This window comes from Streptomyces sp. NPDC107559 (assembly GCF_055657365.1).
On record NZ_JBVKBD010000029.1, the window covers coordinates 1 to 56662 of the forward strand.

The window sequence follows — 56662 nt, forward strand, 5'->3', positions numbered from 1 at the left end:
CGGCAAGTTGCTCACGAGTCACGTTCGGGATGCGCATACGACACCAACGAGCCCCAGCCCCGAAAGCAACACGTTAATGATCGGCAGGCCCTTAGGGGAATCGTATCGAAATGCATTTTCTGAAGGGCGCGATATTGCCATTAGTGGCGGACATCCAAACTGGCATTCTCCGCAGGCGCTGGGGTGGCGCGGCGAGGTCTTGGAGCTGCTTTAAGTGTAAGTGAGTCCGATAAGCCGCAATTTCCGTCATGAGGCGCCAGGAGCCCTACCGGAATGCTCATCCCGGTAGGGCCCCTTTACGTTTTGCCCTTAGCTTAGAACCTCTAACAAAATGATCAACGGCGTGGTTGGATCCAACTGGACATCAGGTTGATCACGCTGTGGGGGTGCTGGGGTGGCGCGGCCGAAGCCGTGGGAGGTCAGCACCGAGCTCTGGGCGGTGATCGCGCCACTGCTTCCGAATGTGGAGCGCCGGTCTCGCTATCCGGGGCGGAAGCGACTGGACGACCGCCTGGTGTTCCAGGGGATCTTGTTCGTTCTCCATACCGGGATCTCCTGGGAACACCTACCGCAGGAGCTGGGATTCGGCTCGGGGATGACCTGCTGGCGTCGTCTGGCCGAGTGGCACGAGGCAGGCGCCTGGCAACGCCTCCATGAAGCCCTCCTGGCCAAGCTACGCGCGGCCGATGCCCTGGACTTCTCCCGCGCCGCAGCGGACTCCTCACACTTCAGAGCCCTAAAAGGGGTACAAAGACGGGACGAAGCCCTGTTGATCGGGGCAGGATGGGCAGCAAGCATCACCTGATCACGGATGCGACCGGGATCCCGCTCGCTGTCACGCTCACTGGCGGCAACCGAAACGACGTCACCCAGCTCATCCCGCTGCTGGAGGGCGTGCCGCCGTTTCGCGGCAAGCGCGGCAGACCCCGACGGCGCCCGGACGTCGTTCTCGCTGACCGCGGCTACGACCATGACAAGTACCGGCGCATGGTGCGCGATCTGGGCGTCCGGCCGTTGATAGCCCGCCGGAACACTCAGCACGGCTCCGGCCTGGGGATTCATCGGTGGGTCGTGGAGCGCGCGTTCGCTCTCCTGCGCCACTTCCGTCGGCTGCGGATCCGTTGGGAGGTCCGCGACGACATCCACGAGGCGTTCTGGAGCCTGGGGTGCGCACTGATCTGCTGGAGGCGGCTCCTCTTGGTGGGCCGAACACCCTAGCTAGTCCCTTCCGCTCCGGCCTGCCCACGGCCGGCGACTCCCCGCCCTCGGCGGTGACGCCCTGCCGGGAGCGGTGCCCCCCCACTGGCAGCACGACCGCGGTCACTGCGGCGGCCGCGCAGATCACACACCCCAGCACGGCCGCGACCCCGTAGCCGTCGGGGTCCGGCAGGACGGCTCCGAGCGGGATCTGGGACTCGAGTATCGCGGCGCTCAGCGAAATGGTTTAGCATTCAACTAGTGGGGACGGGTGCGTCGCCCCGGGTGCCGGTCCACCGCTCTGTCACGCGACCGTTGGCCCGGCAGCGCCATTGCCTGCAACTGTGCCGCGCGGTGCAGCAGGCGCAGCAAGGGAGGAAGATCCATGGCCGGACGTACGACCGTCGTTGCGTTCCCCGGAGCCCACAGGCAGAGTCTGGCGGGCAGACTCGAGCAGCCGCCGGGGGAAGTGCGCGCCTACGCGCTGTTCGCCCACTGCTTCACTTGCTCCAAGGACAGCGTGGCGACCGTGCGGATCGCCCGTGCCCTCGCCAAGCAGGGCATCGCGACCCTCCGCTTCGACTTCACCGGGCTGGGCGAATCCGGGGGCGAGTTCTCAGAGACCAACTTCACCTCCACCGTCGACGACCTGGCCAGCGCGGCCGACTACCTGCGCAGCAACCACCAGGCCCCGACCCTGCTCATCGGCCACTCACTCGGGGGTGCCGCTGCCATCGCCGCCGCCGAGCGCATCCCGGAGATCCAAGCCGTCGCCACCATCGGCGCCCCGGCGGACCCCCGACATGTGCAGCACCTGATCGCCCCGATCCGTGACCGCATCGCCTCCGACGGGCAGGCCGAGCTCAGCCTGGGCGGCCGTACCTTCCTCATCCGCGAGCAGTTCCTCGAAGACCTCGCGGAGCAGTCGCAGCAGCGCTGGATCCGCGAACTCGGCCGCCCCCTCCTGGTCATGCACTCACCCCAGGACGAGGTCGTCGGCATCGAGAACGCCGGCGACATCTACCAGCAGGCACGCCACCCCAAGTCCTTCGTCTCGCTCGACGGCGCCGACCACATGCTCACCCGCCAGGACGACACCGCGTACGCCGCCGGAATCCTCGCCCAATGGGCCTCCCGCTACCTCGACGCCACAAGACAACCGGCGAGTTCGCTCACGGGAGCCAACGACCATTCCACCTCGGACGACGTCATGCAGCGTCACCCGACCACAGCCACCTGAGCCCTTCGGTGCGACGAACAACAGCCGCGCCTGGCGCGGGCCGGCGTCCACCGAGCAGCCGACCGGGTGCCCATCCCCTGCGCCCGCCGCGTCCGCTGCCGGCGACAAGCACCTCACCGTCACAACCCGAATCAAGGAGTCACACCATGAAGACCATCGACCTTGCCGCGCTCGAGACGGAGCGGAACCGGATCCGTGCGGAGCATCTGCGTCCCGCGGGCCAGCGCCCGGCCTCCTCCGCGCGAGGCCTGCACCACACCGCCCTGCTGAGCAGCGATGTGCTGAGCACCGTGCGGTTCTACCAGGACATCCTGGAGTTCCCGCTCACCGAGCTCATCGAGAACCGGGACTACCCCGGCTCCTCCCACTTCTTCTTCGACATCGGCAACGGCAACCTGCTGGCCTTCTTCGACTTCCCCGGGCTGGATCTCGGCCCGTACGCCGAGGTTCTCGGAGGACTCCACCACGTCGCCATTTCGGTCGACCCCGAACGCTGGCAGCACTTGGTCAACAAGCTGGAGCAGAACGGCATCGACCACGTCATCCACAGCAAGGTCTCGGTCTACTTCAGCGACCCGGACGGAGCCCGGCTGGAGCTCATCGCCGACCCGCTCGGCGAGATGTACGGCCACCAGGTGCTCTGACCACGGACGCCGGACGCCCTACCCCTCGGCGTCCGGCCTGTTCCGCACACTTCCCCTGCCCGAAGGACCGCCATGCCCGACACCACCGCAGCAACGAGCCGACCCCACGTGTGGCGGCCCGGAACCTCCGCACCGCCCCTGCTCCTCCTGCACGGAACCGGGGACAACGAACACGGCCTGGTGCCGTTGGGCGAGGACCTCGCGCCGGGATCGGCGCTGCTCTCCCCGCGGGGCACGGTCCTCGAGGGCACCATGCCCCGGTTCTTCCGGCGGTTGCGGGAGGGCGTGTTCGACGAGGACGACCTGCGTGAACGAGCCGACAAACTCGCCGACTTCATCAGCGCGGCCAGCAGCACATACGGCCTGGAACCGGGGTCCCTGGTCGCCGTCGGCTTCTCCAACGGCGCCAATATGGCGGCGGCACTACTGCTCCTCCACCCCGAGCTGCTCGCCGGTGCCGTCCTCATCGCCTCGGTACCTCCACTGACCGAGCCGCCCGCAGCCGACCTCACCGGCCGGCGGGTGCTGATCTCCAACGGGCTGCAGGACCCGATGGCGCGCCCCGAACAGACGGAGCTCCTGGCCAGTCAACTGCGTGCCAGAGGTGCGGACGTCGACCTGCTGACCCACGACGGAGGGCACCTGGTGGAACCTGCGCATCTCCCGGCCGTGCGGGAGTTCCTGCGCCCGGCCGACCGGGGCCGCCGGGCCGGCTGAGTCACACCTGGTCACCCGGCCCGGGTGGCCTGCATCGGACACCGCGAGCTCCGTTTCGCAAGGCTCACTGCGCAGCTGACGATCTCCCCGCAGCCACTGCCCGGTGCCGCCCGGCTGCGATGTGCCGGAGTGGTGTCAGTGACGGTATGTCAGATCTCGGGGTTTATACTGGTCAGGGCATTGGGCTGGCCGTCATCACTGTCATAGGGCGGTATGTGGGGCTGGTGTCACTGCCATGGGGTGGTACCCCCTATCCGGTCCGCTGTCGCGGGAACGGTGCTTCTGATCGCCGCGCGGGTCTGTGCCCGGGGGGCCTTGACCCCGGATCTTGAACACGTCTATGCGGCTTGGGCCAGGGTAGTTGCTGCTGGTCGCAAGTCGTTCTCGTAGGCGATCGGAGATCGCTGACCAAGGCGGGAGTGCCGGCGTCGGGTGTTATATCGGGTCAGCCAGCGGAAGGACGCCCGGACGTGGGAAGAGTCGACCACGCAGCGGGACCGGTCCAGCCGCGAGGCCGCGTTCAGTTCGGCCAGCAGGACCTCGTGCAGCCGCTGCCACACGTCAGCCTGGTTCCAGTCCCGCAAGCGGCGCCAGCACATCATGCCCGAGCCGAAGCCGAGGTCCTGCGGCAGGTACTCCCACTGGATCCCGGTGTGCAACACGTACAAGATCCCGCACAGCCCCTGCCGGTCCGGCAGCGGCTTGCAGCCCGGGTGACGAAAGCGTCGCTGGCGCTGCGGCAACAGCGGCTCCAGGCGGTCCCACAGCTCATCCGACACGACCCACGGCAACGTCCCCACACCAAACGGAACGCTCAACTACCGCCCTGGACACGGCCACCAGGACCGCGCCACCTCATTGTGTTAGCCGCTATAAGTGCTGTCACTAGAAGTGAACGAAGCCAGGCGGCTGTGGTCCTACGAACCGCAGCCTGTCGGACGGCAGCGCTCGCGGCAGCCGGCCGTTCCCGGTGCCGTCTGGCTGCGCTGGTACCCCGTCTTCCCCCGCATCCTGTTCGTCCTCACCGGAGCCACCCCCTACCTCCTTGCCAACCGGATCAGCGACCTGCAGGCCATGACCGCCCAGCACCCCCTCGTGGCCACACTGGCCCGGCAGGTGCCGCTCGGCGCGGCAACCCTCGACGACCTCGAACTCCATAAGCCCACGGGCGATGTCTGGGTACCCCTGGCCGGTGGCGATCCGAGACCGTGGACCGAGCTGTGATGCAGGCCAAAACGGTACTCCCGCACCAGACGGACGGCCCGGCAGTACCCGCACGGCCCGGGCCAGGGGTGGCTGCCGCCGCAAGAGCGAGCGGCAGCAGTCCTGGGGCTTATGTGCCCGCCGACGCCTCGCCGGCGGACAGGGACGCCGCATACCGACAGGCATACGAGCAGGCCCTGGCCGACGGGGCGCGCGGGCCTTGCACGCTCGGCTCGGCGGGGAGGACACCGTATTGAGCTCTGCGTCCGGCCGCTGGGCCGCAACACCCCCGCGTCGGCGGGGAGGGCCCCTGAGACCCCGGGCGCACGGCGGTGTTCGGCGTTCACCGCACCGCGGTACCAAAGGCGCGGATGTCGCACGCCGGCTTCAGCGCCTTCGCCGGCTCGGCTCCTCCCGTTGCCGCGTGCCGGTGGTCCGCTGGCGCCCGGGAACAGACTCTGCGCCGTCACCCGACCGGGCCTCCTGGACAGGGTCGATCGGGCGCCGGGTGGGCGGCGTCGCACTGGCTGGGATACCAGGACTCGAACCTGAACTGACGGAACCAGAAACCGCCGGGCTGCCAATTACCCCATATCCCATGGTCCCCGAAGGCTGCGGGAGCAACCGGCCGTTCGGGGCGCCGTAGCGCGTACCACCGCGGGGTACGGCCGTGTGCCCAATCCAAGCATTCTTTCCGTGATATCCGGTGATGCGTTGGCTGTGTCGGCCGACGCCGCACGGATGTTCGTGATGCGGATGTGGACATGGATGCTCCGCCCGGCCTGCGTCACCTGCCGCCGCGCGCCTGCGGCCGCCGCCGTGGGACAGCCTGTCGCGGCAGCGACGGCTCACCGCTCGCCGGGTCCGATCGGGGGACTCCTCCGCCCTGAACGGCTCGCCCGATGGTGACCATGACGTCGCCGACCTAGCCTCGGGTCGTCGGAATAAATCCGAAATGGCCGCATAGTCTCTTATGTCGGCTTCCCTTTGGCGTCGAACGGAGCTTTCATGTCGGTGATGACCGGTGCCCAGCCCCTGCAGCAGTTCGGTCAGCAGGCCGGTGGTACGCAGCAGATCGGCGGTTCGCAGCAGCTCGCGCAGGTGGTCCAGCAGGCGATCCAGCAGGCCTGTCAGCAGGCCAGCCAGCAGATCGCGCAGCGGATGCAGCAGACGCTGCAGCAGATCCAGCAGGTCCAGCAGCAGCTGCAGCAGCAGGGCCTGGCTCAGCAGGCCCACCCGTACCTGGCCCTGGCGCTGCATCACACGCTGCACGCGGGGGTCCGCAGCGCGGTGGAGCAGTCCGTGCAGCAGGCGCTGCCGACCGCGATCCTGACCCTGGTGCAGCAGAGCCAGCAGCAGGGTCAGCAGCAGTGGGGCGGCGGCTTCGGCCAGCAGCCGTTCGGCCAGCAGTCGTTCGGCCAGCCGTACCAGCAGCAGTACCAGCAGCCCGGCTTCGGCTCCGGCCCCGGCTTTATGGGGCAGCCCTTCGGCCTCGGCTGATCCCCTCACCATGGGATGCGGTGTGCTCAGGATCCTTGTCCCGGGCACGCCGCATCGCCGTGCAGACGGGAGCAGCCCGTCATCAGCAGCGCAGGCACGAAGCGGAACGTAGGCATGAAGGTGGACGTGATGGTCGAGGACAAGCCGGGCAGCAGGACGCGCAACAGCCGCCGCAGCGCATCCGAGGGCGCGGGAGCCGGCGGCGGGCCGGTCCCCGGGGACAAGGAGCAAAAGCAGACGTCGCCACGGGAGAAGGGTGCACCGTCACCGGTCGTGGTGCGGCCGCGCCGGCAGCGCTACATGATCACGCCGCTGCCGCAGCAGCTGCTCCCGCCGGGATTCGCCGAACTGAGCATGGACGCGGTGTGTGACCGGCTCGAGGCCATGCCTGATGTCACCGTGATCCGCCGGCTGCAGCCGTCACAGAAGCCGCAGGCTACCGGTACGCGGCCGTCCTGCCCTCAGATCGCGGTCGTCGAAGCCGCCGAGGCCCAGCTGCCGGCCATGCGGACGCTGCACGTGCACATCGAGCCCGACCTGCCGCTGGCCGACACCGCCTCCCCCGCCGTTGCACCGCATCCGGGAATGCTGCCGCTGCGCGATCCTGGACTGGTCGTGCCGCTGGAGAAGCCGGTGGAGATCTCCCTGCGGGTCTGCGGGCCGGACGGCGAGCCGCTGGCCGCAGCGGGAGTGTTCCTAATCGGAGCGGCCTGGCCGGCCCAGGGTGTCACCGCCGCCGACGGCACGGTCACCGTCACCCTGACCGCCGGGACCGAACAGTGCGTCCAGTCCCTGTACGTCCGGCCCCGGGCCGGCTACACCGACCGCTGGATCCACCGTCCCGACCTGTCTGCGGCACGGGAGAACATCGTCAGCCTCACCCCGCTCGCCAAGGCGTACCCGGAGCTGGAGGAACGCCAGCAGTACGGCTGGGGCCAGCAGGCCATGCGGCTGGACCGACTGCCTCCCACGTTCCGCGGCTTCGGCATCAAGATCGCGGTCATCGGTACGGGCGTCAGCACCGACCATCCCGATCTGAAGCAGCGGGTGTGCTCCGGGGTCGATGTCGTAGGTCGCACCGAGGAGGGCTGGGCGCACGATCCGGTCGGCAGCGGTACGCACGCGGCCGGGATCATCGCCGGCGCGGACACCGGCCAGGGCATCGTCGGGATCGCGGTCGACGCCGAGCTCGACGTCTGCCAGGTACTGCCCGGCGGCCACTTCAGCGACCTGATCGACGCCCTCGACCACTGCATCGAACACGAAGCCGACATCGCCCACATCGCGATCGCATCTCCCTACCCTTCGGCGCTGGTCTCCCGCAAACTCGCCGACGCCACGGCGGCGGGCATCGCATGCATCGCCCCGGCAGGCGACAGTGCAGGACCGGTCGCCTTTCCCGCCTGCCTGCCCACCGTGTTCGCCGTCGGCGCCCTGGGAGCCCTCGGCACCTACCCGCCCGACACCTCCCACGCCACCCACACCGGACCGCAGCTGAGCCCGGAAGGTCTCTTCGCCGCCCCCTTCAGCTGCTGCGGTCCCGGCGTCGACGCAGCCGCCCCCGGTGTGGCGGTCCTGTCCTGCGCGCCGGAGGGCGGCTACACAGCCCTCGACGGCACCGGCACAGCCGCGGCCCACATGGCCGGACTCGCCGCCCTCGTCCTCGCCCACCACGAGGACTTCCACGGCCGGCTGCTGCCCCGCGGACCCGGCCGAATCCAGCACCTGTTCGACATCATCACCGCCAGCTGCCACCCACTGGCCGCCCCCGGCACCACAGACGCCGCCCGCACCGGACACGGACTGCCCGACGCACTCCTCGCCCTCGGCCTGGCCCCCGCAATCCAACTCGCCCCCGCCCTGTTCCCCTTCGCCCCCTCCATGACCGCATAGGCCCTGCCCGCGGCAACCACAAAACGGCACCCGCCCCGCGCGGCGGGTGCCGTTCCATGCACGGTCCGAGCCACTCGAACCCAGACGAGCACGCGCCGCAGGCGGGGAGCAGGACCGCCTCTCCCCGCCTGAACTGCAGGACAAACCCGCACCGGTAGAGCCCATGGTTCATGCTGCCCCTGTGTGATCCCTCCCGGGCCGTCGCGCAGTACGACGCCGTCAGTAGCACCCAGCTTCGGGCGGGTCTCGATGGCAACCATCAGCAGGGCGCAGCCCTGCGCTGAACACCATCGGCGGCTGACACCGCCCACCTGCCAGGGCGAAGGTCAGGTCGGGTTCAGCGGCGTAATGCCGGTGCCCGCGTACAGCTCGGGTTCCAGCGACAGGACCGTGAGGGCCTCCCCCGCTTTCGCCGCCTGCCAGGCGACCGCTGCCGCATGCGCCACCGGCCAGTCGACGTTCTTCCAGTCCATCGCATCCACCGCATGCGCCGAGGTGAACGAAATGTTCTCCGCGAACCGCAGGGACGCCGCGTGCTTGCCTGCACCGGCGACCTGCCGTTCGGCAGCCAGTATGGACAGCGACGGAATGATGACCCGGCCAGTGCCACGCGAGGCCTCGATGTAGAGGCCCGCAAAGAACGGATCCGCACGATACAAGGCGGCCAGAGCAGTGTGGTCCAGGACGGCCGTCAGGTTCATGCGGCGGCGCCGCCCTGATGGGCGCGGATCTTCGCCCAAGCGTCCTGGCCGGCCTGCTGGACCTGCTCGGTGTACTCGATACCGAGCTCCCGGGCAGCCTGCAGGGCGCGCTGCTCGCGCTCGGCCGCCGTGAGCTCGCGGGTGGCGAGATCCTCGAGCAGTTCCGTGATGGTGGTGCCGCGCTCGGCAGCGAGGATGCGCAGCCGGTCACGCACTTCCTCGCTGGTTTTGATGCTCGTCGGCTTGCTCATAGAGCCGATTCTACCGCCGGTAGACATGATGGGGATCCTGCGTGCTGTACGCACCTCTCGCCGTGCTCCACGATCCCCACCACCGGAGCCCTCCAGATAGGCCAGGCCCTGTTCAACAGGATGCGGTGCCCCGTCGAAGCCGCGTTCGACGGGGCACCGCTTCAGCCGCGCTGAACCGAATCTGGCTGGAGATCGTCCAGATCGCACTCGACCTGCTGGCCTGGATGCCCATGCTTGCCCTGACCGGCCCCGCCCGCCGGTGGGAGCCCAAACGCCTGCGGCTCCGCCGCTGCCCAGTTCGTGACGCCCGTCTACCTGAATCACCAGTCGGGGCCACTCTCGGGTCAGGCACCGCCCAAGGCCCAGCCGCCGTCCCTGGGAACTGCGAAGGCGAGTTCCCAGGGCTCGCGCTCCGGGGAGGTGCAGAGCGCCCACAGGCGGATGGGAGAGGTGCGGTAGCGGTCGCGCCACCTCTGCTCCCCGTCGGCATCCTCGTACCAGGACGGCCTCGGGGACGGGTCGACGGCGAGCCTCGTGCGGCCGCCGGGGAGAAGAGGCAACGCCGGGACGGCCCTGCCCAGCGCGTCCGCGTCATCGGCTCCGGGCCTGAAGCGGTACGGCCCCCAGATGACTTCCCCTACCTGCTCGAGCGTCAGAGTGCCGACGAGGTGCGGCGGCCGGGAACCGTCGAAGTCATCCTGGATGCGCAGTTCGACATGGAGTTCGCCGAGCTTGGCCGGGCCCTCGAAGCGCACATACAACACTTCCTGGGGCTCTGCCTGGAGCTTGATCCGAAGCTGAGGCGTCAGTTCCCTGCGCCAGCGCTCCTGCTCGATCCGCGCGACGGCGGCCGCCGTCTCGTTGGCCTTCGTGGCCGCCTCGTTGGCCTGGCGGGATGCCCTCCACGCGGCCACCGCGGCACCGCCGCTGAGAAGTGCTGAGACCGCGGCTATGGATGTGTCGATATTGCTCATGCCGGACTGTATAGCTCACCCGCACGCGCCGGTTCACCAAGCCGGGCGGTGTGCGCCAGGCGAGGAAGCACACGGATGTGAGACTGGTGGGCTCGCATGTTGAGCTGTCGCGTATTCGGCAACGAACCCTCTTGGCCGGTCACGGTGATTTACCGCCCGAGACGCTGGCGTTGGCGCGCCGGGCAGCGGGGGCGCTGGCCGCGGTGCCGTACTGGCGGAGGTAGCCGACGCCGTCGTCGGTGTCGGTGTCGGTGTCGGTGTCGGCCATGTTGGCCCAGACAGGTTCGAAGACCGGGCCGAACATGCCGGGGAGCTTGCTGGCTCCGACGACCAGAGGACTGGCCGCCAACCGCTGGAGCCGACGGCGAACGAGAAGCAGTTCGGCGAAGAGGTTCGCGTCCGATGCCTTATCGGTCTTCGCCGTTCGGGAAACACCGGCCTGCCCCGCCACCGCGCCACCGATCAGATACCTGTCACCGGATCACGTACGAAAGCCGTGCTCTGCCCTGCGTACGGGGGGCGAAATCCGGACGAGTCCGTGCTGCCGCAGTGAGACGCCGTGGGACACAGGCGGACGCCCATGGACACTGATGAACAACGATGAACGACAACACCCGTGGCCGACCGGGGCCTGGATGCATCGCTGCGCTGTTTCGATATCCAGGTGTTGCGCAACACTCCCCCGTATGCCGAGCTTTCAGCACAGGAAGGCCGTGGGTGACGCGCACAAAGTCCGCGTCACCGAGGAGTTGGCCGCGCGCGGGTGGGATGTGAGTGTGTGGGGCCAGGCGATACTGACCGATTCGGTGCGATCAGCTCTGCAGCAGACGGGAAGCCTTCTGCGCTGGACGCCTGATCTGGTGGCAGCCAAGGGGCAGCAGGTCATCCTGATCGACTGCAAGAGCAGCATGACAAGCCACACCAGCCGCCGGCATGCCGTCGAGCGTGCCGCGGTCACGGCTCATGTCCATCTGGCGGCATGGACCCAACTCCCGGTCGTCTACGTCTACAACGACCTCAGGGTTCTCACGCCGTTCGACGTTCTGCTGTCAGGGAGCACCGGGCCCCGGTCCGCGGCAGGCTCCGGCGCACCGTACTTCCTGGTCCCGACAACTCGCTCACTGGCATTCGATGACGTGTTCGGTACCGCCCAACACCCTCCCCACCACCTCAGCGCAGCCTGATCCCAGAAGACGCTCCGCAGGGTGCTGTGGGCATCATCGAGTGCCTGGCGGCGTATCGGGTCTCCGATCACTGATCTGGCCGCGGTGTTTCGACCTGCGCGGTGCCACGCCACGCCTGGATCAGGCCAGCCAGACGTCGGGCGGGGGTTTCGCTGGGCCAGAACAGCACGGCCCCGGCCAGGGTGAGACCTCCTACGGACATGGCCACGGTCATCCAGGCGGACAAGCCGTCCCCCGCAAAGGCCATCACGCATGCCGTCACCAGGGCTCCGAGCACGCTTGTGGCACGTACGAAGACATGCATCATGACTGCCACTCCCCCACTGGGCGCCGCAGCGTCAGCCACAGGCGCGGCGTGTGCCACAGCACGTGGCAGGTATAGCGGGTGCGGGCCCACCGGGTGCGGTGGGCCGCCAACTCGGCTGCCCATTCCTCGTGCCACCTGGAGCGCTGGCGGGAGGGCAACAGCCGGGCCAGCAGGCCGAGGCTGCTTGCGCGTGCTCCACGCCTCGTTCGGCGATGACCGGTCGGATGCCGCGTTGCCAGAGCAGTCTGCGGTACTTGTCGTGGTCGTAGCCGCGGTCGGCCAGGAGCGTGTCGGGTCGGTGTCTGGGCCGGCCGACGGTGCCGGCGACGGCCGGGATCTTGTCGATCAGGGGCAGGAGTTGGGTGACGTCGTTGCGGTTTCCGCCGGTCAGGGACACTGCGAGCGGGATGCCCTGGGCGTCGGTGACGACGTGGTGCTTGCTGCCCGGCCGTGCGCGGTCGACGGGGCTGGATCCGCTTTTGGGCCCCGTCGAGCGGCCCGCACGTGGGAGGAGTCGATCACCGCCCGCGACCAGTCCAGCTTCTTCGCCGCCCGCAGCTTCTCCAGCAGCACCAGATGCAGTGCGTCCCGCACACCGGCCTCGTTCCACGCGGCCAGGCGCCTCCAGCACGTCATGCCCGAGCCGAAGCCCAGCTCCTGCGGCAGGTACTCCCATTGGATACCGGTGTGCAGCACGAACAGGATCCCGCACAACGCCTGCCGGTCCGGCAGCGGCTTGCGGCCCGGGTGACGAAGGCGCCGCTCCCGCTGCGGCAACAGCGGCTCCAGGCGGTCCCACAGCTCATCCGGCACGAACCACGGCAACGTCCCCGCACCGAACACTCAACTACCGCCATGGACACGGCCGTCACGACCGAGCCACCTCATTGTGTTAGCCGTTGCAAGCGAAGCGTGACACAACTCCTCTCGGATTTCTGGTGGAAGACACCATCAAGTGGTGTCTTCCACCAGAAGAATCGTTCACCGTCAAGGAGTACTGATTCGAAGAGTCGCTACATCCCCATTGATGGAAAGATAGTACCGATCGATCGCTCTTCCGTTTTCCGTATCTTCCAGAACTAGATGAAGATCGCGAATCTTCCTTAGCGCCTGTGCGGTCCGGAGGCCGTCCTTGTCGGGGTGTGGAACCTCCGCCAGCTCATCGAAGTACGGCTTGATGGATGTCCAGGCGGAGAAGGGCTCGACTCGACAGACGAAGAATGGCTGGTCGGTGCTCACATAGTGCAAGGCGCACACGACCTCTCCGTTCCGGACCAGCCTCCAGGCTGCTGCCATCACTGAGCACCTCTCTCAATATCCTCGCATTTTCACGACGTCGTTGAGTATTTCATCAAAGCTTGTGCCGGCAGGCCAGAACTTGACTACAGCGTCAGCGTCGACCGAGTCCTTCGCCAAGAACTCAGCGTCCCGCCGGGCGTCTTCCGCTGGATGCAGCCCCATTTCGGTGATGTGCGGCGGAGTCGGCAGGCTGGCTGCGGCGTCGTGAGTGACACCGGTAAGTGCGTCTCGATCGATAGCCACGAATCCCCAGGATCCGTTCTTCGGACGGTGCGCCGTGGGCGTACCGTACCTTTTGAACATCACTTCCAGTTTGCTGGTCAGTGAGATCCATGGAGATTCTTCCCGGCCCCAGCCTGCGACATGTTCCCACGGCTCGATGTTGGGATTGGCCCCGGGTCGGGCGATGTAGGTGGCGGACTCTCCCTCGCCCAGCGCCCGGAAGAGAAGCCTCAGGGGGATTCCGTCGTACGCATGGACTGTGATGGTGGGGGCGAAGAGTCGGTTCTTGAGTGCGCTCAGTGCGGGTTTGGCAAGGGGGCCGATACCGCCGGTGACGGCTCCGATGAGGAGGTCGGTGGGGGTGGTGGGCTGGCATTGTGCGGTGTTGATGGCCCAGGTGAATCCCATGCCGATGGCGGCGTCGGTGACGGCTGCCACGGCGAGGGCGCGGCCGCCCTGGAGGCCGAGGCTGGCGGCGAGGCTGGTGCCGGCGGGTGCGAGGAATCCTCCGACGGCGCCGATGACGGCACCTTCGGCTGTGGCTGCGGCGAAGTCGCCCCAGTCGAAGTCGTCGTGGTGGGCGAGGGCGTAGAGGCCTCCGCCGACGACGGCTCCGATGCCCGCGCCGATGCACATGGGGCACTGGCCGGTGGGGTCGGAGAGGTTGGCGGGGTCGTTGTCGGCGTAGTTGTAGGCCGACTGGTTGGGGTTGTCCGCGGCTGCTGCGACGGGGTCCTGGGTGGTGAAGCGGCCCTGGGCGGTGTCGTAGGAGCGGGCGCGGAGTTGGAGGCGGTCGGGGAGGTACTGGTCTTTGTACTGTCCGGTGTAGCCATAGGGGCTGGTCTGGCCACCGGTGATGGTGGCGGTGCCGGTCGGGGTGCCCCAGGGGCTGTAGGTGTAGTGGTAGTTGTCGACGCCTGCTGCGCTGTAGACGGCGCTGGTGGAGTGCTGCCGGTCCTGGGTGAGGTAGTAGGTTCCGGCAGTGCGGTCCATGGAGCGGGCCGTGCCGTCGGGGTCGTAGTGGTAGTCGGCGAGCAGGGCGCCGGCGGCGTCGGTGTCGGTGGCTATCTGCGGCAGGCCGTCGGCGAGGTCCCAGCGGGAGGTGCCGGCGAGGGCGTTGTTCCTTTTGACGGTGGTGCGGTTGCCGTCGGCGTCGTAGAGGTCGGCCTCATAGCGGGCGTGAAGCGCTCATCCCGTTGTACGGCTCAGGCGCGGTGGCGCAGGGTGAGAGTCCAGGTGTCCAGCGTGTAGCGCGTGGGATCGTCTGCGTGCTGCTCGGCCACGAACGCGGCGACCCGGTCGCCGTCCCACCGCAACGCCCGGAACATCCGAGGCCGCTTGTCCGCCGCGGCACCCCCGAGTTCGACGAGGACGGTGCTGTCGAGCCTACGGCCCACCGCGCGGACCGCTCCGCCGTCCAGGACAAGAATCGTGCCGTCGCGCAGGACCAGCGGCTCGGGCGGCGTCCCGTCGGACAGGTGCGGGCCACGCTCCACGACTCCGCCAGGCAGCAGCCGAACGACCCGGCCGCTGGTCGGCACCCTACGGTCGGCCTCTACGACACGCAGACCCGTGCCCACGACATAGTGGCCGTAGGAACGCCAGGCATCGGTCTCGTTGCCGTCGCGGTCGTACTCCCACGTGTCGAAGAACTCATAGCCCTCGAGCCCGAGTACGAATCGGCCGCCGCCCCGCGCGGCCGCGCTCTGCCCGCGCAACTCCGCGACCAGCCGCCCGTCCGCGAGATCGAGAAGCAGCGCCGGGCCGAGCATGCCCCAGGCCGTGTACTCCATGGAGTCCGTGGTGACCAGCACCCGATCGCCGGACACATGAGCGGCGTTGGGCCGCCCGTCACAGTGATGTGTCCATCGGGTACGACCGGCGGAGTCGACGCACCTCACCGATCCGACCTCGCCCTCGATGCGCAACTCACCCCGCCGCGCCAACGGATCTCGCGGGACCCGGAACACGTCGTACGCCAGCGGCCCCACCACGCGCCGGTGATCTACCACATCCGCGCTCCACACAGCGGCAGACCCGGCCGCCCCTCCCCCATCCGTGCCCCGCCTCGCCATGCCCGCGATCGTAATGCCCCGCGACACCGCGGGTGTGTCAATTTAACGGCTGATCCTGGTTGTTGATGGTCAGTTGTTGCTCGGGGTCAGGCGTCCTTCGAAGGCGATCTGGAACGCGTTGAGAGGTGCCTTCCAGCGCATGGTCCACCGCTTGCGGCCCTTGCCGGTCGGATCCAGGCTCATCAGCGCCATGTAGATGCACTTCAGGGCGGCGGCCTCGCTGGGGAAGTGCCCGCGGGCCGGAAGGCCTTGCGGATGCGGGCGTTGACGCTCTCGATCGCGTTCGTGCTGCAGATGACCTTGCGGATCTCGACGTCGAAGGAGAGGAAGGGCACGAACTCCGCCCAGGCGTCCGACCACAGCTTCACGATCGCCGGATACTTCCGGCCCCATGCCTCCTGGAACTCCAGGAACCGCTCCGTCGCTGCGTCCTCGCCGGGCGCGGTGTAGACGGGCTTGAGGGCTTTGGCAACCTTGTCCCAGTCCTGGCGGGCCGCGTAACGGAACGAGTTCCGCAGGAGGTGAACCACGCAGGTCTGGACCGTGGCCCTGGGCCAGGTCGCCGTCACCGCATCGGGCAGGCTCTTGAGGCCGTCGCAGGCGACGATGCACACGTCCTCGATCCCGCGGTTACGCAGTTCCGACAGCACCGCCATCCAGGTCGTGGCGCCCTCGCCCTCGGCGCCGACCCACAGCCCCAGGACGTCCTTGCAGCCGTCCATGTCGACCCCGACAGCAACATAGACCGGCCGGCTGACTACCGCCCCGGAGCGGATCTTCACCCACAGGGCATCGACGTAGATGATCGGCCAGACCGCACTGAGCGGCCGGTTCTGCCATGCGGCCAGCTCGTCCACGACCGCATAGGTCACGGTGCTGATCAGGTCCGGGGAGACCTCGACGCCATAGATCGCGGCCAGATGCGAGCGGATGTCCCGCACGCTCATGCCCCGCGCATACAGCGACAGGATCCGTTCGTTGTAGCCCGCCAGCCGCCGCGCCCTTGGGCACGATCTTCGGATCGAACGCTCCGTTGCGGTCACGTGGCACGGTCAGTGTGAGGGCCCCGGCATCGGTCAGCACCGTCTTGGGCGAGGTCCCGTTGCGGCTGTTGCCCGGCCCCCGGTCGGCTGGATCGTACTTCTCATAGCCCAGGTGGCCGCTCATCTCGGCTTCCAGTGCCCGTTCCAGCACGGCCCGGGTCACCTCGGTCAGCCGCCCGCCCTCGCCCAGCAGGGCCGCCCCTGAGGCATCGGCACGGTCCATCAACCGTGCGACGACCTCGTCCACCAGCCCGTTGTCGACCGGCTCGACGGTCGGGTTCTCGGAGTCACTCATGTCCGTCCGATCCGGGAGGCCAGGGACCAGCAACGATCCCTCGCCACCCTGTCTCGTCACGGACTTACACGATCTTTCAGACACCCCCGCATGCCACCGCCAGGCCGTCTCGACGTACTGCGCGACAGAGGAGCTGAAGAAGGAGACCGCAGGCTTGTGAAGCTCTCGGTTGTACGGCCCAAGAACCTCCGGCAGATCGTCAACGGTGATCGGCGCAGGGAGAAGACACAGCACCCGACCCTCTCCGGGAACCACACCGGCCACGCAGCTACTCGGGTCGGTCCCCCAATACCCTAGGTCATACAGCTGTTGTCCGTCCTTGACCAGGCGGCGCTCGTGCTTGCCTGCCCGGTTGGGCAGGAGAGTAGGGAACGCAACTGGCCGTCCTCCATCCGCTCGCGTGATCGGCGAGGGTTCGAACAGCGGACTGGTTCGGGTGAGTTGGCCGGTGTGCAGGCATGGAAGAGGGGCCTCTTGGTAGCTCGCGGTTGTTGAGTCCAGCGAGAATCAAGAGGCCCCGTTGTCGAAGTGTCGCGTGGTCGCGGCTGCTGCCTGTAGTGGATCTCGAGGCGCGGTACCCTGCAGGGCCGAGGTAACTGAATCGCCGGGGGACGGTTGCATGGACGGATACGAACTTGTTCAGGAGGAGGGCGGGGCACCGGACGGGGTGGAGCTGCCGCATGCCCGTGCAGCTGTCGGATCGCTGCCTGCGGAGTCAGACGACGTCGACTTCTGCGGCGACGCCCTGCTGCTGCTGACCGGGCCCTTCTATCCGGGATCTGCGTCGCTCACGGACCTTCCCAGCTTCGCCGTTCCGGTGGACGGCGCGCTCGATCCGCAGATGCGCCTGACGGTGGTGCAACGGTCCCTAGACGAATTCCTGCGTGGCTCGCTCACCTTCGGCAATCCCCCGGTCAGCCTGCTCACGCACCTCGCCGGCTCCGATGCGTTCAACGCGCGGCTGACGACGATCGTGCAGGAGGCGACGCTGCTTCCCGTAGAACTGAACGTCACCGGCGTTCTGTTCCCGGACGGCTACGGCTCGGTGGCCGTGCACATGCGTATCGCCGACGGGTGGTCCGAGGTACGGCGGAAACAGCTCGTCGACAGCTTGGGGCCGAAGGGCCGCGACGATGTCACCGCGCGCATCAGGGACGAGCTGCTGCCAGCCCTTGCCGCGGTGTCCGACCGATGCCGACAGGGGCCGCCGTGTCCCACGGTCCTGCCGTATTTCAACCTCGCCTACGCAGGTAGCACCATTCACCCGGCTCCGGGCCGGGCGACGCTCTCCGATCCTCTGAGGCATCTGATCTATCCTCGCTCCGCCGAGCCGATCCGCTCCGAATCGACGTGGCCGGAAGAGTTCTTCTACCCCGGGTACGCCTTCTTCCTGTTGGCCTCCCGGGCCCCTCGCGCCACGCTCGGCCAGCTCGAGCACCTGTTAGGTCAACTCAACGTGCACTACGCCCGGCTGGAACGGTCCGCCGACGCCGCGGAACGGATCATCCGCGAGACGGCCCTGGACGAAGACCCCGAATTGCTCATCGGGCTGGAACGACGGCTGCGAGCCGACTATCAGGCGTTAGTGCGGCCCACGTTCAGCTACGACTTCCACGTTCTCAAGTTGCGTGACAGCGTACTGAAGGCGTGGGAGACCGAAAAGGTGCGCGAGCGTACTGACACTCTGCTCGAAATGGCGCGGTACGCGGTGGAACGCAAGCTGGAGCACGTGCAGATGCGCCGGGTGAAGCGAGTCAACCGGGCGGTGACGGTCGTGGCTATCCTGAGTTTCGTCCAGTGCGTGGACGCGGCGGTAAGCCTGTGGTCGAAGTTCTTCGGGTAGAGGGGGAGTTCGTGCCGGTGGACGTGCAGATTTGTGTCGCGGACGGACTGATCTACGACGGTCTCGACTACGCCGACCGCATCGAGCAACGACTGACCAGGGCCGGTCTGAGCTGTGGCCGGCTGAACCTGCCGGCCGAGGCGGCCGATCCGGCCGCGTGGATGACCCGGCCCAACTTGGCGTATGTCTTTACCGGAGGCCAGACTTCGGTGCACTCGGACGCCGCGTGGATGCGCGCGACCATCGCGCTCATGCGGGAGCTCATCGCGGACACGGACAAGCGCGACGGGGGCGCCGAGCCCGCGAGCTCGGGCCCCGCGCCCGCGGTGATCGGCGTGTGCCTGGGCTCACAGTTGATCGCCGAGGCACTGCGTCCGGATTCGATCATCGGCAGCTCGGGCATAGAGGTCGGCCTGACCCCGGTAAGTCGAGCTGGCGACAGCCACCGCAGGGGGCGCGGCGACCATGGCATCGATGTCGTGCCGTCGTTCCACTATCAGGCAATCAGTCCGCAGATCGAGGAGGTCGACGGGGTACGCATCGAGTACCGCAACGAGCACACCTCCGTTCAAGCACTGAGCTTCGGCGAGCGGGTTTTCGGATGCCAGTTCCATCCCGAGTTGACTCAGCACGACGTACACCGCCTGATCGACTTCAACGAGGACGTCATCACTGCCTGGAACGGAGACACGGCGGTCGCACACCGGTCGGTCGAGCAGTACCAGCTGCACGACGACCTCTTCGAGCGCTTGGTGATCGACCGGATCACGCGCTGAGGCCCACGGAGTACGGCCGATCGCCTTGGCGTCGTGCACCACGAGCGGGGCGACCTCAGTGCGGTCAAACACGACATCGCTCGCCGCACCAACCGAGCCGGCCTCGCCGGGAGCTTGCAGGAGGCCTTGGCGGACGCGGACGTTTTCATCGGCGTCTTCGGCGGCACGGTCCCCGAATCCGCGGTCGCCACCATGGCAAAGGGATCATTCATCTTCGCCATTGCGAAGTTCTGGATGGATGCGGACAGTTGGTTTGTCCCGGGCAGGCGGCAGTGAGCTTGGCCAGGAGGTCTGCTGACCGGCTTTGAGGTTGTCGGGCCTGGTGAGGATCATCCGGGCGAGCCGGTGCGGGGAGGTGTGGCTGCGGTCGTGGTCCGCGCGGCCCTGGTTGATGTACTTGTACAGGAGGTTCAGACAGCCGGTGAACCCGAGGGCCTTGATCTCTTCGAAGAGATGGCTGACGGGGACCGCGGGGTTCTCGGTCCGACGTCTACGGAGGTGCTCGCGAACCAACTCCGTGGCAGCGGGCATGTGGCGTGCCGGGTGAGCGGCGCCTGGTGTCGTGCCGGTGAGCAGGCGGAGGCGCGTGCCCCCGCCCGCCGGGGTGGTCAGGGAGCGTCGATGAGGCCGTACTTCGGCACGGTCACCGTGCGGGCCCCCGGCGTGCCGCCGAGGACGACCTTGCGGTACGTGACGTTGCTGGCCGTGCTCTGTTCCTTGAGCCGGCTATCGGGGTTGGCGACGACCTGGATGTAGTAGGTGCCGTTTGGCAGGTCCGTGACGTCGAAGGACTGACCGGGCCGGTACTGGCTGTACGTGTCGCCGTTGCCGACGTCTAGCACCTCGCGCACCGAGACGGCGGTCTCCTCGCCGCAGGCGGTGGCGAGGTCGGTGTTGTAAGGGTGCCAGTTGGCGTTCTTCACCGTGTAGTCGATGGAGTCGGTGTTGGCCAGGCAGAACGCCTCCTTGCCGCTGCGGACGATCTCCCTCTTGTCCGCGCCGAGCAGCCGGTAACTGGCGAAGTCGCTGAAGTGCCAGTGCTGGTGGCCGTCGCGCGGGTCCCACTCCATGGTGCCGGTGGGTGTGTAGCCGACCTGCTTGCCCTTGGCGTCGTAGAAGTACTGGTACGCGTCCATCTTCTCCGCGCCGGGCTTGCGGAACCCGTCCACGACCAGCGGCGAGGGGCCGCCGTTCCAGACGGTGGCGCTGAAGGCGAGGTAGTCCTTGCCCGGGACAGCACCCTCCTCGCCGCCGTCGGCGATCGCGATGCCGTACGCGGGGAGCGCACGCAGGTCGGGCTTGGGCCCGTCGGCGGGGACGGCCGCCTTGCCGACCGGACGTCGGGCCGCCGGCTCAGGGCTCTTCGGCGCGCGTTTGTGCCCACGCTCGGCGCCGGCCAGACCCTGGCCCCCGCCGGAGTCCTGCCGGCGGACCGTCACCTTGATGGTCTGGGTCTTGTCCGGCATTCCGAACAGGTCGCGGTATTCCTTGGCCACCGACACCTTCGCGGTGTAGACGCCGGCCGGCAGGTCGATCGGGCCGTCCCCGCGGAAGCCCGGGGACGTGGCTGCCGCCCAGCCCTTCTCGACACCCCACACCCCGCCGAGCGCGAACGGGTTGCTCGAGCAGGCGTCGGGGTACCTCGAGGTGGCCGGGGCATCCGGACGGATCCGGCCCGCCCGGTTGTTCGGGCAGAACGACTGCGTGGTGTCGGCCACCTTCGCGCCCGCCTCGTCGCTGATGCTGACCTTGAGGAAGCCCGGCAGGCCCGAGAAGTCCTTCACCAAGCCCGTCGGCAGGGTCTTGGTCAGCGTCCGGCCGCCGGTGCGGATCACCTGCGACGCGACGACGGGGTCGTTGTAGGACTTGCGCGTCACCCGCAGCTCAAGCGGTCCCCCGTCGACCGTGACGTAGGTGCCGAGGGCCAGGTAGACCCCCGGCTCGCCCTCTCAACGATCGACGGTCACCGCCGGGGAAGCGGCGATGAGTTCGAGCTTCGGCGTGCCCGTCGGTGTCGCCGCTCCAGCTCCGGGCGCTGCGAGGGTTCCGGCGGCACCGACGGTGAGGGCGGCAGCGGCGACGATCGCCGAACGCCGTAAGGCAATGGGGTGGTATCTGGTCATGGGTGCTCTTTCTGCGTCTGGTCGGGACGAGTCGTGCACGTCTTGCAGGCACGGAAGGAGGTGCATGTGTGCCAACTGTGAAAAGGGCGGGAAGTCGATCCAGGTTGCCTGGCAACCGAAAGTCGCCCTGAATGTCGGCTCGTTGCCGCTGTCAACTCGGTGGTCGACGACCGCCCGCCACTCGGCCATGCCGGAGAGGCCGCCAGCCACGGCAGCCCGCCCGCCTGTCCGGCGCCGCTCTCGCTCGCCTGGCACGCACCCCGGCCGACCCGATCCGCGACTACCGCACGCCACACAGGACCGGGACGGGCGGCCCGCCTCTCCCCCAGGCCCCCGCACCCGAGCGGGCCGCCACGTCTGCCGCCCCGCCACCGACTGCTTCACCTCCGGCACCATCAGCCCCCGACTAGGCCGGATACACACTCACCGCCTGAAACACGACCTTCACTTCAGAAGAGCCGCACCCATCCGAGTTCTCGCAGTACAGGCGCCGCACACGCAGGTCGATCACGGCCGGTCTGCCGCCGACGGCCTCGTCCGCGATATGCCGCACGTACCGCGAGTGCACCCAACGAAGAAGACTTGCCGCACCCCGGACAAGCACACCGGACCCCGTCCCTAGTCCGGGCCGTGATCCGGATCAGGTCCGCCCCCGCACACACCCGATCGACCCGCACCTCAGCCAACTGCGGCAACAGCGAGGCCAGTTCGACGTCACACATGCCCAGCCTGCACGAACGCAGCACACGAGCGCCGAGAAACACCAAGACGATCAACGCCTACGAAATTCTTGGAAGAGCCAGAACGCTTACACGCCCGCCGGCGTTCAGGCCGCGTCGAGGCCGGTTGCGCCCCGGGCTACGCCCCGGCCCTGGGTCAGGCCCGACAGGGACAGGGCACCGGGCCCGAAGAAGACCAGGAGCAGGAATGCCCAGCAGAACAGCGCGGGTGACAGGCCGCCGTTCTGCAGTGGGAAGAGGCCGTTCTTCTGGTGCTCGGTGAAGTAGGCGAAGGCCATGGCCCCCGAGCTGAGGAACGCCGCACTGCGCGTGGCGATCCCCAGGAGTACGAGAACACCGCAGACCAGTTCGATGACCCCGGCGTACCAGAACGGCCAGTCGCCCACCGGACTGCTCTGCCGCCCCAGTATCCCGAAGATCGTGGCGGCACCCTCGCTGGCGAAGAGCAGGCCGACGACGATGCGGAACAGACCGAGGACGAGAGGCTGGTGGCTCGAAAGCCGGTCGCTGAGGCGTGCGGCGCTCATGGGTGCGTACTCCTTGATTCGGCCGGTGCGTATCCGGGTGATATGAGGGGCCGGGCCGTATGGGAGAGCCCGTCCCATTTCCTCATACGCGCGGGCGGGATCTTCGGTTCAGCGCGGCGTCGTGCCGTTTGCCTCCTGCTGCCGAAGGCCGTGCCCGGACCCTCTGCGGCACTTGCCGTCGCCTCTGCTCACCGCCGATGAAGCGCGGCTCAGGCACCGGCGTGCAGGTAGGAGGCCCACAGCGAGGGGGCGGCGCGGAGCCGGTCGCGCAGCGTGTGGACGGCGTGGTGCAGGGCGTGGGCGGAGCGACCGGTGTCGAGGGCGCCGGATTCGGTGCGCAGGGCGGTGTAGAAGGCGTCGGCCGCGTCCACGGCGATGGCGTCATTGATCTCCCACAGGGTGCCCACCACGTGCCGGAAGCCGGCCAGTTGGAACGCGGATGCAAGGTGGATGGCCTCGTCGCGCAGGTGGGGGTGGCTGGTGAGCGAGGTGCTGCAGGCTGACAGGTAGGCGAGTTCGGCGTGGTCGAGGTTGACCGGAGCGAGGCTGGCCGCCGTCAGGGGGCGGTGGTGTGGTCATGGAGCAGCAGGCGGCTGAGCGAGGGATCGGTGGGGTCGCTCGTGGCGTGGCAGGCGAAGTGCGCGATCGAGCATTCGGCAAGGCTGGAGAGGACTTCGGCCCGGACCGGGGCGCCGCACACCGGGCAGACCGCAATGTCCCGCCCAGTCCGCGCCCGCACCACGACCCGCGCACCCTCGTCGACTACATCCTCGATGACCAGCGGGGACAGGCCCGAAAAGACGGTCAGCACAAGCTCGTTGACATCCTTCACGCGAATCCCAACGACCCACCACGACGCTCCGTCACCACCGGATGTGAGACAGGGCCGTTGAATTGACACACCCACCGGCAGCATCAGGGGCAACGGCCGGAACCCGCGAGCGCCGGGTGCGGGCTCGATGTCGCAGCCCCAGGTCAGAGGCCCCCCTGGGTGCTCCGCGGTTCACGGTTAACGTGACTTGAATGGATTCGTCTGGAGTCACATCTGATGGTCATCTTTGCCACCCGGAATGGATGCGTGCGGTCCGCCCTGCGGGTGTGCGGTGTTCGTGCACGCCGGTGACCCACCGGTGTGTATGTCCGTAGGAAAGCACGTAATGACACTTCAGACGCAGAAAACGAAGAGAACCATGGGGGCCGGCTTCCGCCGAACCGCTGTGGCGACCGCGGCGGCGATGACACTCGCGGGTGCCGTGGCCGGCGCAGGAACCGCGTTCGGTTCCGCCGAGGACACGGCCGCAGACAGCCAGGCGGCGGGCCGGAACTGGCTCCCGGACACCCCGGAGAACTGGCCGCTGGTGGTGGACCACACCCGCACGCCGGCCGAGACCGTCACCCGTGGCCTGCAGCACTACAGCGAGACGTACGACACCGTCGGCGGCCGCCAGCACATGCAGGTGCTCACGGCGGACCTCCGCGACCCGAACCTGCGTGTCGGCATGGTCGAGGCCGGTGACACCATCACCAACCCGGCAGACGAGACCCCGTCGTCGATGGCCCACCGCACCCATGCGGTGGCGGGCGTGAACGGCGACTACTTCGAGATACACGCCAGCGGCCGGCCGCTCGGCGGCGTCATGGTCAACGGTCACCTGTTGAAGAGCCCGAAGCCGGGCTTCGCCTCCCAGCTGGGCGTCAAGCCCGACGGCTCCCTGGTCATGGGCCCCGAGACCTTCTCGGGCACGATCACCGCGGGCTCCGCGACCCGCGCGCTCACCTCGGTGAACACGGTGAACGACTTGGCGTCTGGCGGAATCACCGAGGCCACGCCCGACCTCGGCGAGACCCCGGGGCTGTCCAAGCCCTCCACCCTGGTGCTCGGCCACACCGCCGACGGCGGGTTCGTCGTCGGCAGCGTGCAGACCGCGGTCACCGCCGTGCCGCGCCTCGCCGCCGACCAGCTCGGTCTGCTCGGCGCCGGCGACGGGGGGCAGTGGCTCGCCGACAACCTGCACGCGGGCGACAAGGTGGGCCTCACCACCCAGCTGTCTCCGGACAACGATGTCACACAGTTGATCAGTGGCGTCGACACCCTGGTGAAGGACGGCAAGGTCTACAAGGACCCGACCGGCACCCCGCCGGGCGGAGCCAACCCGGAGACGGCCGTCGGCATCACCAAGGACGGCAAGCACGCCATCGTCGTCGCCATCGACGGCCACGGTGGCGCCTCGACCGCCTTCGGCGTGACGGCCGACCAGGCCGCGGGCTACATGGTCGCCCACGGTGCCTACTCCGCCATGCTCTTCGACGGCGGCGGCTCCACCGGCATGGTCAGCCGCGCTCCCGGCGCCGGCCAGGCCGAGGTCGTCAACACGCCGTCCGACCTGCCCGGCAACACCGAGCGCCCGGTCGCCAACGGCATCTTCTTCTACTCCACCGCCAAGGAAGCCGGCCCCGCCGTCAAGGTCGTGGTGAACGGCGGCAAGACGGTCACCACCGTGCCCGGTGGCTCCATCCCCCTCTCCGTGTACTCGGTCGACCGGTTCCGCAACCCGGCCGCCGGCCAGGCTCGCGTGCGAGTCGAGCCCTCCAGCCTCGCCACGTACGCGGACGGCAAGCTCACCCCGCGGCGCGCCGGCTCGGGCCGGATCATCGTGTCCAACGGCAGCGCTTCCACCTCCGAGAAGCTCGAGGTCGTCAGCAAGCTCGAGTCCCTGAAGGTCTCGCCCGACAAGGCCGACCTCGACAACGGCGCCACTCAGCAGCTGACCCTGTCCGGCACCGTCAAGGGCGGCGCGGAGGTGCAGATCCCCGCCGAGGCGGCCACGTGGAAGGTCACCCCGGACAGCCTGGGCAGCGTTGACGCCCATGGCCTGTTCTCCGCGAACGCCGACAAGGGCGGTCTCGCCGAGGTGAGCGCAGAGGTCGCCGGCGCCACCAGCACCACGTCGATCGCGGTCGGCAGCGTCAGCAAGGTCATCGACCCGATCACCAGTCTCGACAACTGGCGCCTCAGCAACAACACCACCGGCAAGCCCGCCACGCTGGCCGCCGATCCCGGCGTCGTCCCGCCGGGCTCCAACGAGTCCGGGTCGCTGCGCCTCGACTACTCGATGCCGGCCGGTGCCGGCGTCAAGCAGCTGGTGATGTCGCCCCGCGTCACTCTGAAGACCGACACCAACGACGGTCAGGTCCCCACCGGTATCGGTGTGTGGATCAAGGGTGACGGCAACGGCATCGAGCTCGCCGAGAAGTACATCGGCGTCAACGGGTCGTCGACCACGCTGTACCCGACGTTCGTCACGTGGAAGGACTGGCACCTGGCGGTGGCCCAGCTTCCGGCGGGCATGCAGTTCCCGTTGACCATCAGCTTCCTCGACTTCCTGGCGATCAGCCCGAGCACCGCGTACAGCGGCTCGCTCAACGTCGCCGGACTTCAGGCACTGTATTCGCCCCGACCGGTCACGGCGCCCGCGTACCACGCGATCCCGAAGAACCCCGACTGGCTCTCCTTCGAGGAGGACTCGGCCGACTTCGCCAAGCGCGGCGCCACCCTGCTCACCGGCGACGACGCACACATGCTGGCCTCCGACCCCGGTTCGGTCAGCAGCAACGTGATGGACTCCATCGCCAAGCGGCTGTCCACCCTGAGCCCGCAGGCCCGGCCGGACGCCGCCCAGTTCCTCGGCGACATGCCCGACGACGGCAAGCTGGCGGACCTGCAGTTCGCCAAGTCCAAGATGGACGCCCTCGGCATCCCCGAGCGCGACATCGTCGGCAACCACGAGATCACCCAGGGTGCCGACGCGGAGAACGGCAACTTCAGCGACACCTTCGGTGAGACCCACTACGCCTACTCCCACGGCGCGGCGCGGTTGATCGTCACCGACAACTCGCACGGCAGCCTGCAGTCCTCGGACCCGTTCCAGGACCCGGAGGGCGCCCAGTACCCGTGGCTGGTCCAGCAGTTGACGGACACCACGGCCAAGGACGTCCTGGTCATCACCCACATGCCCGCCTACGACCCCCACCCGGCCGCGAACAGCCAGTTCACGGACCGCTGGGAGGCGAGGATGTACCTGCGTCTGGTGCAGCGCTACCAGCAGACGCACCCGCACCAGCACGTGATCATGATGTACGGCCACGCCCGCGGGTTCGCCGAGCAGATCCTCGACCCCGAGGGACAGAGCGTGACCGCCGCCGAGGGCGGCATCCCGCAGTTCACCTTCGCGGACCTCGGCATGCCCGCCTACGCTCCGGCCGACCAGGGTGGCATCTACCACTTCGGTCTCATCCGGATCGGCGACAACGGTGATCTGCAGTACAGCGTCGAGCCCTCGCTGGCGTCGATCGCCGTCAAGGCACCGAAGGACCCGATCACGCGGGGCGACCACGTCACCCTGACCGCGACCGGCGACCAGACGGCCGGCGACAACATCGCACCGCTCACCATCCCGATCGCGGACCCGGCCTCCCACGTGTGGACCTCCAGCAACCCCCGGGTTGCCTCGGTGGACCCCGCCACGGGGGCCCTGACCGCCCACCGCTCCGGCACCGTCACGATCTCGGTGACGTCCGGCGGCATCACGGGCAACGCCCAGGTCATCGTCCAGTGATCTGACCGGTACGGCGGGGTGTCCGGGCAATCCGGGCACCCCGTCGGTGTGTTGAGGGACGACCGGTTCGGCTTCCGGAGTTCAGGGTCACCGTCCGCGGGGATCGTGCGCGGAATCGGCGGGCTCTGACGCGGACGCCTCCTTGCTGAGTTCGGCCGTGAACTGGGCGCCGGGGAGCAGAGCCAGGTTGGACAGCTACAGCCAGATCAGGAAGACCACAACGCCCGCGAGGGATCCGTAGAGCCTGCTGTAGGCGCTCAGGGCGGAGGCGTAGACGGGGAAACCCGCGGAGGCGGCGAGCCACAGGCTGGCCGCCAGGGCGCCGCCGGCCAGATTGCGCTTGCGCGCCGGTACCGGTCCGGTGTGAAAGACGACGACGACCAACAGCCCCACCAGGCACAGCAGAAGGGGCCAGCGCAGCACCCGTCTCACCGTCCCGGGGGCGACCACGCCGTCATCTTCCGCGGGCTGTACGCATCCCTGTGCCCCGGCGGCGGCTACCTCCCCGATCGTCAGCCCTCCGACGTCCACCGCCTTGCGGACGCACCGGCACCTCGGGCATCACTCGAAGGAAGAGCTCCCACAAACTGTCTGGCACCAGCTGCCGCACCATCTCCATGCCAGGACAACGAGGACCCCGGCCGACCGTCGACAGGAGGGCTGCTCGATGCTGGCACGAACGATTCCCGGCAAGCATCTTCGAAGGGCATGACCGCCATGACCGACTACCTGCAGGCCGTCTCCGACATGCTCGGCCCCGGGGAGGAACGCTACGCCGACCCCGCCGCCTGGCTCAGCCTGGAGGAAGAACTCGGCAGAACGCTTCCGGCGGACTACAAACAGATCGTCGACGCCTACTTGGACTCAACCGGTCGTCGCAACACCGGCTACCTGGAGGGATAGTAGGTGCTCGTTGAGGGCCTCGGCGGGTGTCTTCCATCCGAGGGCCTTGCGGGGTCTGTTGTTGAGGGTGAGAGCGACGGTGAGGCTGATCCTTTGGTGTGGACACCCTGACAATGGATCTTGATGGTCCAGGGAGGGATGTCCAGGTGGGACGCAAGTCTCCGTATCCGGAGGAGTTCAGGAGAGACGCCGTCGCGCTCTATCGTGCTGCGGACGTACGCGGCGGTGGCTGCGGATCTCGGTATCACCGCGGAGTCGCGGATGTGGGTGCGCAAGGCCGAGGCTCAGGCCGCGCCCGGACGCCGTGACGCGGGCGGGAGCGAGGCGGAGGAGCTGGCCCGGCTGCGGGCGGAGAACGCCCGGTTGCTGAAGGCGGAGAAGGAGTGGCACCTGGAGCGCGAGATCCTGCGCCGGGCAGCCGCCTATTTCGCCCGGGAGGTGAAGTGAGCCCCTGCCGCTGGGACTTCATCTCCGAGAACCGCGCCGACTTCGGCATCAAGCGGATCTGCCGGGTGCTGAGGGCATCCCGCGCCGGCTACTACCGGCACCTGGCCACCGAGCAAGCCCGCGCCGAACGCCAGGCCGAGGAGAAGCGGACCGTGAGCGAGATCCGCGCCATCCACGTCGAGCACCATGGCGCCTACGGCGCTCCGCGCGTCCATGCCGAGCTGCGCGCGAGGGGGCGAAGGATCAACCGCAAGCGCGTCACCCGGCTGATGCGGATCAACCGCATCGTCGGCCGTCACCTGCGGAAGAAAATGCGGACGACGATCGCGGACAGGACCGCGCCGCCAGTGCCGGACCTGGTGATGCGCGACTTCACCGCGGACACGCTGGACACCAGGTGGTGCGGCGACATCACTTACATAGCCGTCGGCGGGACGTGGCTGTATCTGGCGACGGTGATCGACATCTGTTCGAGGCGGGTGGTGGGCTGGTCGATCGCCGATCACATGCGCACCTCGCTGGTCACCGACGCGATCGAAATGGCCGTGTCCGCCCGCGGCGGCCAGGTTCACGGCGTCGTTTTCCACACCGACAGGGGCGCCCAGTACAACGCGGCCGCCTTCGCCGGGGTCTGCGACCGGCATGGCATCCGGCGCAGCATGGGCCGGGTCGGTTCGAGCTACGACAATGCCCTCGCGGAGTCGTTCTTCCAGGGTCTCAAGCGCGAGTTGCTCCACGGGAGGCATTGGATCTCGAAGGCACAGACGCGGCTGGAGCTGTTCCGCTGACTGTCGTACTACAACCGGCGCCGTCGGCATTCCGCGCTCGGTTACCTCACGCCAGCCGAGTTCGAACAACAACTGATCACGTCACGTACGCTGTCACTCATCGCGTGAAACCCGGTGTCCACTCCCGGGGATCAACCTCATCCCCCAACTCGTCGAGGCTCTGGACGGGGAGTTCACAAGCCATCACGCGTTCATGGTCCAGCACTATCTGGACGAGATCGACCGTTGGAAGAGCGTCATCGCGGCTTTCGACACGCGCATCGCCGGACTGCTGACGGAACGGGAAAGCGACCTGGCGAACCTGGTCACCATTCCTGGCCTCGGTCGTCTCGCTGCGGAGATCGTCATCGCCGAGACCGGCGGTGACATGACCCAGTTCGCCTCAGCCCAACGCCTCGCGTCCTGGATCGGGGTCTGCCCCGGGCAGAACGAGTCGGCCGGGGTGAACCGGTCCGGCCGCACCCGTCCCGGGAACACGAACCTCAAACGCCTGCTCGGGATCGCCGCGATGGTCGCTATCGGGAAGAAGAACTCCTACCTCGGCGTCTTCTTCCGACGGATCGCGGCCAGACGCGGAGGCAAACGGGCCCTTGTCGCCGTGATGCACAAACTCGCCATCGCCATCTGGCACGTCCTGCACGACCGCACCCCCTACCGAGAACTCGGCGCCGACCACTTCACCCGCCGCGATCCCGAACGCGCCATGCGCCGCATGATCAAGGAAGCCAACAGCCTCGGACTGACCATCCGCTTCGAACCGATCAGCGCCTGAACCACCCGATCAAGGGGTCATTTTCGTGTCAGTCCCGCCTCCCGAGGCCGTCGACCGCAGAGGCGGGGCAGGGAGCGCTATCCCTTTATGGACGCGGCGAGCGCCGCTGGCGGCAGATCCAGGTCGGGCTGCCTTGGTGCGGAGGAGACGGGTCCTCGACGCGCCGCGGGCCGCGAGCCCCGGCACACTGACCCGCCGTACGGGACGGCGGGGTCGAGGCAGTGGGCCGGTCGATGTCTCAGGAACGTCCCGATGTGTCGAGGTGTGCGAATACGACGACGTTGGACTCGTATTCGTGGGTGCTGCGGTTGTAGGTCCCGCCGCAGGTGATCAGCCGCAGCTGGGCGGTCGGGGCGTCGGCGTAGACCCGGGCGTTGGGGAAGTGGGCCTTGCTGAACGCCTGGACCGAGTCCACCTTGAAGCGGGCGGTGATGCCGTCGGCGCGGGTGATGTCCACAGTGTTGCCCGGCTTGAGGAAGCGCAGATACACGAAGATCGCCGCGCCGGTCCTGGTGTCGACATGTCCCACCACGACCGACGTTCCTCGTTCGCCCGGTGAGGCTCCGCCCTTGTACCAGCCCGCAAGGTTCTTGTTGGTGAGGGGTGGAGTGTTCAACTGTCCCGAAGGGGTCAAGGACACGTCCGTGAACGGTGCGTTCACCCCGATCTGCGGAATCACGATCCGTTTTGGTTCCGACCGCGGCAGCGCGGGCCCCGAGGGACGTGCCATCGCATTTGGTCCCGGCAGCGGCGGGGCGACGGACGGGTGCGGTCCCGGAGGTGCGACCGAGTGCAGAGGTGTGGGCGGGGCGACGACGGCCCGTAGCTCCGGCGGCTTGGCATCAGCCGGAGGCGCCAGCGAGTGGTGGATGAGCAAGGCACCCAGGGCCACCGCCGCGGCCGGCCACAGCAGAGCAGGGCCGACATGACGCGCGGGGGCTCGGCTGGGGGTCTCATCGGGCGGGGCCTGCTGCGCGAGAGTCATTGGACAAAGGCCTGTTCATCAACTGGGGCGGCGGTCGGACATCGGCGGGCCGGCGGGACGCCGGCACCGCGACCGAACGGCACCCGGCAAGGACCGATCAGGCCCCGACAGCATCCGACGCGCTCCGGCGCCGCAGCATGTAGGCACCCGCGCCGAGACCGCCAGCCAGGAGCAGAGAGCCTGCGGCCAGGCCGTTTCCGGACTCTGCCAGCCCGCCGCCGCCGGCCTTCACGCTGCCGCTCGGGGCCTGCTGCTTCTGGTGCGACTTGCCGCCCTTCTTCCACGGGTTGCCGCCTTCCTCGGCTCCGGCGTCGCCCTCGGCTCCGGAGTCGTCCCCAGCCGCGGCCGGCGCGTCACCCTCGGACTGGTCCCCGCCGTTCGGGCCGCCCTGCGACTGCTCGTCGTCGCTCGCCGCGTTGTCGTCGCCGTGCGGCTTGTCGCCCTTCTTCTTCCACGGGTTGCCGCCGTCGTCGGCCAGAGCCATGGCCAGGGCACCGCCGCCGGCCTTCACACCGCCGCTCGGGGCCTGCTGCTGCTCGTGCGACTTGCCGCCCTTCTTCTTCCACGGGTTGCCGCCTTCCTCGGCTCCGGACTCGTCCCCTCCCATGTCCGGGGCGCCACCGTCGGCCTGCGCGCCATCGTCCTCCTGCGCGCCACCCTCGACCTGAGACCCCCCGCCCTCCCCGTTCTCCCCCGACGACTTGTGGTCGTGCTCCTTTCCGTGCTCCTTGCCGTGGCTGCCGTGGGAATTACCGCCGTCCGACGCCCGAAGTCCGACCAGCGACACGGCATGCGCGGCGGGAGCGGAGAGCGCGACGGCCGCGGCAACCGCCGCGGAGGCGAACATTGTCCGGGTCACTCGCATCAGAGGTAGTCCTTTCGCCGCCACCGCGAGGGCCGGCACCACGCCGGCACAGCGGAATCGCAGCAGCAACGTGACAACACTCAACCGACTGGCGCCCCTCACCACCGAAGGACACGGCCCAACGACCCAACCCGTACGCCGTTCGAGTGCCTTTAAGCCTAAAATCAACCCGGGCGGCAGCATCCCGTCAGCACCAGCGAGCAGTGGCATTTCCGGGGTGCGAGTGCGCGTTCCGGTACCGATCGTCGCAGGCGCATCCCCTGATGACGCCGCATCAGGCCTTCCGGCCGTTGCTCCACACCTTGGCACTCGCGCAAGAACGCGGGCTTCCGGTCCGTGACGGGATCTGGTCGACGATCGCCGCGGCCATTGCTCCCCAGGAAACGGCAATCATCGACAGGGCGATCAGTGACCTGACCGCAGAGGCCACGCCGTACCTGATGCTCGACACCGAAGCCGAGCAGACCGTCTACCGTCTCGCCCACCGAACCTTTACCGCCGACGCAACATCGTCGAGCGCTGCTTGTGCGCCACGAGGCGCCTTGTTGTATCCCCGGCTCAGCCGGGAGGAATTGGAGGGATATTCCTGGGCCTGATGGCTCACCTGGATCCGAAAGGTGAAGGGGACCGGAGCATGCCAGAGAATCAGTGACCGGGCTCAGTTGCCAGGGACGGTGCGCTGAGGGGCCCGCGTGATAAGGCGAAAGCTGGATTGCCTGAACCCCAATCTCCAGTCGATGAAAGTTCGCATCCATCGGAAAGGCTACTGAAACCGATGCCATGTCCTGTGGCGGCTTTGATGCATGGCCGACATACCTTCCGTGACATGGGGCGATGTCCAGTGATGACATTGAAGGAGATGAGTGGGGCGCCTACGTCACGCTATGACGTACAACAAGGACGAACGTGGGATCGCCTACGGGGTGCGAACCCTAGGGCGACGGAGTGCCAGTAGTAGTCGCAGGAGTAACGACCTGCCGAGGAGAGTGGGAAAGCCGCTCGCAGGGCGAAGGGGCACAGGTGACAGGATGCGAATGAGACCGGGAGGTATGCGAAATGCAGAGTGCCGACACGGTGTTGGGCATCCTTCGTGAGCGCGGCAGACGTGGTCTGCCATGTAGTGAGCTGTATCGGCAAATGTTCAACCCGCAGTTGTACCTGGTGGCTTACGGTCGCATCTACCCCAACAAAGGGGCGATGACGCCGGGAGTCTCGCAAGAAACCGTGGACGGCATGTCTCTGGGCAAGGTAGGTCGCATCATCGATGCGATGCGTCACGAGCGCTACCGGTTTAGCCCAGTAAAGCGAGTCAACATTCCCAAGAAGAATGGGAAGACCCGGCCGCTTGGACTGCCGACCTGGTCGGACAAGCTCGTCGGCGAGGTGATGCGTCTCCTTCTGGAGGCATACTTCGAGCCGCAGTTCTCCGACCGGTCCCACGGGTTCCGACCCAAACGGGGCTGTCACACCGCCTTGACGGAGGTGGGCAATACCTGGACGGGTACGACCTGGTTCATCGAAGGTGATATCTCTGACTGCTTCGGCTCGATCGACCATCAAGTCGTTATCGAGACGCTGGCAGAACGGATTCACGATGGCCGGTTTCTTCGGCTCGTGAGCAACATGCTTGAGGCCGGGTACATGGAAGACTGGACCTGGGGAGCCACGCTCAGCGGGGCACCTCAAGGCGGAGTACTCTCTCCGCTGCTGTCCAATATCTACCTGCACCGACTGGACAGCTTTGTCGAGAAGGTTCTGATTCCGAACAACACCCGAGGGCGGAGCAGGGCACGCAACCCTGCCTACCTGGAGGTGGTCAACGCGATCGCGCGCGCTCGCAGGCGGGGAGATCGGGCTGAAGTCCGGTCACTTCGCAAGCAGCAGCGCAGTATCCCCAGCGTGGATCCGAACGATCCAGGCTTCCGGAGACTGCGCTATGTGCGATACGCCGATGACACCCTTCTTGGGTTCATCGGGCCGAGATCCGAGGCCGAGAAGATCAAGCGGCGCCTCGCGGTATTCCTTCGTGAAGACCTCAAGTTGGAATTATCGCCAGAGAAGACGCTGATCACCCATGCCCGTAAGGGCGCGGCATCGTTCCTCGGATACGAGATCACCGTGCAGCACAACGACAGGCAGGCAACCCGAGGCCGCAGGACGGCTAACGGTTCGATTGCTCTACGTGTGCCAGCAAAGGTGATCCGAGACAAGGCAGCCCTATACCTCAGTCGCGGAAAACCCGCGCACCGGCCCCAACTCTTGAACGACGACGACTACACCATCGTCAACGTCTACGGGGCCGAATACCGGGGCATCGTCCAGTACTACCTCCTGGCCGGCAACGTATGTCGATTGCATCGGCTGCGTTGGGCCATGGAAACCTCGTTGCTCAAGACACTGGCAGCGAAGCATCGCTCGACGGTGTCCAAGATGGCGGCCCGTTACAAGGCCAAGATCGAGACACCGAATGGGCCCCGCACATGCTTCGAAGCCAAGGTCCGCCGCAGCACAGGCAGGAAGCCACTGGTCGCACGATTCGGCGGAATCTCACTGACGCGACAGAAGGCAGCGGTCCTCACGGACCGTCAAGCGGCCAACCCCCACCCCAGAAAAGCGCTGATTACCCGGCTCTTGAAGGGGAAGTGCGAGCTATGCGGGACGTCGGAAGACGTGCGGGTGCATCACATCCGAAAACTCGCTGACCTCGACAGGGTGGAGCCGCCTACCGAATGGCATCAGGCCATGGTGAAGAAACGGCGCAAGACTCTGGTTGTCTGCGTCGGCTGCCATGACACGATCCACTCAGGAAAGCCAACCGGTAGCGTCACGAAATAGGTCACTGGAGAGCCCGTTACGGGGAAACTCGTACGGCGGGTTCGGAGGGGGGCCGTGCGGAAAAGGGCCTGCACATGGCAGGTACCTCGTCGCGCGGCCTACCCAACCAACAGACTCAAAGGCTTCCGCGGCATCGCCACCAGGTATGACAAGACCGCCACCTCCTACGAGGCAGCGGTCAGTCTCGCGTCATTCCTGCTCTGGGCAAGATCCGTTTGAAGACGGACCCTAGTAGGACTCCGTTAGGTCTATCTCGATCTTGGAGTCGTGTGTGTTCTGGCTGGCAGGGTTTGGTTGCAGGTGGTGCAGACACCGGTCCAGCACCTCAAGACGTCCTGGAGAGCGTCGAGGACTTGGTAGAGGGTGAGACCGGTGCGGGCGCTTTTGGGGCCAGGCGCTGTTCGGTGAGGAAGGCGTGGGCGGCGGTCACGAGGGTGACGTGGTGGTGCCAGCCGGGCCAGGACCGGCCCTCGAAGTGGTCCAGGCCCAGGCCGTGTTTGAGTTCGCGGTAGTCGTGCTCGATGCGCCAGCGGACCTTGGCCAGACGGACCAGGTCGGTGACCGGTGTGTCGGCAGGCAGGTTGGACAGCCAGTAATCGGTTGGCGCCTCGGCGCCCGTGGGCCATTCGATCAGCAGCCAGCAGTCGGGCAGGATCCCGTCCCACCAGCCCTGTCCGGCGGAGGCGGCCGTTTTGATCGGACGCTCGACGGCCTTGCCGGCCGGGCGGACGCGCACGGCTGCGAAGCGGGAGCGTAACGCCCCGCGTGACCCGTTCCGCCAGGTGAGAGGGGTGAATGCCGCTTGCCCGAGGCCGGTGGCCAGGGCTGCCAGCGACGGTGCGGCCTGCCGGTAACGCGGCTGGGGCCAGCAGCCGATGGGCCCGTTGCGGGGCGGCGCCACGGGTGTCGCGTCGAAGGGGTGGGCGCTGACATCCGAGCGGACCGCCAGGACGTAGGCCAGTCCCCGCTCGGACAGCGCGGTCCGCAGGTGGGCGTTGGTGCCGTAGGCGGCGTCGGCCACCACGACCGGCGGTGTCATGCCCCAGGAGGCGAGAGTGTCGAGCATGTCCAGGGCCAGGCGCCATTTCTCGCGGTGTGTGACCTCGGGCGGGGTGCGGGTGAGGGCCCGGCGCCCGGTGTCCGAGGCCCACTCCTTTGGCAGGAACAGGCGCCACTGCAACGGGCAGGAGGCGGCGTCGGTCGCGGCGTGGATACTGACCGCAACCTGGCAGTTGGCCCGTTTGCCCAGGGCCCCGCAGTACTGCGGAGCCACCGCGACCGACATCCTCCCGTCCTTGGGCACCGACACATCGTCGATCACCCAGGCCACCGGGTTGATCAACGGCAGCATCCGCTCGCAGATCCGCCGCTGCACCGGCACGGGATCCCAGGTCGACTGGTTCACGAACTGCTGCAGGTTCTGCTCGTTGCCGTCCGGCAACCGAGCTGCCATCGCCTGGATCGACTTGCGGCGGCCGTCCAGCATCAGTCCCCGCAGGTAGCAGTCGCCCTTGGCCCGCTGGTCCTTGCGCGGCACCGACGCGAACACATCAGCGACGTATAACGCCAACATCGCCCGGACACGGTTCACTTCATGTGCGTCCACACACCCAACATGCTCTTGATCAGCACAGATAGGAAGACCTAACGGAGTCCTACTAGCTGCGGCCCGGCGGCCTCTCTGCCGGTGAGCTCGGACGGTCGCGGGTTCCAGTTCCAGCTGCTCGGCGATCTCAACGGTAGTGAACCCATCAAAATCCAAGGCCAGCACCTGTGCTTGGCGGGGAGGCAGAGATCTCAGTATCTGCAACGCCTCCTGTTCGGCTTCGAGTTTCGTGAGCACATCGGGCTTCGGTACCAAGGACGTAGGCTCTGGCAACTCTTCGGGGCATCGCGCGGCCGAACACATCCGCGGTTCACCCTGGCCGAACTCACCAGGGGCGTACTCTCTTCGAGGGGATGCAGCCGGGGGGAGGCCTCGGCCGCCAAGAGCCGATCATGGCCTCTTGCGCGCCGACCGGGGCCGGCACCACGCGGAACTCATCCTGATCGCGAACCTGGGACGATCAGCGGGACCGCACGAACGCAGAGGTGGGGGAAATGGTCGTTGTACTGCTGCTGGGTGTGCTGGCACTCGTCGTGGGCGGATGTGTCTGTGTCTTCTGGGCCGAGCGCGGCGGACCGCGCTGGGCCCGCGTCGTGGCGACCGTGACGCTCACCCTGGGCGAGCTGCTGGACACCGCCGGCAAGAGCAGGCGGCGCCACGCGAACCGGTCGGGCGACGACGGGTGAGGGCGGCCCGTCACAACATGACGTGCTTGACCTGCGTGTAGTCGAGCAGCCCGGTGAGCGACAGATCGCTGCCGTGACCGGAGTGCCGTACGCCTCCGTGCGGCATCTCCGACACCGTGGTGCCGTGGGTGTTGACCCAGATGATCCCGGTACGCAGGGCGCGGCTCGCGCGCATGGCCCGGTCGTGATCGCGTGTCCAGACGCTGGCGGCGAGTCCCTGCGGTACGGCGTTGGCCAGTTCGAAGGCCTCGGACTCGTCGGTGAACGGCTGGACCGTCACGACCGGACCGAACACCTCGCTCTGCACGATCTCGTCGTCCTGGCGCACCCCCGCGACCACCGTGGCCTGGTGGAAGTACCCGGGCCGGTCCAGCTGCGCGCCTCCCGTGACGACCTCGGCATGGTCGGGCAGGGTCTCCAGCAGACGGCGTACGGAGGCGAGCTGGGCCGCGTTGTTGAGCGGGCCGAAGTCGGCGTCCGGGTCGTCGGGGCCGCCGGGGACCTGCTGGGCGGCCCGTTCGGCGAAGGCGTCGAGGAAGGCGTCGTGGATCCGGTGGTGGACCAGGACCCTGGTGGCGGCGGTGCAGTCCTGGCCGGCGTTGTAGAAGGCCAGCGACGGCAGCTGTCCTACGGCGTCGTCCAGGTCGGCGTCCTCGTGGATCAGCACGGGCGCGTTGCCGCCGAGCTCCAGGTGGAGCCGTTTGAGGTCGGCGGCCGCGGCCGCGGCGATCTGCTGTCCGGCGCGGACGCTCCCGGTGAGGGCGACGAGCCGCACGGCGGGATGGGCGACCAGCAGGCGGCCGGTGTCACGGTCGCCGCAGACGACGTTGAGCACACCGGGCGGCAGGTGCTCGGCGGCCAGCCGGGCCAGGAGCGTGGCGGAGGAGGGCGTGCTGTCGGACGGTTTGAGGACGACGGTGTTGCCGGCGGCGAGCGCGGGGGCGATCTTCCACACGGCCATCATCAGCGGGTAGTTCCACGGGGTGATCTGCGCGCAGACGCCGATGGGTTCCCGGCGCAGCACGGAGGTGCGGCCGGGGGTGTACTCGGCGGCCGCGGCGCCGGGCAGGTTGCGCGCGGCGCCGGCGAAGTAGCGCAGCACGTCGGCGATCGCGGGCAGTTCGTCGGCGAGGAAGAGGGCACGGGGTTTGCCGGTGTCGGCGACCTCGGCGCTCGCCACGGCGTCGGCGTGCCGCTCCAGCGCGTCGGCGATGCGCAGCAGCGCGCCCTGGCGCTGCTGCGGGGTGGTGGCCGACCACACGTGCTGGGCGTTCTCGGCCGCGCGGCAGGCGTCGTCGACGTCGTCGGTGCCGGAGAGCGGAGCGGTGCCGTGGAGGCGTCCGGTGGCCGGGTCGATCAGGCGCAGGGTGGCGCCCGACGCGGCGGGTGTCTCCTTGCCGCCGATGTGGTTGAGGACGGTTGCCGGGCGGGCGTTGTCAGCCACGGAGCAGTGCCTCCTTCGCTGCGGCGCGGCCGGTGCGGACGGCGCCTTCCATGTATCCGGCGACCCACTGGTCGGATCCGCAGACGTAGAACGGGGGTTCGTGGGTGCCGTGCGACGGACCCACGGCCATCACCTCGCCCGGCGGCCACTGGGTGACGTAGCCCTGTGTCCAGGGGTCGCTGCCCCACAGCCGCAGGTAGCAGGCGAGCGGTCGGCGGGCCTCGTCGCCGTACAGGCCGGCGATCTCGGCGAGCAGTTCGGGGGTGCGCAGCTGGGGCGGGGTGCCCAGCAGGACGCCGTAGCGCTCCGGCGGGACCAGTGCGGACAGGACGCCTTCGTTCTGGGGCCAGGTGCTGCCGAGGACGCCCTCGGACTCGGAGAGGCCGTTCAGATCGTCCGCGCGCCAGAAGGGACGGTCGTAGACGGCGGCGAACTTGGCCGCCGTCGCCTGCCGTTGCCGCTGCAGGGAGGCGAGGCGCGCCTCGCTCACGCCGCTGACGGCGACGGACCGCAGCGGTCCCACGGGCAGGGCGCTCACAACGGCCCCGGCGGTGAGGACCTCGCCGGTGACAAGGCGGACGGTGCAGCGGCCGGGGCGTATGTCGAGGGCGGCGACCGGTGAGCCGAGGCGGACGCGCGGGCCGAGTTCGCGGCCCATCACCTCGGCCAGGGTCGCCGAGCCCTCGGCGAGCCGCAGCCCTTCCCAGTCGTCGTAGTCGTAGTCGCCCGGGCCGGACGCGGGAACGGCGGCGCTCTTGCGCAGTGCGGCCAGCAGGGAGATCCGCTCGTAGGAGCCTCCGGCGAGGGCCAGCTGGCCGATCTCCCACAGGCGGACGACGGCGGGGGTGGCGTGCCGTGAGCGAAGCCAGGCGCCCACGGACAGCCGGTCCAGGGCGGCCGCGTCCGGGTGCGACCAAGGGGCGCCGGGGTCGACGGTGGCGGCCAGGGCGGCGAACTCTGCGCCGAGCCGGGCGTGAAGGGCCGCGTCGCCGTGGCCGAACCAGTGCGGCGGTTCACCGGCCGAGCTGCCCTCCGGCGTGGCGCGGACCATCCGGCCGGGCTCGGCCACGTAGCTGGGCACCAGCTTCAGTCCCAGTTCCGCGGCGAGGTCGAGGTAGGCGGTGTGGGCGCGGCCGACGACCTCCCCGCCGAGCTGGACGGTGCGGCCGTCGGGAAGGCGGGCCTGTTCGACCCGGCCGCCGACCCGGTCCCTGGCCTCCAGGACGAGCACGTCGGTGCCGGCGGCGGCCAGGTCCCGGGCGGCGGCGAGCCCGGCCAGCCCGGCGCCGAGAACGATCACGTCGTGATGCATCGGTTTCGCTTTCAGATCGAGTGGGGGCGGTCAGGCGAGGACGAGGCAGTGCTCGGGCCGCCAGCCGAACTCGACCGTCTCGCCGCCGCTCCAGCGGTCCTCCATGCGGGCGCGCGCCGTGTTCTGCTCCAGCACGGACAGGGTGACGCCGGGCGCGAGTTCAATCAGATAGGTGGTGGTGGGGCCGCTGTAGACGGTCTCGCGGATGACTCCGCGCAGCACCGGCATGCCCGGTTCGAAGTCGGACAGCCAGACCTTCTCGGGGCGTACGGAGACACTGACCGAGGTTCCGTCGGCGATGGCGGCTCGGGGGCCGACGGGCAGGGCGGGTCCCTGGTCGAGGGTGACCTCGCCGCCGCGGTAGGTCCCGGTCATCAGGTTGGAGGTGCCCATGAAGGAGGCGACGAAGCGGCTGGCGGGGTGCTCGTACACGTCCTCGGGGGTGCCGCACTGCTCGACGCGGCCCTCGTTCATGACACAGATCCGGTCCGACATGGTCAGTGCCTCGTCCTGGTCGTGAGTGACGAAGACGAAGGTGATGCCGACCTCGCGCTGGATCTGCTTGAGCTCCACCTGCATCTGGCGGCGCAGCTTCAGGTCGAGGGCCGCGAGCGGTTCGTCGAGCAGGAGGACGGCCGGCCGGTTGACCAGGGCGCGGGCGAGGGCGACGCGCTGGCGCTGGCCGCCGGAGAGGGTGCGGGGCTTGCGCCCGGCGAAGCCGTCGAGCTGGACCAGTTCCAGCATCTCGCCGACGCGGCGCCGGGTCTCCGCCTTCTCGACGCCCTTGCGCTTGAGGCCGAAGGCGACGTTGTCGGCGATGCTGAGGTGGTCGAACAGCGCGTAGCTCTGGAAGACGGTGTTGACGTTGCGCTTGTTCGGCGGCAGCGCGGTCACGTCTTCGCCCGCGAGCAGCACCGATCCCTCCGTGGGATCGGTGAAGCCGCCGATCATGCGCAGTGAGGTGGTCTTGCCGCAGCCGGAGGGGCCGAGCAGGGAGAAGAAGAGGCCGGCCTCGATGTCGAGGTTCAGGTCGCGGACGGCGTAGGTGTCCGCGAACCGCTTGGAGACGCCGGTGAGGCGGACGGCGTGGGTCTCGTCCATGGTCAGCTCCCGGAGAGGATGTCGAGGCCGCCGCGGCGGCCGAACAGGCGCGGAATGAAGAGGGCCAGGGCGATCAGGCCGATGGATCCGGCGAGCATCAGCGTGCCGACGGCGTTGATGGTGGGCTGCACCCCGAAGCGGATCGCCGAGTAGATCCGCACCGATAGCGGCTGGGGGTCGACGCCGGTGGTGAAGTAGGCGAGGACGAAGTCGTCGAAGACGAGCGCGAAGATCAGTACGGCGCTGGCGAGCACAGCGGGCAGCAGGGCGGGCAGGGTGACCAGGCGGACCGCCTGCCAGCGGGTGGCCCCGAGGTCCATCGCGGCCTCCTCCACCTCGGGGTTCAGGGCCGCGACCCGGGAGCGGAGGATCACGGTGACGTAGGAGATGGAGAAGGTGATCTCCGAGACCATCACCGTGCCGGTGGACAGGGTCACGCCCAGGCCCTTGAACAGGAGCATCGACGCGACGCCGGTGACGATCTCGGGGGTGATGAGCGGTACGAGCATGATCAGGCCGGCCAGTGAGCCGAGCCGGGTGCGGCAACGGACCAGTCCGAGAGCCAGGGCGACGCCGAGGACGATCGAACCGGCCGTCGCCACCAGGGAGATGCGCAGGCTCGTGCCCAGCGAGGAGATCAGGACGTCGTCGTGGACGAAGGCGCGGTACCAGCGCAGGCTGAACCCGCTGAAGACGGTGAGGGACTTCTGGGAGTTGAAGGAGAACAGCGTCACCACGGCGATGGGCAGGTAGAGCAGCGCGAAGAAGAGCGCGGTGACGGCGACGAGGACGCGGGGCTTGCGGTCGGCGCGGCCGCGTCGGGTGCGGGTGCGTGCGGCGGGCCGGTCGGGTGCGGGGGACTTGGTGGTGGTGGGCGGGCTGAGCTGGGTCATCGGCTGGCCTCCGCCTCGTCCTTGCGGGTGCGCCTGAGGTAGCCGAGCATCCCGACCAGCAGGACGAGCATGAGCAGCATGGTGAGCGCGGATCCGAGCGGCCAGTTCTGGCCCTGGAAGAACTTGTCCTGGATGAGGTTGCCGATCATGATCTGGTCCGGTCCGCCCATCAGTTGCGCGCTGACGAAGTCACCCATGGCGGGCAGGAAGACGAGGACCAGTCCGGCCGCCGCGCCCTGCCGGGTGGCGGGCAGGGTGACGTGGAGGAAGGTCCGCACGGGGCCGCCGTAGAGGTCGCGGCCGGCCTCGATGAGGGAGACGTCGAGCCGCTCCAGGGCCGCGTACAGCGGGATGATCATGAAGACGACGAATCCGTAGACGAGTCCCGCGATCACGCCGACGCCGGTGTTGAGGATCTTCGTGTCGCCGTCGGCCAGTCCCACGGCGCGCAGGGCCCGCAGCAGCGGTCCGTCGTCGGACAGGACCACCGACCAGCCGTACATGCGCACGAGATAGTTGGCGAAGAACGGCACGACGATCGCGGCGATGAGCGCGTGTTTCCAGCGGCCGCCGTGCAGGGCGATGGTGTACGCCACCGGGTAGGCGATCAGCAGGCAGATCACGCAGGTCAGCAGGGCGTAGCCGAGGGAGCGTGCCAGTACCTCGGTGTAGGCGGGGTCGGCCAGGGCGCGGATGCTGGAGAGGTCGAACCCGAAGCGGGGGTTGCCGAGTTCGTCGGTGGTGCCGACGGTGAGGACGGCGACCAGTACCAGGGAGGCGATCAAGAACCCGGTCATCCACAGGGTGCCGGGGAGCATGAACCAGGTCCACATGCGGGTGCCGGTGGCGTCCGGGCCGCGGCGGGGGCGCGAGGGGTGAGGCGTCGGTGTCATGTCTCAGCCCGCCTTCACATGGGTCCAGGCGGTGTCGCGCGCGTCCTCGGCCGCGTGGCTCCCGTTGCGGAAGAACAGGTCGGCCTTGAGGTCGGCCTCGGTGACCAGGCACTCGGGGAAGGGTTTGACGAGTTCGGCGTAGATCTTCTCGGAGCCGGCCACCGGCATGGGGTAGCCGATGTACTCGATGTTCTTCTTCACGTTCTCCGGCCGGAGCATGTAGTCGATGAACAGCATCGCGGTGCCGGGGTGCGGAGCGTTCCAGGGGATGGCGTAGCAGTCGGAGTTGATCGGTGTCCCCTCCTCGGGCGCCTGGAAGCCGAACACGGAGGGGTCCTTGGCCTGGTTGAGCATGGCGGCCATGTCGCCGCTCCAGGCCTGGGTCATGACGGCGTTCCCGTTGAGCAGGTTGTTGTAGCTGTCGCTGGAGAAGCCGCGCAGCCGTGGGCGCAGGGTGCCCAGCAGCGCGGTGATGCGGTCCAGGTCGCCCGGGTCGCCGGTGCTGACGTCGAGGCCGAGTTCCAGGGCTCCCATGCCGAGGACCTCGTCACGGTCGTCCAGCAGGAAGACCTTGCCCCTGGCCCGGTCGCTCCACAGGTCCTTCCAGGATCCGGTCAGCTCGCCGATCCGGTCGCGCCGCCAGCCGATGCCGGTCTTGTAGGCGGTGAAGGGGACGGTGTGCGCGGAGCCGGGGTCGTACCAGGGGTCGGCGAAGTAGGAGTAGGCGCCGAACACGTCCTTGGCGTGGCTGAGCTGGGAGTGGTCGATCCGGCGCAGCCGGCCGCCGCGGGCGAGGCGCTGGGCCCATTTGGCGCTGGGGAAGATGATGTCGTAGCGGTTGCCCGCGTTGAGCTTGGCGACCATGCCTTCCATCGAGTCGAAGTTCGACTGGACGACGCTGACGCCGTACTCCTTCTCGAACCCCTTGAACACGGACGGGTCGACGTAGTCGGCCCAGTTGAAGTAGACGAGATCGCCGTCGACGCGGGCGCGGGGCGGGGCCAGGTCCTTGTCGTCGGGGGTCTTCGCGGGCATGAACCCGCAGCCTCCGACCGCGGCGCCCAGCAGGCCGCCGGCGCCCGCCCGCAGCAGGGCGCGTCGGGTCGGTGGTGGTACCTCGGGGTTGTTACTTGGTGTTCGATTCATCAGTGAATATCAGCCTTCCTCATCTTCTATCTTGATCGTGTGAAGCTTTCCGAGTGGGCGGCACGCAACGGCGTGCACTACCAGACCGCGTGGACGTGGGCGAAAGAGGGCCGCATGCCGGTCCCGGTGCGCCAGACGCCGTCCGGCACGTGGCTGGTCGACGAGCCCGCCGTGGAGGCGTCCGGGCGGGTGGTGGCGTACTGCCGCGTCTCCTCGGCCGACCAGAAGTCAGACCTCGACCGGCAGGTCGCACGCGTGGTCCAGGGGGCCACCGGGCTCGGCCTGCCGGTCGCGGAAGTCGTGACTGAGGTCGGCTCGGGGCTGAACGGACGGCGGCGCAAGCTGCATCGGCTCCTGTCCGATCCGGGCGCGGCCGTGATCGTGGTCGAGCACCGTGAGCGGCTGGCCCGGTTCGGCGTCGAGCACCTGGAAGCTGCTCTGTCGGCGTCCGGGCGGCGTCTGGTCGTTCTCGACCCCGCTGAGACCGCTGACGACCTGGTGCGGGACATCACCGAGATGCTGACCTCGATGTGCGCCCGGCTGTACGGGCGCCGGGCGGCGAAGAACCGTGCTGCCCGCGCGGTGGCCGTGGCGACCGGAGAGGACGCCGAGTGAAGAAGTTCCAGCCGCAGCCCGGGTTCGTGGTGCGGGCGTACCGCTTCGCACTGGACCCGAACGTCTCCCAGGAGCATGCTCTGCGCTCGCACTGCGGCGCGGCACGCGCGGCCTACAACTGGGCGGTCGGCTGGGTGAACGCCTCGTGGTGGCAGCGCAAGGCCGAGGAGACGTACGACATCGGCGAGCAGGCGCTGACCGAGTGGCGGCCGTGGTCGCTGCCCGCGCTGCGGAAGGCGTTCAACGCCGCCAAGCACACCGATGAGAGGTTCGCCGCCTGGTGGGAGGAGAACTCCAAGGAGGCGTACTCCACCGGCCTGGCGAACGCATCGGCCGCGTTCGACAACTACGCGAAGTCCAAGAACGGTAAGCGGCGCGGCAAGCGGATGGGTGCGCCGCGGTTCAAGTCGAAACGCAAGGCGCGTCTTGCCTGCAGGTTCACCACCGGCGTGATGCGCGTCGATGCCGACGGCCACCACGTCACGCCGCCCCGGCTGGGCACGATCCGCACCCACGAGCCCACACACAAGCTCCTGGCCTGTGTGCAGGCCGGGACGGCCCGGATCCTGTCCGCGACCGTCCGGCACGAACGCGGACGCTGGTTCGTGTCCTTCCAGGCCGAAGTCAAGCGGGACCTCGAACGCGTGGCGCGGCCGGACGCGGCGGTCGGAATCGACCTGGGGGTGAAGACCCTCGCGGTCCTGGCCGACAGCACCGGCGAAATCCGCACCATCGCCAATCCCGGGCACTACGACGCCGCACGCAAGCAGCTGCGCCGCGCCTCCCGCGTCGTCTCCCGACGCCAGGGCTCCGACCGGCGGACCGGGCAGAAGCCGTCGAAGCGGTGGGAGAAAGCCAACGCCGCCCGCAACAAGGTGCATGACCGGGTGGCCAACCTGCGCGAAGACGCCCTGCACAAGCTCACCACCGCCGTGGCGGCCGAGTACGGCACGGTCGTGGTCGAAGATCTCAACGTCGCCGGGATGCTCCGCAACCGGCGCCTCGCGCGAAGGATCGCCGACGCCAGCTTCGGGGAGATCCGCCGCCAGCTCACCTACAAGACCCGCCAGCGCCACGCCACCCGCATCATCGCGGCGGACCGCTGGTACCCCTCCTCGAAGACCTGTTCCGGCTGCGGCGCGGTGAAAGCCAAGCTGCCGCTGCACGTCCGGACCTACGAATGCGACACCTGCGGCCTGGTCATCGACCGGGACGACAACGCCGCGCTCAACCTCGCCGCCCTTGCGGCAGTCGCAGTAACTGGTACCGGAGTGGCCGGAGACCAGGACACCGCCCCAGTGGTGTCGAAGCCTCGTGGAGCCGACCGCAAGACCCGCGCCACCCGCCCCCGCCGCAAGGCGGAGGCGGGGCGGGCAGGTGGCGCAACCCTGCCGCACCAGCGGCAGGAGGAAGCGAGAGACCGTACTCAAGCCGAAGCCCTCACGCTTTGGTGACGAGACGGACCATCCGGGCCGAAATGCCCGGATTATCGAGAGCCCTTGAGGCTCAAGGCAACGGGACATGGAGCGTCCTCTCCGTCGAGGAACGGCACGACAGTCCAGGGCGGGACCGGCTGGTCGGCTCACGGAGGCCCTGCGACTCCGTAGTGAAGACCGGTCTGGAAGGGGTACGGACGTGCCTCAGCGGCGGCGGGGTAAGCCGGCCGGGAGGAGTGCGACGCGCCGGTGGGGCCCGGCCGCGGGACGGCGGGGCGTCATCGGCCGTCCTCCTCCAGGTCGCGGCGGATCCGGCGGGCGAACCAGCCGACTGCGGCCTCGCGGTGCGAGAGCGGGCCGGGCTCGAACCCCGGGGTGGACAGGCCGGCCTGTACGCGTTCGACCAGCTCGGCGTCCTCGTCGTTGGTGACCCAGCCGATGTGGATGTTGAGCCGCCGGGCGATCCTGGTGCGCAGGCTCTCCCCGTGCCGGGTGTAGAAGGCGCCCGGGATCGCCGCCCGGTCCTGGGCGGTGGGCAGGGCGGTCCACGCGAGCACGTGGTCAGGGTAGAAGTCGATGAGCGTGTTGGGGTAGATCACGGCGTAGCGCCAGACCCGCCGGTCGGCCTCGGTCAGCCCGGGCATCGGGGTGGCGAGCCGCTGGTAGAGGCGTTCCGTCCAGTTGGAGGAGGGCTTGTCCCGCAGCGGTGATTCGAACAGGACGTAGTGCTCCTGGACGTCCACCGTGTACGCCTGGTAGTCGAGCAGTCGCATCAGCGCGGGGTGGGCGACGGGGACGTGGTAGCCCTCCAGGTAGTTGTCGACGATCACCTTCCAGTTGGCGTTCTGCTGTTCGCCGGCGGTGACGTCGTGGATGCGGTGCTTGCCGACCGGTGTGAGGCCGGGTCCCGCGTAGTGGCCGACGGCCTCGGCGAGCCCGGCGCAGGTCTCGGCGAGCGGGGTGGCCTCCAGGTCGAGGTTGACGAAGACGAAGCCGAGGAAGGACTCCACGTTGACCGGGTGCAGTCCGAGCCGGGGCTTGTCCAGGCAGGGGATCCGGCGCGCCTCGGGGGCGCCGACGAGGCGTCCGTCGAGCTTGTAGGTCCAGCCGTGGTACGGGCAGCGGATCGCCTTGCCCTCCGGCTCCGGGCCGGTGACCAGGCGGGTTCCGCGGTGGCGGCAGACGTTGAGGTGGGCGGCGAGGCCGCCGTCCTCGGTGCGCACGACCAGGACCTCCCGGCCGGCGGCGGTGGCCGTCAGCCGGGCGCCCGGGCCGGGGAGGTCGGACTCGTGGCAGACGAGCTGCCAGGACTTGGCGAAGACGCGTTCGGTCTCCGCGGCCGCGACGGCCGGATCCGTGTAGTAGCGGGCGGGCAGGGCCTCGCCGGGGTGATCGGGGGTCTCGCTCGGCGGACCGGGCGGCGCGGTGGCCGTCCGGGTGGTCGAGGGGTTCATGAAGTCCTCCTCCGCGCCGCGTGGGGCGGCGATGGGCGGTGAGGCTGTGACCGGGATGGGCCGCGGGTTCCCCATGGGGATCCGCGGGATCCGGCTGACTAATTGGTTAGTCAGACTGGGACCGGCGCGGTGGCAAGTCAAGGCTTGTGGGCTGACTAATTAGTTAGTTAGTCTCGCTGCAGGCGGACGGGCCGACCCCGCAGGGACAACGGTGGGCCGTCCCGGCCGCCCGCGGACCACCGATCCGCACAGCCCGGCCCTCCCGATCAGGACAGCCGCACGTCACGCGGTACACGGCCCCGGCCGGTACTTCGCACGGCTCCCCGCCACGCACAGCGAGCGGCGGAGCATCCCCCGTCACGCCGTCGCCGCGCCACCCCGCTCCCCCGCCGGGAGCGGGGAGCGCCCCCGGAGGCACGCACATGAGCGCTCGCCGACATCTGGCATGGCTCGGTCTCACACCGGAGCCCGAACAGGAACTGCCCTCGGCCGTGGCCGCGCTGCGGGCCCCGGCGGCCGGCCGGCCGCCGTCGGCCCTCGTGGCCGAGGAGAGACGGCACGTCGAGCGGCTGGTGCTGCGCGGCACGCAGCGCGGCTGGCTGCGCTACCTGGGCGAGGTGACCGACCTGGTGGTGGCCGCCGCCGAGGAGCCGGGGCCGGCCGGTCCCGGACCGGCGCTGCTGGCCGGTGAGGTGGTCCTCGACCACCACCGGATGCTGATCGGCCTGCCCGGCTCCGGCTACGTCCGGACCACGGCCCAGCGGCAGGCCCTGGAACGCGCGGTGGACCGCCTGAGATCCCGCTGCGGCGAGCACTGGAGCACCCTATGACCGGCGTATTCTCCCTACTCCCCGAGGGGCGGCACGGGCTCCTCCCCCAGCCGCCCGGCAACGCCGCAGGCCCTTCCTCGTACGAGGACTCCTCCCGCTACCTCGCCGCCGGCGGGTACGCGCCGGTGTCCGCTCCCGGCACGCTGCTCGACCAGATCGGCGCAGCGGGGCTGCGCGGCCGGGGCGGCGCCGGATTCCCCGCGGCCGTCAAGCTGCGCGCCGTCCGCGACGCTCCCGGCACGCCCGTCGTCGTGGCCAACGGCGAGGAGGGCGAGCCGGGCTCCGTGAAGGACCGCTGGCTGCTGCGGTACCGGCCGCACCTGGTGCTGGACGGCCTGCGCCTGGCGGCCGCCGTGACCGGTGCCGGGCGCGGCTGCGTCTACCTCTCCGACGCCCAGGCCGAGCAGGCCGTGCTGCGGGCCCTCGCCGAGCGGCCCGCCGGCCTGCGGGTGGACGTCGTACGCACGCCCCACTGCTACGTCGCCGGGGAGGAGAGCGCGGTCGTACGGCGGATCGACGGCGGTCCGGCGCTGCCTACGGCCAAACCCCCGCGCCCCTTCGAACGCGGCGTCGGCGGGGCGCCGACCCTGGTCGCCAACGTGGAGACACTGGCCCGCGTCGCCCTGCTGCACTCCCGGCCCGAGGCCGCCGCCGAGGTCGTCGGCGCCCATCTGGTCACCCTGTCCGGGTCCGACGGCCGTTCGGCCCTGGCCGAGGTCCCCGCCGGTACCCGCCTGGACGCCCTCGCCGACGCCTGGGGGCACGGCAAGGCCGAGGCCGTGCTGCTGGGGGGACTGTTCGGCGGACTGCACGGCGCGGGCTGGGCGGACCTGCCGCTCGACCTGGAGGGGCTGCGCGCGGCCGGTGGCGCACTCGGCTGCGGGGCCCTGTACTTCCTGCACCCCGGGGACTGCCCGGTCGGCGTCGCGAGCGAGGCGACCGCCTATCTCGCCGCCCAGAGCGCCCGGCAGTGCGGGGTGTGCGTCTCCGGCACCGGGGCGCTCGCCGGGGCCCTGTCCGCCGTCGCCCGCGGCACGGCCGACCCGGGTACTCCGGACAGGCTGCGGCGCTGGTCCGGGCAGTTGCCCGGACGCGGCGCCTGCGGGCTCCTGGACGCCGCCGCGCGGATCGCCGCCAGCCTCCTCACCCATTTCCCCGACCGTCTCGACGAACACCGGGACTGTCCCGGCTGCGCCGGCGCGACGGCCCCCGAGGACGGACGCCGCTTCCTGGTAACCGTGCCCTGACACGCCCTCCCCCGCCCCCCTCGCTCCGCTCCCCTCCCAGAAAGAGCCGCACCATGAAACTGCTGCTGGACTCCACCCTCTGCCAGGGCTACGGCCTGTGCCGCGAACCCGCGCCCGAGCTGATCGACCTCGACGACTTCGGTTACGCGCAACTGATCGAGACGTCCGTGCCGCCGGGCGGCGAGGACGCCGCCGTGGCCGCCGTCGCCGCCTGCCCCAACTCCGCGCTGCGGCTGGTGAAGTGACATGGGACGTGACCTCTCGGCCCTCTTCGACCCGGTCTCCGTCACCGTGGTCGGCGCCAGCGACGACCCCGCCAAGTACGGCCACGCCATAGCCGCCCAGGCCGTCCGCGCGAACGGTCGCCGTCCCGTCCATCTGGTCAACCGGCGGGGCGGTACGGTGCTCGGCCGCACCGCCGCACCGAGCCTGAGCGCAATCGGCGAACCGGTCGACCTGGCCGTGGTCTGCGTGCCCGCCGCCGGGTTCGAGGCGGCCGTCGACGAGGCCCTGGAGTGCGGGGCACGCGCGATCGTCGCGATCACCGCCGGCTTCGCGGAGACCGGCGCCGCCGGCCGGGCACGCCAGCAGGCCGTCGCCGAACGGGTGCGGGCCGCGGGAGCCGTCATGGTCGGCCCCAACTGCCTGGGGATCGCCGACAACACGACGGACCTCTTCCTGGCCTCCGACACCTTCACGCCCGGCGGCGTGGCGCTCCTGAGCCAGAGCGGCAACCTCGCCCTCGAACTCCAGCTGCGCTTCGCCCCGCACGGCCTCGGCTTCTCCCGGTTCGTGTCGCTGGGCAACCAGGCCGACGTCACCCTCGTCGACCTGCTCGCGGACTGCGCCCGGCACGAGGACACCCGGGCGATCGCGGTCTACGCCGAGGACTTCGCGGACGGACGTGCCTTCGCCGAGGCCGCGGCCGTGGCCGGCAAGCCGGTGGTGCTGCTCACCGCCGGGCGCGGCGACGCCTCGGCGCGCAGCGCGCAGTCGCACACCGGGGCACTGACCACCTCGGCCGACGTGGTCACGGCGGCCTGCCGGGACGCCGGCGTGGAACTGGTCGCCACCCCGCGCGAACTCACCGTCGTGCTCGCCGCGTCGGCCGGACCGCGCCGCGGTGCCGGCCGCCGGGTCGCCGTCCTCACCGACGGCGGGGGCCACGGCGTGATCGCCGCCGACGCCGTGGAGGCCGCGGGACTCTCGGTGCCGGAGATCGGCGCGCCGGTCCGGGAGCGGCTGCGCGAGGTGCTGTGGGAGCAGTCGGCCGTCGCCAACCCCGTGGACCTGGCGGGCATGGGCGAGCAGGACCCCGGTTCGTACGCGGCGACCGTCGAGGCTCTGCTCGCGGCCGAGGAGGTCGACGCCGTGCTGATGACCGGCTACTTCGGCGGCTACGCGGCCTCCGAGGGCGGTCTCGGCGGCGGCGGTACGGCGCTGGCGGACGGGGAGCGGGAGGCGGCTCGGCTCATCGCCGCCCGGCACAGCGCCACCGCCAAACCGCTGGTGGTGCAGTCGATGTATCCCGGCTCCCCCAGCTGCCGCACCCTCGTGGCCGCCGGCATCCCCGTCTTCGACGCCACCGAGGACGCCGCGCGTGCCCTCGCCGCCACGGTGGCCGGCCGTCCCGCGCCCGGCATCGTCCCCCTCCCCCTGCCCGCCGCGCCGATGGAGGAGAGCGGGTACACGCGAATCCGCGCGGCCCTCGAAGCGGCCGGCCTCGCCTTCCCCACCGCCCGGGAGGTCCACGACGAGTCCGAACTGCTCGCCGCCGTCGCCGGGTTCCCCGGCCCGTACGTGCTCAAGGCCCTGCATCTGCTGCACAAGTCGGACGCGGGCGGTGTGGCCCTCGGTCTGGCCGGGACCGACGAGGTGCTGGCCGCCTTCCGCGAGATGCACGCCCGGCTCGGCGCGCCCGCCTACTCCGTGGAGGCCATGGCGGACCTGTCCGACGGCATCGAGCTGATCGTCGGCGTCAACCGCGATCCGCGGTTCGGCCCGGTCGCCATGGTCGGCCTGGGCGGGGTGCTCGCCGAGTCGCTGCGCGACGTCGCCTTCACCCTCGCGCCGGTGACCGCCGGCCGCGCCCTGGACCTGCTGCGTGGACTGCGCACCGCCGCACTGCTCGACGGGGTGCGCGGCCGGCCTCCCGTCGACGTCGCGGCGGCCGCCGCGGCCATCGAGACGATCACCGCGTTCGCCGCCGCCCACCCGGAGATCGCCGAGCTGGAGGTGAACCCGCTCCTCGTCGGCCCCCGCGGTGCGCTCGCCCTGGACTCGCGCGCCGTCCTCGCCTGAGCGACACCCCCGTACCCGCCCGGGCGCCCCGCCCTCCCCCGCCCTCCCCCGACCGAAGAGGTGGTCACCATGGACATGCGCTACACCCCCGAACAGTCCGACCTGAAGCGGCGCGCGGCCGACTACGCCCGGCTGCTGATGCGCTACGAGGACCGGTCCGAGCAGGCCGGCGGTCCCCTGCCGCAGGAGCTGGTCACCGAACTGACCCGGGCCGCGATGGACGCCGGCGTCTACGCCATCAACATGCCCGCCGAATGGGGCGGCGCCGGGCTCAGCCTGCTCGACCAGGTCATCGTCGAGGAGGAGTTCGGCAAGGCCACCAACTGCCTGTGGGACATTCCCTGGCGGCCCGCGAACGTTCTGGCCCAGGGCGACGAACGGCAGCGCGAGAAGTACCTGCTGCCCGTGATCCGCGGGGAGAGGTTCGACGCGTTCGCCGTCACCGAGCCGGGCGCCGGATCCGACCCGTCCTCCGGCACCTCCACGGCCACGCGCACCGAGGGCGGCTGGCTGCTGAACGGCGAGAAGTGGTTCGTCACCTGCGGCGACATCGCCGACTTCCTGCTGGTGCAGGCGGACGCGGGCCCCGAGCGGCTGCCCACGCTGTTCTTCGTGGACAAGGCCGCTCCCGGCGTCGAGATGACCCGCGTGCCGCGTTTCATGCACTCCGCCGTCAACGGGCATCCCGAGTTCACCTTCACCGACGTCTTCGTGGCCGACGAGGACGTGCTCGGCGGCGTCGGCAACGGCTACGAACTGACCAAGGAGTGGTTCACCGACGAGCGCCTGATGATCGCGGCACGCACCGTCGGCGCCGCGGAGCGGGCCCTCCAGCTGGCCCGTGACTGGGCCGTGGAACGCGAGCAGTTCGGCGCCCCCATCGCCAGTTACCAGCTGATCCAGGGCATGCTCGCGGACTGCGCCGTGGACATCGCGGTCAACCGCGCCTACACCCACCAGGTCGCCTGGGAGGCCGACCAGCCGCACACCGACCGCAAGACCCTGCACGCCAAGGCCTCCACCGCCAAGCTCGCCGCCAGCGAGGCGGCCGGCCGGGTCGCCGACCGGTGCCTGCAGATCTTCGGCGGCCGCGGCTACGACCGCTCCTACCCCGTCGAACGCATCTACCGGGAGCTGCGCGTCGACCGGATCTGGGAGGGCACCTCCGAGATCCAGCGGCTGATCATCGCCAACGAGCTCATCAAGCGCGGCACCGGCGCGCTGGCTCTCCCCACGCACTGACCCCGCCCACGCCAGACCACCACACAGCGAGGACTTCCATGGACTTCCGCCTCACCCCGCGCCAGGCACAGCTCAAGGCCGACGCGCGTGCCCTCACCGACTTCATCGCCACCCACGAGAACCGGTGCGAGGAGGACAACGGGCTGCCCGCGAGCGCGCACACCGAGATCCGCGACGCGGTCCTGGACGCGGGCCTCCAGGCCGTCAACATGCCTGCCGAATGGGGCGGCGCGGGCCTCACCATCGCCGAACAGGTCACCGTCCAGGAGGAGTTGGGCCGACTGACAGGCGCCCTGTGGGACATGGTGTGGCGGCCCGCGAACGCGCTGCGGTTCTGCACGCCCGAGCAGCGCGAGCGTTTCCTGGTCCCGGTCATCAGGGGTGAGCGCCGGGACTGCTACGCGGTCACCGAGCGCGGCGCCGGGTCGGACCCGCAGAACATCGCCACCACGGCGACGAAGAACGACCGGGGGTGGGTGCTCAACGGGGAGAAGTGGTTCGTGACGGTCGGCGACCACGCCGACTTCATGATCGTCCTCGCGGCGGCGGGTCCGGAGCGCGCCCCGACGCTGTTCCTGGTCGACAAGGACACCCCGGGCATCGAGATGACGCGCGTGCCGCGCTTCATGCACACCTTCGTCTACGAGCACCCCGAGTTCACGTTCACCGACGTCCAGGTCGACGAGGACGCCGTGCTCGGCGGCATCGGCGAGGGATACGACATCACCCGCTCCTGGTTCACCGAGGAGCGCCTGATGATCGCGGCCCGTACCACCGGCGCGGCCGAGCGGGCCCTGGAACTGTCCCGTGACTGGGCCGTGGAGCGCGAGCAGTTCGGCGCGCCGATCGCCACGTACCAGCTGGTCCAGGGCATGCTCGCGGACTGCGCCGTGGACATCGCCGTCAACCGCGCCTACACCCACCAGGTGGCCTGGGAGGTGGACCAGGCGGGTGCGGAGGACCGCAAGACCCTGCACGCCAAAGCCTCCATCGCCAAGCTCGCCGCCAGCGAGGCCTCGGGCCGGGTGATCGACCGGTGCCTGCAGATCCACGGCGGACGCGGCTACGACCGTGCGTACGCCGTGGAGCGGCTCTACCGGGAGCTGCGCGTGGACCGCATCTGGGAGGGCACCTCCGAGATCCAGCGGCTGATCATCGCCAACGAGCTCATCAAGCGCGGCCCGGGGGTGCTGGACCTGCCCGTCGCCCGATGACACCGGCCGGGGCGGCCACCCGCCCCGGCCCTGGCGGACCGTGGTGCGTCCCCGGCTTCCCCGGTGCCGGGGACGCCGGGGGACCTTCGACTCGACCCAGAGAGGACAACGGTTGACTTCCTCCCCCGCCTAAAGGCGGGGGATTCCAGCGGTCGCCCGCTGGGTTTCCTGCTTCACCGACGACTGCCCCGTCCGAGAGGACTCCCGTTGAGGTCTCACACCGTCTCCGCAGGCAGAAGCCGCCAGCCCGGCGGCCAGGATGTTGCGTGCCGCGTTCACGTCGCGGTCGTGCACCGCGCCACAGCCGCACGTCCACGCGCGGACGTTCAGCGGCAGCTTCTCGCGTACCGCTCCGCAGCCCCCGCACAGCTTGCTGCTGGGGAACCAGCGGTCGATCACGACGAGTTCGCGCCCGTACCAGGCGCATTTGTACTCCAGCATGGAGCGCAGTTCCGTCCACGACGCATCCGAGACGGCGCGCGCGAGCTTGCCGTTCTTCAACAGGTTGCGGACGGTCAGGTCCTCAATCACGACCGTTTGGTTCTCACGGACGAGACGGGTGGACAGCTTGTGCAGGAAGTCGCGGCGCCGGTCGGCGATCCGCGCATGGACCTTGGCGACCTTGCGCCGGGCCTTGGCCCGGTTGGCCGAGTCCTTGGCCTTGCGCGACAGCTCACGCTGCGCACGGGCCAGGCGGGCGCGGTCACGCCGCTCATGCCGAGGGTTGGCGATCTTCTCTCCGGTGGACAAGGCCACCAGGGAGGTAATCCCGGCGTCGATACCGACCGCCGCCGTGGCGGCGGGCACGGCGGTGATGGTGTCTTCGCACAGCAGGGACACGAACCAGCGGCCGGCCGCATCACGGGACACCGTCACCGTGGTCGGCTCCGCACCCTCGGGCAGCGGACGCGACCAGCGGATGCCCAACGGATCCACCATCTTCGCCAGCACCAGCTTCCCCTCACGCCACGTGAAGGCACTGCGGGTGTACTCGGCCGACGCCCTCGACTTCTTCCGGGACTTGAAGCGCGGGTACTTGGCCCGCCCGGCGAAGAAACTCCCGAACGCCGTCTGCAGATGGCGCAGCGCCTGCTGCAGCGGGACGCAGGACACCTCCGACAGGAAGGCCAGCTCCTCCGTCTTCTTCCACTGCGTCAGCGCGGCCGACGACTGCACGTAGGAGATCCGGCGCTGCTCGCCGTACCAGGCCCGCGTGCGCTCCTCCAGCGCCTTGTTTGTTGTAGACAAGGCGCACACAGCCGAACGTGCGCGACAGCTCGGCCGCCTGCTCGTCCGTGGGGTAGAAGCGGTACTTGAACGCCCGCCTGACCTGCTGTGGCACGCCTCACATTCTATCAGTTCCCGTGTGAGCAACGGATGCCGGCGAGTGGCCGCAGACGCCAAATCGCCCCGAAGGCAATTCCCCTCCCCCTGCCCTGCTCCGCAGGAGCTCCGTTTCCTCCCCGGCCTGAAGGCCGGGGTATCCACAAAGGAAAACTGATGACCGACATCGAACGCGTGGGGGTCGTCGGCTGCGGCCTGATGGGGGCCGGCATCGCCGAGGTCTGCGCGCGCGCCGGCCTGCCAGTGACGGTCGTGGAACGCGACGCCGATGCGGCCCGCGCGGGCCGGCGGCGCATCGGCCACTCCCTCGACAAGGCCGTCGCGCACGGCCGGCTCACGGCCGAACGGCGCGAGGCCGCCGCCGTGCTGATCACCGTGGCCGACCAGTTCGAGGCCCTGCACGACCGGGACCTGGTGATCGAGGCGGTGGCGGAGGACGAGCGGCTCAAGCTCGACGTGTTCACCCGGCTCGATACGGTCGTCACCGGCGAGCGCGCCGTCCTCGCGACCAACACCTCGTCGATCCCGGTCGTGCAGCTCGCCGCGGCGACGGGCCGGCCCGAGCGGGTCCTCGGCGTCCACTTCTTCAACCCGGTGCCGGTGCTGCGGCTGGTCGAACTCGTCCCGTCGCTGCTCACCTCGGCCGACACCGCGGACCGGGCCGAGGCCTTCGTGACCGGCACGCTCGGCAAGGAGGTCATCCGCACCCGGGACCGGGCGGGCTTCGTGGTGAACGCGCTGCTCGTCCCGTATCTGCTGGCCGCGATCCGCATGGTCGAGTCGGGCGTCGCGAGCGTCGAGGACGTCGACCGCGGCATGGTCCTCGGCTGTGCGCACCCGCTCGGGCCGCTGGCGCTGACGGACCTCATCGGCCTGGACACCACCCGGGCCATCGCCGAGTCGCTCTACGCCGAGTTCCGGGACCCCACGTAC

General features: G+C 69.2%; 45 protein-coding genes, 1 tRNA gene and 12 pseudogenes (1 of these 58 cut by a window edge). 28 read left to right on the top strand and 30 right to left on the bottom strand.

Going from position 1 to position 56662, the window contains the following annotated elements; all coding sequences use genetic code 11:
- Window positions 1-394 precede the first annotated feature (394 nt).
- The 4 genes from ACZ7OY_RS41760 to ACZ7OY_RS41775 all read left to right on the top strand — a co-directional run bounded on the left by ACZ7OY_RS41760 (window position 395) and on the right by ACZ7OY_RS41775 (window position 3798).
- Window positions 395-1218, top strand: a protein-coding gene (locus ACZ7OY_RS41760; protein ID WP_472250750.1) for an IS5 family transposase whose coding sequence is annotated in 2 segments (ribosomal slippage) — window positions 395-725 and window positions 725-1218 — 825 coding nt in all. Because the reading frame shifts where the segments join, the coding sequence is not laid out codon by codon here.
- 364 nt (window positions 1219-1582) lie between these two features.
- Window positions 1583-2437 carry an alpha/beta hydrolase family protein gene (locus tag ACZ7OY_RS41765; protein ID WP_472250751.1) on the top strand — a complete coding sequence of 285 codons (855 nt, stop codon included), beginning with the start codon at window positions 1583-1585 and terminating at the stop codon, window positions 2435-2437.
- Window positions 2438-2583: 146 nt separating this feature from the next.
- Window positions 2584-3081, top strand: coding sequence for a VOC family protein (locus ACZ7OY_RS41770; RefSeq protein WP_472250752.1), 498 nt, complete (start codon window positions 2584-2586; stop codon window positions 3079-3081).
- 72 nt (window positions 3082-3153) lie between these two features.
- On the top strand, window positions 3154-3798 hold the full coding sequence (locus ACZ7OY_RS41775) for an alpha/beta hydrolase (protein ID WP_472250753.1): 645 nt from the start codon (window positions 3154-3156) through the stop codon (window positions 3796-3798).
- Window positions 3799-4259: 461 nt separating this feature from the next.
- Here the strand turns inward: ACZ7OY_RS41775 and ACZ7OY_RS41780 are convergent.
- A pseudogene (locus tag ACZ7OY_RS41780) lies at window positions 4260-4598 on the bottom strand (transposase); the annotation flags it as partial.
- Window positions 4599-4695: 97 nt separating this feature from the next.
- On the opposite strand from ACZ7OY_RS41780, the pseudogene ACZ7OY_RS41785 reads away from it, so the two are divergent.
- Window positions 4696-5022: pseudogene (locus ACZ7OY_RS41785) on the top strand (replication-relaxation family protein); the annotation flags it as partial.
- Window positions 5023-5525: 503 nt separating this feature from the next.
- On the opposite strand, the gene ACZ7OY_RS41790 reads toward ACZ7OY_RS41785, so the two are convergent.
- Window positions 5526-5600, bottom strand: a tRNA-Gln gene (locus ACZ7OY_RS41790).
- 409 nt (window positions 5601-6009) lie between these two features.
- Between ACZ7OY_RS41790 and ACZ7OY_RS41795 the strand changes: the two genes are divergently transcribed.
- The gene (locus tag ACZ7OY_RS41795) at window positions 6010-6501 is read left to right on the top strand and encodes a hypothetical protein (RefSeq protein ID WP_472250754.1); all 492 of its coding nucleotides are present in this window, start codon (window positions 6010-6012) and stop codon (window positions 6499-6501) included.
- Between the two features lie 114 nt (window positions 6502-6615).
- The gene (locus ACZ7OY_RS41800) at window positions 6616-8394 is read left to right on the top strand and encodes a S8 family serine peptidase (protein ID WP_472250755.1); all 1779 of its coding nucleotides are present in this window, start codon (window positions 6616-6618) and stop codon (window positions 8392-8394) included.
- 326 nt (window positions 8395-8720) lie between these two features.
- Here the strand turns inward: ACZ7OY_RS41800 and ACZ7OY_RS41805 are convergent, their stop codons facing one another.
- The 4 genes from ACZ7OY_RS41805 to ACZ7OY_RS41820 form a co-directional block, all read right to left on the bottom strand.
- Complete coding sequence (locus tag ACZ7OY_RS41805) at window positions 8721-9095, bottom strand: PIN domain-containing protein (protein ID WP_472250756.1); 375 nt, start codon at window positions 9093-9095, stop codon at window positions 8721-8723.
- Complete coding sequence (locus tag ACZ7OY_RS41810) at window positions 9092-9346, bottom strand: ribbon-helix-helix protein (protein WP_472250757.1); 255 nt, start codon at window positions 9344-9346, stop codon at window positions 9092-9094. Before ACZ7OY_RS41810 ends, ACZ7OY_RS41805 begins: the two co-directional genes overlap by 4 nt.
- Window positions 9347-9690: 344 nt before the next feature.
- Window positions 9691-10320: a hypothetical protein gene (locus ACZ7OY_RS41815; RefSeq protein ID WP_472250796.1), complete on the bottom strand. Its 630-nt coding sequence runs from the start codon at window positions 10318-10320 to the stop codon at window positions 9691-9693.
- 139 nt (window positions 10321-10459) lie between these two features.
- The gene (locus tag ACZ7OY_RS41820; RefSeq protein ID WP_472250758.1) at window positions 10460-10669 is read right to left on the bottom strand and encodes a hypothetical protein; all 210 of its coding nucleotides are present in this window, start codon (window positions 10667-10669) and stop codon (window positions 10460-10462) included.
- Between the two features lie 337 nt (window positions 10670-11006).
- On the opposite strand from ACZ7OY_RS41820, the gene ACZ7OY_RS41825 reads away from it, so the two are divergent.
- Window positions 11007-11504, top strand: a complete 498-nt coding sequence (locus ACZ7OY_RS41825) for a hypothetical protein (RefSeq protein WP_472250759.1) — start codon at window positions 11007-11009, stop codon at window positions 11502-11504.
- 67 nt (window positions 11505-11571) lie between these two features.
- Here the strand turns inward: ACZ7OY_RS41825 and ACZ7OY_RS41830 are convergent, their stop codons facing one another.
- The 6 genes and pseudogenes from ACZ7OY_RS41830 to ACZ7OY_RS41855 form a co-directional block, all read right to left on the bottom strand.
- Window positions 11572-11811: a hypothetical protein gene (locus tag ACZ7OY_RS41830; RefSeq protein ID WP_472250760.1), complete on the bottom strand. Its 240-nt coding sequence runs from the start codon at window positions 11809-11811 to the stop codon at window positions 11572-11574.
- Window positions 11808-12636, bottom strand: a pseudogene (locus tag ACZ7OY_RS41835) (IS5 family transposase). Before ACZ7OY_RS41835 ends, ACZ7OY_RS41830 begins: the two are co-directional and overlap by 4 nt.
- 162 nt (window positions 12637-12798) lie before the next feature.
- Window positions 12799-13107, bottom strand: a complete 309-nt coding sequence (locus ACZ7OY_RS41840; protein ID WP_472250761.1) for a hypothetical protein — start codon at window positions 13105-13107, stop codon at window positions 12799-12801.
- 15 nt (window positions 13108-13122) lie between these two features.
- The gene (locus ACZ7OY_RS41845) at window positions 13123-14325 is read right to left on the bottom strand and encodes an RHS repeat-associated core domain-containing protein (RefSeq protein WP_472250762.1); all 1203 of its coding nucleotides are present in this window, start codon (window positions 14323-14325) and stop codon (window positions 13123-13125) included.
- 212 nt (window positions 14326-14537) lie between these two features.
- Window positions 14538-15161 (bottom strand): hypothetical protein, encoded by a 624-nt coding sequence (locus tag ACZ7OY_RS41850; RefSeq protein WP_472250763.1) that lies wholly within the window; start codon window positions 15159-15161, stop codon window positions 14538-14540.
- Window positions 15162-15476: 315 nt separating this feature from the next.
- Window positions 15477-16745, bottom strand: a pseudogene (locus ACZ7OY_RS41855) (IS256 family transposase).
- Between the two features lie 619 nt (window positions 16746-17364).
- On the opposite strand from ACZ7OY_RS41855, the gene ACZ7OY_RS41860 reads away from it, so the two are divergent.
- The 3 genes and pseudogenes from ACZ7OY_RS41860 to ACZ7OY_RS41870 form a co-directional block, all read left to right on the top strand.
- Window positions 17365-18588 carry a hypothetical protein gene (locus tag ACZ7OY_RS41860; RefSeq protein ID WP_472250764.1) on the top strand — a complete coding sequence of 408 codons (1224 nt, stop codon included), beginning with the start codon at window positions 17365-17367 and terminating at the stop codon, window positions 18586-18588.
- 17 nt (window positions 18589-18605) lie between these two features.
- Window positions 18606-19364: a glutamine amidotransferase-related protein gene (locus tag ACZ7OY_RS41865; RefSeq protein ID WP_472250765.1), complete on the top strand. Its 759-nt coding sequence runs from the start codon at window positions 18606-18608 to the stop codon at window positions 19362-19364.
- A pseudogene (locus tag ACZ7OY_RS41870) lies at window positions 19365-19589 on the top strand (NAD-dependent malic enzyme); the annotation flags it as partial.
- Between the two features lies 1 nt (window position 19590).
- Here the strand turns inward: ACZ7OY_RS41870 and ACZ7OY_RS41875 are convergent.
- The 5 genes and pseudogenes from ACZ7OY_RS41875 to ACZ7OY_RS41895 form a co-directional block, all read right to left on the bottom strand.
- A pseudogene (locus ACZ7OY_RS41875) lies at window positions 19591-19871 on the bottom strand (ISL3 family transposase); the annotation flags it as partial.
- Between the two features lie 101 nt (window positions 19872-19972).
- Window positions 19973-21487, bottom strand: a pseudogene (locus ACZ7OY_RS41880) (lysyl oxidase family protein).
- 826 nt (window positions 21488-22313) lie between these two features.
- Complete coding sequence (locus tag ACZ7OY_RS41885) at window positions 22314-22754, bottom strand: DoxX family protein (protein WP_472250766.1); 441 nt, start codon at window positions 22752-22754, stop codon at window positions 22314-22316.
- 209 nt (window positions 22755-22963) lie between these two features.
- Complete coding sequence (locus ACZ7OY_RS41890) at window positions 22964-23314, bottom strand: CHAT domain-containing protein (RefSeq protein ID WP_472250794.1); 351 nt, start codon at window positions 23312-23314, stop codon at window positions 22964-22966.
- The gene (locus ACZ7OY_RS41895) at window positions 23311-23586 is read right to left on the bottom strand and encodes a hypothetical protein (protein WP_472250797.1); all 276 of its coding nucleotides are present in this window, start codon (window positions 23584-23586) and stop codon (window positions 23311-23313) included. The genes ACZ7OY_RS41890 and ACZ7OY_RS41895 overlap by 4 nt, the downstream gene beginning before the upstream one ends.
- Before the next feature lie 421 nt (window positions 23587-24007).
- Here ACZ7OY_RS41895 and ACZ7OY_RS41900 point away from each other — a divergent pair, with 421 nt between their 5' ends.
- Window positions 24008-27370, top strand: a complete 3363-nt coding sequence (locus tag ACZ7OY_RS41900; RefSeq protein ID WP_472250767.1) for a phosphodiester glycosidase family protein — start codon at window positions 24008-24010, stop codon at window positions 27368-27370.
- An 87-nt stretch (window positions 27371-27457) separates the two neighbouring features.
- On the opposite strand, the pseudogene ACZ7OY_RS41905 reads toward ACZ7OY_RS41900, so the two are convergent.
- Window positions 27458-27820, bottom strand: a pseudogene (locus ACZ7OY_RS41905) (YhjD/YihY/BrkB family envelope integrity protein).
- 258 nt (window positions 27821-28078) lie between these two features.
- Between ACZ7OY_RS41905 and ACZ7OY_RS41910 the strand changes: the two are divergent.
- From ACZ7OY_RS41910 to ACZ7OY_RS41920, 3 genes and pseudogenes are all read left to right on the top strand, one after another.
- Window positions 28079-28273, top strand: a complete 195-nt coding sequence (locus ACZ7OY_RS41910) for an SMI1/KNR4 family protein (protein ID WP_472250768.1) — start codon at window positions 28079-28081, stop codon at window positions 28271-28273.
- A gap of 146 nt (window positions 28274-28419) precedes the next feature.
- Window positions 28420-29616 (top strand): annotated as a pseudogene (locus ACZ7OY_RS41915) (IS3 family transposase).
- Window positions 29617-29701: 85 nt separating this feature from the next.
- Complete coding sequence (locus ACZ7OY_RS41920; RefSeq protein WP_472250769.1) at window positions 29702-30280, top strand: transposase; 579 nt, start codon at window positions 29702-29704, stop codon at window positions 30278-30280.
- 238 nt (window positions 30281-30518) lie between these two features.
- On the opposite strand, the gene ACZ7OY_RS41925 is transcribed toward ACZ7OY_RS41920, so the two are convergent.
- Both ACZ7OY_RS41925 and ACZ7OY_RS41930 read right to left on the bottom strand, forming a co-directional pair.
- On the bottom strand, window positions 30519-31265 hold the full coding sequence (locus ACZ7OY_RS41925) for a class F sortase (protein ID WP_472250770.1): 747 nt from the start codon (window positions 31263-31265) through the stop codon (window positions 30519-30521).
- A gap of 97 nt (window positions 31266-31362) precedes the next feature.
- Window positions 31363-32130 (bottom strand): hypothetical protein, encoded by a 768-nt coding sequence (locus tag ACZ7OY_RS41930; protein ID WP_472250771.1) that lies wholly within the window; start codon window positions 32128-32130, stop codon window positions 31363-31365.
- A 263-nt stretch (window positions 32131-32393) separates the two neighbouring features.
- Between ACZ7OY_RS41930 and ACZ7OY_RS41935 the strand changes: the two genes are divergently transcribed.
- From ACZ7OY_RS41935 to ACZ7OY_RS41945, 3 genes and pseudogenes are all read left to right on the top strand, one after another.
- A complete protein-coding gene (locus ACZ7OY_RS41935) occupies window positions 32394-32726 on the top strand; it encodes a hypothetical protein (protein WP_472250772.1) in 333 nt (110 codons plus the stop codon).
- Between the two features lie 460 nt (window positions 32727-33186).
- Window positions 33187-34965 carry a reverse transcriptase/maturase family protein gene (locus ACZ7OY_RS41940; RefSeq protein WP_472250773.1) on the top strand — a complete coding sequence of 593 codons (1779 nt, stop codon included), beginning with the start codon at window positions 33187-33189 and terminating at the stop codon, window positions 34963-34965.
- A gap of 111 nt (window positions 34966-35076) precedes the next feature.
- Window positions 35077-35184: pseudogene (locus ACZ7OY_RS41945) on the top strand (IS5/IS1182 family transposase); the annotation flags it as partial.
- Between the two features lie 106 nt (window positions 35185-35290).
- On the opposite strand, the gene ACZ7OY_RS41950 reads toward ACZ7OY_RS41945, so the two are convergent.
- The gene (locus tag ACZ7OY_RS41950) at window positions 35291-36571 is read right to left on the bottom strand and encodes an IS701 family transposase (protein WP_472250795.1); all 1281 of its coding nucleotides are present in this window, start codon (window positions 36569-36571) and stop codon (window positions 35291-35293) included.
- 75 nt (window positions 36572-36646) lie between these two features.
- Window positions 36647-36874, bottom strand: a pseudogene (locus tag ACZ7OY_RS41955) (sigma factor-like helix-turn-helix DNA-binding protein); the annotation flags it as partial.
- Between the two features lie 191 nt (window positions 36875-37065).
- Between ACZ7OY_RS41955 and ACZ7OY_RS41960 the strand changes: the two are divergent.
- A complete protein-coding gene (locus tag ACZ7OY_RS41960; protein ID WP_472250774.1) occupies window positions 37066-37257 on the top strand; it encodes a hypothetical protein in 192 nt (63 codons plus the stop codon).
- A 10-nt stretch (window positions 37258-37267) separates the two neighbouring features.
- Here ACZ7OY_RS41960 and ACZ7OY_RS41965 read toward each other — a convergent pair whose 3' ends face one another.
- The 6 genes from ACZ7OY_RS41965 to ACZ7OY_RS41990 are packed head-to-tail and all read right to left on the bottom strand — an operon-like array spanning window position 37268 to window position 44046.
- Entirely contained in the window at window positions 37268-38701 is a 1434-nt protein-coding gene (locus ACZ7OY_RS41965; RefSeq protein WP_472250775.1) for an aminobutyraldehyde dehydrogenase, read from the bottom strand.
- Complete coding sequence (locus ACZ7OY_RS41970) at window positions 38694-40013, bottom strand: flavin monoamine oxidase family protein (protein WP_472250776.1); 1320 nt, start codon at window positions 40011-40013, stop codon at window positions 38694-38696. The genes ACZ7OY_RS41965 and ACZ7OY_RS41970 overlap by 8 nt, the downstream gene beginning before the upstream one ends.
- A 30-nt stretch (window positions 40014-40043) precedes the next feature.
- Entirely contained in the window at window positions 40044-41114 is a 1071-nt protein-coding gene (locus ACZ7OY_RS41975; RefSeq protein ID WP_472250777.1) for an ABC transporter ATP-binding protein, read from the bottom strand.
- Between the two features lie 2 nt (window positions 41115-41116).
- Window positions 41117-42007: an ABC transporter permease gene (locus ACZ7OY_RS41980; RefSeq protein WP_472250778.1), complete on the bottom strand. Its 891-nt coding sequence runs from the start codon at window positions 42005-42007 to the stop codon at window positions 41117-41119.
- Window positions 42004-42900, bottom strand: a complete 897-nt coding sequence (locus ACZ7OY_RS41985) for an ABC transporter permease (protein WP_472250779.1) — start codon at window positions 42898-42900, stop codon at window positions 42004-42006. The genes ACZ7OY_RS41980 and ACZ7OY_RS41985 overlap by 4 nt, the downstream gene beginning before the upstream one ends.
- 3 nt (window positions 42901-42903) lie before the next feature.
- Window positions 42904-44046 carry a polyamine ABC transporter substrate-binding protein gene (locus ACZ7OY_RS41990; protein WP_472250780.1) on the bottom strand — a complete coding sequence of 381 codons (1143 nt, stop codon included), beginning with the start codon at window positions 44044-44046 and terminating at the stop codon, window positions 42904-42906.
- Window positions 44047-44085: 39 nt separating this feature from the next.
- Here ACZ7OY_RS41990 and ACZ7OY_RS41995 point away from each other — a divergent pair, with 39 nt between their 5' ends.
- Window positions 44086-44661, top strand: a complete 576-nt coding sequence (locus ACZ7OY_RS41995; RefSeq protein ID WP_472250781.1) for an IS607 family transposase — start codon at window positions 44086-44088, stop codon at window positions 44659-44661.
- Window positions 44658-46115, top strand: coding sequence for an IS607 family element RNA-guided endonuclease TnpB (tnpB, locus tag ACZ7OY_RS42000; RefSeq protein ID WP_472250782.1), 1458 nt, complete (start codon window positions 44658-44660; stop codon window positions 46113-46115). Before ACZ7OY_RS41995 ends, tnpB begins: the two co-directional genes overlap by 4 nt.
- Before the next feature lie 260 nt (window positions 46116-46375).
- On the opposite strand, the gene ACZ7OY_RS42005 is transcribed toward tnpB, so the two are convergent.
- Window positions 46376-47551: an aromatic ring-hydroxylating oxygenase subunit alpha gene (locus ACZ7OY_RS42005; RefSeq protein ID WP_351131885.1), complete on the bottom strand. Its 1176-nt coding sequence runs from the start codon at window positions 47549-47551 to the stop codon at window positions 46376-46378.
- A 422-nt stretch (window positions 47552-47973) separates the two neighbouring features.
- Here ACZ7OY_RS42005 and ACZ7OY_RS42010 point away from each other — a divergent pair, with 422 nt between their 5' ends.
- The 6 genes from ACZ7OY_RS42010 (at window position 47974) to ACZ7OY_RS42035 (ending at window position 54385) form a co-directional block, all read left to right on the top strand.
- Window positions 47974-48381, top strand: coding sequence for a hypothetical protein (locus ACZ7OY_RS42010; RefSeq protein ID WP_472250783.1), 408 nt, complete (start codon window positions 47974-47976; stop codon window positions 48379-48381).
- Window positions 48378-49628 (top strand): NADH-ubiquinone oxidoreductase-F iron-sulfur binding region domain-containing protein, encoded by a 1251-nt coding sequence (locus ACZ7OY_RS42015; protein ID WP_472250784.1) that lies wholly within the window; start codon window positions 48378-48380, stop codon window positions 49626-49628. The genes ACZ7OY_RS42010 and ACZ7OY_RS42015 overlap by 4 nt, the downstream gene beginning before the upstream one ends.
- A 53-nt stretch (window positions 49629-49681) precedes the next feature.
- Window positions 49682-49873 (top strand): ferredoxin, encoded by a 192-nt coding sequence (locus ACZ7OY_RS42020; protein WP_472250785.1) that lies wholly within the window; start codon window positions 49682-49684, stop codon window positions 49871-49873.
- Between the two features lies 1 nt (window position 49874).
- A complete protein-coding gene (locus ACZ7OY_RS42025; protein ID WP_472250786.1) occupies window positions 49875-51929 on the top strand; it encodes an acetate--CoA ligase family protein in 2055 nt (684 codons plus the stop codon).
- A gap of 69 nt (window positions 51930-51998) precedes the next feature.
- Entirely contained in the window at window positions 51999-53171 is a 1173-nt protein-coding gene (locus tag ACZ7OY_RS42030; protein ID WP_472250787.1) for an acyl-CoA dehydrogenase family protein, read from the top strand.
- A 38-nt stretch (window positions 53172-53209) separates the two neighbouring features.
- A complete protein-coding gene (locus ACZ7OY_RS42035; protein ID WP_472250788.1) occupies window positions 53210-54385 on the top strand; it encodes an acyl-CoA dehydrogenase family protein in 1176 nt (391 codons plus the stop codon).
- Window positions 54386-54514: 129 nt separating this feature from the next.
- Here ACZ7OY_RS42035 and ACZ7OY_RS42040 read toward each other — a convergent pair.
- Window positions 54515-55727, bottom strand: a pseudogene (locus ACZ7OY_RS42040) (RNA-guided endonuclease InsQ/TnpB family protein).
- 158 nt (window positions 55728-55885) lie between these two features.
- Between ACZ7OY_RS42040 and ACZ7OY_RS42045 the strand changes: the two are divergent.
- Window positions 55886-56662 carry the 5' portion of a 3-hydroxybutyryl-CoA dehydrogenase gene (locus tag ACZ7OY_RS42045; RefSeq protein ID WP_472250789.1) on the top strand. It continues 126 nt past the right edge of the window, so only the first 777 of its 903 coding nucleotides appear in the window; its start codon is at window positions 55886-55888; the stop codon falls past the right edge of the window.

Coding starts and splice junctions, on each gene's coding strand:
- ACZ7OY_RS41765 (WP_472250751.1), top strand. CDS start 1,583: ATGGCCGGACGTACGACCGTCGTTGCGTTCCCCGGAGCCCACAGGCAG.
- ACZ7OY_RS41770 (WP_472250752.1), top strand. CDS start 2,584: ATGAAGACCATCGACCTTGCCGCGCTCGAGACGGAGCGGAACCGGATC.
- ACZ7OY_RS41775 (WP_472250753.1), top strand. CDS start 3,154: ATGCCCGACACCACCGCAGCAACGAGCCGACCCCACGTGTGGCGGCCC.
- ACZ7OY_RS41795 (WP_472250754.1), top strand. CDS start 6,010: ATGTCGGTGATGACCGGTGCCCAGCCCCTGCAGCAGTTCGGTCAGCAG.
- ACZ7OY_RS41800 (WP_472250755.1), top strand. CDS start 6,616: ATGAAGGTGGACGTGATGGTCGAGGACAAGCCGGGCAGCAGGACGCGC.
- ACZ7OY_RS41805 (WP_472250756.1), bottom strand. CDS start 9,095: ATGAACCTGACGGCCGTCCTGGACCACACTGCTCTGGCCGCCTTGTAT.
- ACZ7OY_RS41810 (WP_472250757.1), bottom strand. CDS start 9,346: ATGAGCAAGCCGACGAGCATCAAAACCAGCGAGGAAGTGCGTGACCGG.
- ACZ7OY_RS41815 (WP_472250796.1), bottom strand. CDS start 10,320: ATGAGCAATATCGACACATCCATAGCCGCGGTCTCAGCACTTCTCAGC.
- ACZ7OY_RS41825 (WP_472250759.1), top strand. CDS start 11,007: ATGCCGAGCTTTCAGCACAGGAAGGCCGTGGGTGACGCGCACAAAGTC.
- ACZ7OY_RS41830 (WP_472250760.1), bottom strand. CDS start 11,811: ATGATGCATGTCTTCGTACGTGCCACAAGCGTGCTCGGAGCCCTGGTG.
- ACZ7OY_RS41840 (WP_472250761.1), bottom strand. CDS start 13,107: ATGGCAGCAGCCTGGAGGCTGGTCCGGAACGGAGAGGTCGTGTGCGCC.
- ACZ7OY_RS41845 (WP_472250762.1), bottom strand. CDS start 14,325: ATGGACCGCACTGCCGGAACCTACTACCTCACCCAGGACCGGCAGCAC.
- ACZ7OY_RS41860 (WP_472250764.1), top strand. CDS start 17,365: ATGGACGGATACGAACTTGTTCAGGAGGAGGGCGGGGCACCGGACGGG.
- ACZ7OY_RS41885 (WP_472250766.1), bottom strand. CDS start 22,754: ATGAGCGCCGCACGCCTCAGCGACCGGCTTTCGAGCCACCAGCCTCTC.
- ACZ7OY_RS41910 (WP_472250768.1), top strand. CDS start 28,079: ATGACCGCCATGACCGACTACCTGCAGGCCGTCTCCGACATGCTCGGC.
- ACZ7OY_RS41920 (WP_472250769.1), top strand. CDS start 29,702: ATGGTCCAGCACTATCTGGACGAGATCGACCGTTGGAAGAGCGTCATC.
- ACZ7OY_RS41925 (WP_472250770.1), bottom strand. CDS start 31,265: ATGACTCTCGCGCAGCAGGCCCCGCCCGATGAGACCCCCAGCCGAGCC.
- ACZ7OY_RS41930 (WP_472250771.1), bottom strand. CDS start 32,130: ATGCGAGTGACCCGGACAATGTTCGCCTCCGCGGCGGTTGCCGCGGCC.
- ACZ7OY_RS41935 (WP_472250772.1), top strand. CDS start 32,394: ATGACGCCGCATCAGGCCTTCCGGCCGTTGCTCCACACCTTGGCACTC.
- ACZ7OY_RS41940 (WP_472250773.1), top strand. CDS start 33,187: ATGCAGAGTGCCGACACGGTGTTGGGCATCCTTCGTGAGCGCGGCAGA.
- ACZ7OY_RS41960 (WP_472250774.1), top strand. CDS start 37,066: ATGGTCGTTGTACTGCTGCTGGGTGTGCTGGCACTCGTCGTGGGCGGA.
- ACZ7OY_RS41970 (WP_472250776.1), bottom strand. CDS start 40,013: ATGCATCACGACGTGATCGTTCTCGGCGCCGGGCTGGCCGGGCTCGCC.
- ACZ7OY_RS41975 (WP_472250777.1), bottom strand. CDS start 41,114: ATGGACGAGACCCACGCCGTCCGCCTCACCGGCGTCTCCAAGCGGTTC.
- ACZ7OY_RS41980 (WP_472250778.1), bottom strand. CDS start 42,007: ATGACCCAGCTCAGCCCGCCCACCACCACCAAGTCCCCCGCACCCGAC.
- ACZ7OY_RS41985 (WP_472250779.1), bottom strand. CDS start 42,900: ATGACACCGACGCCTCACCCCTCGCGCCCCCGCCGCGGCCCGGACGCC.
- ACZ7OY_RS41990 (WP_472250780.1), bottom strand. CDS start 44,046: ATGAATCGAACACCAAGTAACAACCCCGAGGTACCACCACCGACCCGA.
- ACZ7OY_RS42005 (WP_351131885.1), bottom strand. CDS start 47,551: ATGAACCCCTCGACCACCCGGACGGCCACCGCGCCGCCCGGTCCGCCG.
- ACZ7OY_RS42010 (WP_472250783.1), top strand. CDS start 47,974: ATGAGCGCTCGCCGACATCTGGCATGGCTCGGTCTCACACCGGAGCCC.
- ACZ7OY_RS42015 (WP_472250784.1), top strand. CDS start 48,378: ATGACCGGCGTATTCTCCCTACTCCCCGAGGGGCGGCACGGGCTCCTC.
- ACZ7OY_RS42020 (WP_472250785.1), top strand. CDS start 49,682: ATGAAACTGCTGCTGGACTCCACCCTCTGCCAGGGCTACGGCCTGTGC.
- ACZ7OY_RS42025 (WP_472250786.1), top strand. CDS start 49,875: ATGGGACGTGACCTCTCGGCCCTCTTCGACCCGGTCTCCGTCACCGTG.
- ACZ7OY_RS42030 (WP_472250787.1), top strand. CDS start 51,999: ATGGACATGCGCTACACCCCCGAACAGTCCGACCTGAAGCGGCGCGCG.
- ACZ7OY_RS42035 (WP_472250788.1), top strand. CDS start 53,210: ATGGACTTCCGCCTCACCCCGCGCCAGGCACAGCTCAAGGCCGACGCG.